This window comes from Mesorhizobium tamadayense, from assembly GCF_003863365.1.
Taxonomy (GTDB): domain Bacteria; phylum Pseudomonadota; class Alphaproteobacteria; order Rhizobiales; family Rhizobiaceae; genus Mesorhizobium; species Mesorhizobium tamadayense.
This window is the reverse complement of record NZ_RQXT01000006.1, coordinates 1-56,213: the sequence shown is the minus strand read 5'-3', so window position 1 is coordinate 56,213 and position 56,213 is coordinate 1. Positions and strand designations below refer to the sequence as shown.

Annotated in this window: 54 protein-coding genes and 2 riboswitches (1 of these 56 running past the window's edge); of the genes, 24 read left to right on the top strand and 30 right to left on the bottom strand. The window is 64.6% G+C overall.

Annotated features, from left to right (window positions below; all coding sequences use genetic code 11):
- Positions 1–364, bottom strand: partial view of a hydroxyacylglutathione hydrolase gene (gene gloB / locus EH240_RS07020; RefSeq protein WP_124996694.1) — the start only. The gene continues 404 nt to the left of window position 1, outside the view; 364 of the gene's 768 nt are visible here — the first part of the coding sequence; it begins with the start codon at positions 362–364; its stop codon lies off the left edge, out of view.
- A gap of 98 nt (positions 365–462) precedes the next feature.
- On the opposite strand from gloB, the gene EH240_RS07015 reads away from it, so the two are divergent.
- The 3 genes from EH240_RS07015 to EH240_RS07005 all read left to right on the top strand — a co-directional run bounded on the left by EH240_RS07015 (position 463) and on the right by EH240_RS07005 (position 4,016).
- Positions 463–1,233, top strand: coding sequence for a class I SAM-dependent methyltransferase (locus tag EH240_RS07015; RefSeq protein WP_124996693.1), 771 nt, complete (start codon positions 463–465; stop codon positions 1,231–1,233).
- Between the two features lie 118 nt (positions 1,234–1,351).
- Positions 1,352–3,163, top strand: coding sequence for an ABC transporter ATP-binding protein/permease (locus EH240_RS07010; RefSeq protein ID WP_124996692.1), 1,812 nt, complete (start codon positions 1,352–1,354; stop codon positions 3,161–3,163).
- A gap of 52 nt (positions 3,164–3,215) precedes the next feature.
- Positions 3,216–4,016 carry a DUF1194 domain-containing protein gene (locus EH240_RS07005; RefSeq protein ID WP_124996691.1) on the top strand — a complete coding sequence of 267 codons (801 nt, stop codon included), beginning with the start codon at positions 3,216–3,218 and terminating at the stop codon, positions 4,014–4,016.
- Between the two features lie 193 nt (positions 4,017–4,209).
- Here the strand turns inward: EH240_RS07005 and EH240_RS07000 are convergent, their stop codons facing one another.
- From EH240_RS07000 to metX, 4 genes are all read right to left on the bottom strand, one after another.
- Positions 4,210–5,145, bottom strand: a complete 936-nt coding sequence (locus EH240_RS07000) for a glycosyltransferase family 2 protein (protein WP_124996690.1) — start codon at positions 5,143–5,145, stop codon at positions 4,210–4,212.
- Between the two features lie 198 nt (positions 5,146–5,343).
- Positions 5,344–6,483 (bottom strand): glycosyltransferase family 2 protein, encoded by a 1,140-nt coding sequence (locus tag EH240_RS06995; RefSeq protein WP_245435853.1) that lies wholly within the window; start codon positions 6,481–6,483, stop codon positions 5,344–5,346.
- Complete coding sequence (metW, locus tag EH240_RS06990; protein WP_124996689.1) at positions 6,483–7,097, bottom strand: methionine biosynthesis protein MetW; 615 nt, start codon at positions 7,095–7,097, stop codon at positions 6,483–6,485. Before metW ends, EH240_RS06995 begins: the two co-directional genes overlap by 1 nt.
- Positions 7,098–7,188: 91 nt before the next feature.
- Complete coding sequence (gene metX, locus EH240_RS06985) at positions 7,189–8,355, bottom strand: homoserine O-acetyltransferase MetX (protein ID WP_124996688.1); 1,167 nt, start codon at positions 8,353–8,355, stop codon at positions 7,189–7,191.
- Positions 8,356–8,451: 96 nt separating this feature from the next.
- Positions 8,452–8,529, bottom strand: a riboswitch (SAM riboswitch).
- A 186-nt stretch (positions 8,530–8,715) separates the two neighbouring features.
- Between metX and hisC the strand changes: the two genes are divergently transcribed.
- Positions 8,716–9,819, top strand: a complete 1,104-nt coding sequence (gene hisC / locus EH240_RS06980) for a histidinol-phosphate transaminase (RefSeq protein WP_124996687.1) — start codon at positions 8,716–8,718, stop codon at positions 9,817–9,819.
- Positions 9,820–9,825: 6 nt separating this feature from the next.
- A complete protein-coding gene (locus EH240_RS06975; RefSeq protein ID WP_206075231.1) occupies positions 9,826–10,764 on the top strand; it encodes a prephenate/arogenate dehydrogenase family protein in 939 nt (312 codons plus the stop codon).
- 13 nt (positions 10,765–10,777) lie between these two features.
- Here EH240_RS06975 and EH240_RS06970 read toward each other — a convergent pair whose 3' ends face one another.
- Positions 10,778–11,707, bottom strand: a complete 930-nt coding sequence (locus EH240_RS06970) for a sugar kinase (RefSeq protein ID WP_124996685.1) — start codon at positions 11,705–11,707, stop codon at positions 10,778–10,780.
- A gap of 8 nt (positions 11,708–11,715) precedes the next feature.
- Complete coding sequence (locus EH240_RS06965; protein WP_124996684.1) at positions 11,716–12,714, bottom strand: DUF2125 domain-containing protein; 999 nt, start codon at positions 12,712–12,714, stop codon at positions 11,716–11,718.
- Between the two features lie 124 nt (positions 12,715–12,838).
- Between EH240_RS06965 and EH240_RS06960 the strand changes: the two genes are divergently transcribed.
- The 3 genes from EH240_RS06960 to EH240_RS06950 all read left to right on the top strand — a co-directional run bounded on the left by EH240_RS06960 (position 12,839) and on the right by EH240_RS06950 (position 15,451).
- On the top strand, positions 12,839–13,369 hold the full coding sequence (locus tag EH240_RS06960) for a gamma-glutamylcyclotransferase (RefSeq protein ID WP_124996683.1): 531 nt from the start codon (positions 12,839–12,841) through the stop codon (positions 13,367–13,369).
- Between the two features lie 219 nt (positions 13,370–13,588).
- A complete protein-coding gene (locus EH240_RS06955; protein WP_124996682.1) occupies positions 13,589–14,536 on the top strand; it encodes an aldo/keto reductase in 948 nt (315 codons plus the stop codon).
- Between the two features lie 294 nt (positions 14,537–14,830).
- A complete protein-coding gene (locus EH240_RS06950; RefSeq protein ID WP_124996681.1) occupies positions 14,831–15,451 on the top strand; it encodes a LysE family translocator in 621 nt (206 codons plus the stop codon).
- A 6-nt stretch (positions 15,452–15,457) separates the two neighbouring features.
- Here the strand turns inward: EH240_RS06950 and EH240_RS06945 are convergent, their stop codons facing one another.
- Entirely contained in the window at positions 15,458–16,252 is a 795-nt protein-coding gene (locus tag EH240_RS06945) for a lysophospholipid acyltransferase family protein (RefSeq protein ID WP_124996680.1), read from the bottom strand.
- A gap of 83 nt (positions 16,253–16,335) precedes the next feature.
- On the bottom strand, positions 16,336–17,238 hold the full coding sequence (locus EH240_RS06940; RefSeq protein ID WP_124996679.1) for a LysR family transcriptional regulator: 903 nt from the start codon (positions 17,236–17,238) through the stop codon (positions 16,336–16,338).
- A gap of 101 nt (positions 17,239–17,339) precedes the next feature.
- Between EH240_RS06940 and EH240_RS06935 the strand changes: the two genes are divergently transcribed.
- Complete coding sequence (locus EH240_RS06935; protein ID WP_124996678.1) at positions 17,340–17,960, top strand: pyridoxamine 5'-phosphate oxidase family protein; 621 nt, start codon at positions 17,340–17,342, stop codon at positions 17,958–17,960.
- A 109-nt stretch (positions 17,961–18,069) separates the two neighbouring features.
- Here the strand turns inward: EH240_RS06935 and EH240_RS06930 are convergent, their stop codons facing one another.
- The 3 genes from EH240_RS06930 to ftsE form a co-directional block, all read right to left on the bottom strand.
- Positions 18,070–18,804 (bottom strand): YdcF family protein, encoded by a 735-nt coding sequence (locus EH240_RS06930; RefSeq protein WP_245435852.1) that lies wholly within the window; start codon positions 18,802–18,804, stop codon positions 18,070–18,072.
- A 210-nt stretch (positions 18,805–19,014) separates the two neighbouring features.
- Positions 19,015–20,004, bottom strand: a complete 990-nt coding sequence (locus tag EH240_RS06925; protein WP_124996676.1) for a cell division protein FtsX — start codon at positions 20,002–20,004, stop codon at positions 19,015–19,017.
- Positions 19,997–20,656 carry a cell division ATP-binding protein FtsE gene (ftsE, locus tag EH240_RS06920; protein ID WP_124996675.1) on the bottom strand — a complete coding sequence of 220 codons (660 nt, stop codon included), beginning with the start codon at positions 20,654–20,656 and terminating at the stop codon, positions 19,997–19,999. The genes EH240_RS06925 and ftsE overlap by 8 nt, the downstream gene beginning before the upstream one ends.
- 181 nt (positions 20,657–20,837) lie before the next feature.
- Here ftsE and EH240_RS06915 point away from each other — a divergent pair, with 181 nt between their 5' ends.
- The 3 genes from EH240_RS06915 to EH240_RS06905 all read left to right on the top strand — a co-directional run bounded on the left by EH240_RS06915 (position 20,838) and on the right by EH240_RS06905 (position 22,683).
- On the top strand, positions 20,838–21,485 hold the full coding sequence (locus EH240_RS06915; RefSeq protein WP_124996674.1) for a hypothetical protein: 648 nt from the start codon (positions 20,838–20,840) through the stop codon (positions 21,483–21,485).
- Between the two features lie 211 nt (positions 21,486–21,696).
- Entirely contained in the window at positions 21,697–22,239 is a 543-nt protein-coding gene (hpt, locus tag EH240_RS06910) for a hypoxanthine phosphoribosyltransferase (protein WP_124996673.1), read from the top strand.
- Positions 22,240–22,311: 72 nt separating this feature from the next.
- Positions 22,312–22,683 carry a response regulator gene (locus tag EH240_RS06905; RefSeq protein WP_124996672.1) on the top strand — a complete coding sequence of 124 codons (372 nt, stop codon included), beginning with the start codon at positions 22,312–22,314 and terminating at the stop codon, positions 22,681–22,683.
- Positions 22,684–22,791: 108 nt separating this feature from the next.
- Here the strand turns inward: EH240_RS06905 and EH240_RS06900 are convergent, their stop codons facing one another.
- Positions 22,792–23,742 carry a DMT family transporter gene (locus EH240_RS06900; protein ID WP_124996671.1) on the bottom strand — a complete coding sequence of 317 codons (951 nt, stop codon included), beginning with the start codon at positions 23,740–23,742 and terminating at the stop codon, positions 22,792–22,794.
- A gap of 189 nt (positions 23,743–23,931) precedes the next feature.
- Between EH240_RS06900 and EH240_RS06895 the strand changes: the two genes are divergently transcribed.
- Complete coding sequence (locus EH240_RS06895; RefSeq protein WP_124996670.1) at positions 23,932–24,810, top strand: LysR family transcriptional regulator; 879 nt, start codon at positions 23,932–23,934, stop codon at positions 24,808–24,810.
- 101 nt (positions 24,811–24,911) lie between these two features.
- Here EH240_RS06895 and EH240_RS06890 read toward each other — a convergent pair whose 3' ends face one another.
- Together EH240_RS06890 and EH240_RS06885 are read right to left on the bottom strand one after the other, a co-directional pair.
- Positions 24,912–27,524 (bottom strand): TIGR02302 family protein, encoded by a 2,613-nt coding sequence (locus EH240_RS06890; protein ID WP_124996669.1) that lies wholly within the window; start codon positions 27,522–27,524, stop codon positions 24,912–24,914.
- Positions 27,525–27,634: 110 nt separating this feature from the next.
- Positions 27,635–28,591 carry a threonine/serine dehydratase gene (locus EH240_RS06885; RefSeq protein ID WP_124996668.1) on the bottom strand — a complete coding sequence of 319 codons (957 nt, stop codon included), beginning with the start codon at positions 28,589–28,591 and terminating at the stop codon, positions 27,635–27,637.
- Positions 28,592–28,641: 50 nt separating this feature from the next.
- Here EH240_RS06885 and EH240_RS06880 point away from each other — a divergent pair, with 50 nt between their 5' ends.
- Positions 28,642–28,944 carry an ArsR/SmtB family transcription factor gene (locus EH240_RS06880; RefSeq protein WP_124996667.1) on the top strand — a complete coding sequence of 101 codons (303 nt, stop codon included), beginning with the start codon at positions 28,642–28,644 and terminating at the stop codon, positions 28,942–28,944.
- 7 nt (positions 28,945–28,951) lie between these two features.
- Here EH240_RS06880 and lysA read toward each other — a convergent pair whose 3' ends face one another.
- The 3 genes from lysA to argH form a co-directional block, all read right to left on the bottom strand.
- Positions 28,952–30,220 carry a diaminopimelate decarboxylase gene (gene lysA / locus EH240_RS06875; RefSeq protein ID WP_124996666.1) on the bottom strand — a complete coding sequence of 423 codons (1,269 nt, stop codon included), beginning with the start codon at positions 30,218–30,220 and terminating at the stop codon, positions 28,952–28,954.
- 51 nt (positions 30,221–30,271) lie between these two features.
- Complete coding sequence (locus tag EH240_RS06870) at positions 30,272–30,478, bottom strand: lipoprotein (RefSeq protein WP_124996665.1); 207 nt, start codon at positions 30,476–30,478, stop codon at positions 30,272–30,274.
- Between the two features lie 73 nt (positions 30,479–30,551).
- Entirely contained in the window at positions 30,552–31,952 is a 1,401-nt protein-coding gene (gene argH / locus EH240_RS06865) for an argininosuccinate lyase (RefSeq protein WP_124996664.1), read from the bottom strand.
- Between the two features lie 36 nt (positions 31,953–31,988).
- On the opposite strand from argH, the gene tlpA reads away from it, so the two are divergent.
- Positions 31,989–32,669 (top strand): thiol:disulfide interchange protein TlpA, encoded by a 681-nt coding sequence (gene tlpA, locus EH240_RS06860; RefSeq protein ID WP_124996663.1) that lies wholly within the window; start codon positions 31,989–31,991, stop codon positions 32,667–32,669.
- Between the two features lie 54 nt (positions 32,670–32,723).
- Here tlpA and EH240_RS06855 read toward each other — a convergent pair whose 3' ends face one another.
- Positions 32,724–35,165: a sensor domain-containing diguanylate cyclase gene (locus EH240_RS06855; protein ID WP_124996662.1), complete on the bottom strand. Its 2,442-nt coding sequence runs from the start codon at positions 35,163–35,165 to the stop codon at positions 32,724–32,726.
- Between the two features lie 130 nt (positions 35,166–35,295).
- Positions 35,296–36,336, bottom strand: a complete 1,041-nt coding sequence (locus tag EH240_RS06850) for an endonuclease/exonuclease/phosphatase family protein (RefSeq protein WP_124996661.1) — start codon at positions 36,334–36,336, stop codon at positions 35,296–35,298.
- Between the two features lie 247 nt (positions 36,337–36,583).
- Here EH240_RS06850 and EH240_RS06845 point away from each other — a divergent pair, with 247 nt between their 5' ends.
- The 6 genes from EH240_RS06845 (at position 36,584) to EH240_RS06825 (ending at position 41,793) form a co-directional block, all read left to right on the top strand.
- Complete coding sequence (locus tag EH240_RS06845; RefSeq protein ID WP_124996660.1) at positions 36,584–37,936, top strand: extracellular solute-binding protein; 1,353 nt, start codon at positions 36,584–36,586, stop codon at positions 37,934–37,936.
- 88 nt (positions 37,937–38,024) lie between these two features.
- Positions 38,025–38,909 (top strand): carbohydrate ABC transporter permease, encoded by an 885-nt coding sequence (locus EH240_RS06840; RefSeq protein ID WP_124996659.1) that lies wholly within the window; start codon positions 38,025–38,027, stop codon positions 38,907–38,909.
- A gap of 7 nt (positions 38,910–38,916) precedes the next feature.
- Positions 38,917–39,831 carry an ABC transporter permease subunit gene (locus EH240_RS06835; RefSeq protein WP_124996658.1) on the top strand — a complete coding sequence of 305 codons (915 nt, stop codon included), beginning with the start codon at positions 38,917–38,919 and terminating at the stop codon, positions 39,829–39,831.
- A gap of 12 nt (positions 39,832–39,843) precedes the next feature.
- Entirely contained in the window at positions 39,844–40,944 is a 1,101-nt protein-coding gene (ugpC, locus tag EH240_RS06830) for a sn-glycerol-3-phosphate ABC transporter ATP-binding protein UgpC (RefSeq protein WP_124996657.1), read from the top strand.
- 52 nt (positions 40,945–40,996) lie between these two features.
- Complete coding sequence (locus EH240_RS38775; protein ID WP_245435851.1) at positions 40,997–41,182, top strand: metallophosphoesterase family protein; 186 nt, start codon at positions 40,997–40,999, stop codon at positions 41,180–41,182.
- Positions 41,183–41,205: 23 nt separating this feature from the next.
- Positions 41,206–41,793, top strand: a complete 588-nt coding sequence (locus tag EH240_RS06825) for a metallophosphoesterase (RefSeq protein ID WP_245435850.1) — start codon at positions 41,206–41,208, stop codon at positions 41,791–41,793.
- Between the two features lie 24 nt (positions 41,794–41,817).
- Here the strand turns inward: EH240_RS06825 and EH240_RS06820 are convergent, their stop codons facing one another.
- From EH240_RS06820 to EH240_RS06780, 9 genes are all read right to left on the bottom strand, one after another.
- A complete protein-coding gene (locus EH240_RS06820) occupies positions 41,818–42,900 on the bottom strand; it encodes an ABC transporter ATP-binding protein (protein ID WP_124996656.1) in 1,083 nt (360 codons plus the stop codon).
- Entirely contained in the window at positions 42,897–44,471 is a 1,575-nt protein-coding gene (locus EH240_RS06815) for an ABC transporter permease (protein ID WP_124996655.1), read from the bottom strand. The genes EH240_RS06820 and EH240_RS06815 overlap by 4 nt, the downstream gene beginning before the upstream one ends.
- Before the next feature lie 173 nt (positions 44,472–44,644).
- Positions 44,645–45,649 (bottom strand): iron ABC transporter substrate-binding protein, encoded by a 1,005-nt coding sequence (locus EH240_RS06810; RefSeq protein ID WP_124996654.1) that lies wholly within the window; start codon positions 45,647–45,649, stop codon positions 44,645–44,647.
- 395 nt (positions 45,650–46,044) lie between these two features.
- Positions 46,045–46,638 (bottom strand): HupE/UreJ family protein, encoded by a 594-nt coding sequence (locus EH240_RS06805; RefSeq protein WP_124996653.1) that lies wholly within the window; start codon positions 46,636–46,638, stop codon positions 46,045–46,047.
- A gap of 48 nt (positions 46,639–46,686) precedes the next feature.
- Entirely contained in the window at positions 46,687–47,220 is a 534-nt protein-coding gene (locus tag EH240_RS06800) for a hypothetical protein (protein ID WP_124996652.1), read from the bottom strand.
- 2 nt (positions 47,221–47,222) lie between these two features.
- Positions 47,223–48,431 (bottom strand): agmatinase family protein, encoded by a 1,209-nt coding sequence (locus EH240_RS06795; protein ID WP_124996651.1) that lies wholly within the window; start codon positions 48,429–48,431, stop codon positions 47,223–47,225.
- 12 nt (positions 48,432–48,443) lie between these two features.
- Entirely contained in the window at positions 48,444–49,253 is an 810-nt protein-coding gene (locus tag EH240_RS06790) for an ATP-binding cassette domain-containing protein (RefSeq protein ID WP_124996650.1), read from the bottom strand.
- The gene (locus EH240_RS06785; RefSeq protein WP_124996834.1) at positions 49,250–50,128 is read right to left on the bottom strand and encodes an ABC transporter permease; all 879 of its coding nucleotides are present in this window, start codon (positions 50,126–50,128) and stop codon (positions 49,250–49,252) included. Before EH240_RS06785 ends, EH240_RS06790 begins: the two co-directional genes overlap by 4 nt.
- A 38-nt stretch (positions 50,129–50,166) precedes the next feature.
- Positions 50,167–51,231 (bottom strand): putative urea ABC transporter substrate-binding protein, encoded by a 1,065-nt coding sequence (locus EH240_RS06780; RefSeq protein ID WP_124996649.1) that lies wholly within the window; start codon positions 51,229–51,231, stop codon positions 50,167–50,169.
- Between the two features lie 99 nt (positions 51,232–51,330).
- A riboswitch (guanidine-I (ykkC/yxkD leader) is annotated at positions 51,331–51,446 on the bottom strand.
- A gap of 304 nt (positions 51,447–51,750) precedes the next feature.
- Here EH240_RS06780 and EH240_RS06775 point away from each other — a divergent pair.
- The 3 genes from EH240_RS06775 to EH240_RS06765 all read left to right on the top strand — a co-directional run bounded on the left by EH240_RS06775 (position 51,751) and on the right by EH240_RS06765 (position 55,013).
- Positions 51,751–52,287, top strand: coding sequence for a sigma-70 family RNA polymerase sigma factor (locus tag EH240_RS06775; protein WP_124996648.1), 537 nt, complete (start codon positions 51,751–51,753; stop codon positions 52,285–52,287).
- Between the two features lies 1 nt (position 52,288).
- Entirely contained in the window at positions 52,289–52,927 is a 639-nt protein-coding gene (locus tag EH240_RS06770; RefSeq protein WP_124996647.1) for an NrsF family protein, read from the top strand.
- 139 nt (positions 52,928–53,066) lie between these two features.
- On the top strand, positions 53,067–55,013 hold the full coding sequence (locus EH240_RS06765; protein WP_245435849.1) for a PAS domain S-box protein: 1,947 nt from the start codon (positions 53,067–53,069) through the stop codon (positions 55,011–55,013).
- Positions 55,014–55,040: 27 nt separating this feature from the next.
- On the opposite strand, the gene EH240_RS06760 is transcribed toward EH240_RS06765, so the two are convergent.
- Positions 55,041–55,919 carry a 3-hydroxybutyryl-CoA dehydrogenase gene (locus EH240_RS06760; RefSeq protein WP_124996646.1) on the bottom strand — a complete coding sequence of 293 codons (879 nt, stop codon included), beginning with the start codon at positions 55,917–55,919 and terminating at the stop codon, positions 55,041–55,043.
- Positions 55,920–56,213 lie beyond the last annotated feature (294 nt).

Genomic DNA, 56,213 nt, shown 5'->3' with positions numbered 1-56,213 from the left:
GGTAGGAGACATGGCCGGCGGTGTGGCCCGGCGTTTCGATGACCTCGATCCTTTCATCGCCAAGGCGGATGACGGAGCCTTGCCTGACGGTCTCGTCGATGCCGGGGATCTTCGCCCTCTCGGCTTCCGGTCCGATGATGCGCAATTTGAAGCGCTCCTTCAGGGCCAGATTGGCCTCGACATGGTCGCCATGATGGTGCGTGGTCAGGATCATCGTCGGCGTCCAGCCGGTGCGCTTGATCGCGGCCAGGATCGGGGCTTCCTCCGGAGCGTCGATGATTGCCGTCTGCCCGCTTTTGGGGTCATGCACCAGCACGCCGAAATTGTCGGTGCGGCACATGAACTGTTCGATTTCGACCGGCATCTCGTCACTCTCCTTATCGCCGCAGACATAGGGCGGCCGGCCATCGATGTCATCCGCCTTTGTTGAACTCGCCTGATATCGCGGCTACCGTCCCGGCCATGCATTCCGATATCGTCGATCTTCGCTCCTTCTATTCGACCACGCTCGGGCGCCTCGCCGAGCGCGCGATCACCATGGCGTTGTCGTCGATATGGGCAACCGTTCCGAACGAACGTCTGGTCGGCCTCGGCTACACGCTGCCGTGGCTGGAGCGGTTCGGCACCGATGCCGAGCGCGTCTTTGCCTTCATGCCGGCGACACAGGGAGCGGTGGTCTGGCCGGCGACCGGACCGACGGCGACGGCGCTGGTCTTCGACGAGGAGCTGCCGCTGGTCGATTCCTGCATCGACCGCATGCTGCTCGTCCACTCGCTCGAGCATGTCGAGAATCCGCGCGAGACGCTGAACGAGATCTGGCGCGTGCTGTCGCCGGCCGGCAGAGTCGTCATCGTCGTGCCCAACCGGCGCGGCGTCTGGGCGCGCTTCGAGCATACGCCCTTCGGCAATGGCCGGCCGTTCTCGCGCGGCCAGCTCACCGAATTGCTGCGCGAGGCGAATTTCACGCCGGCCGCGTGGTCCGACGCGCTGTTCTTCCCGCCATCGCCGCGGCGCTTCATGATGCGGTTCCACAATGTGCTGGAGCGCGCCGGCCGGCGATTGTGGCCGATTTTTTCCGGCGTCATCGTCGTCGAGGCGCAGAAGCGGCTCTACCAGGGCGTGCCCGTCGCGCAACGCGCCTCGCGCCGCGTCTTCGTGCCAGTATTCTCGCCGCAGGGCGCAACACGGCTTGGCCGGCAAGCCGCCGATACGGTGCGAAGGACAAGGCGATGACGCGTTCGTGATCGGGGCGGAGCCTTGCGTCGCACGGCAATCATCACCCTATCTCAGGGGCGGGTTCGGGGCGCGGCACCGTCGCCGTTCACCATTCCCGAAAGCAGGGATCTCGCATATGGATGATACGCCCGGTATCGAACAGCCTGCGTTCTCGGTCGAGTCGAGCAGCCTCTCAGACCAGCTGGCGACGATCAGGCTGGCGCTAAAGACGTCACCGGTACGCAGGCAGCTCTTGTGGGCCTCGATCGGCATTATCGGCGTCATCGTCGCAACCTCGATCGGGCAGGTCCTGCTCAACCGCTGGAACCAGCCTTTCTACGATGCCCTGGCGCGGCGCGACTTGCCGGCTTTCCTCCACCAGCTAATGGTATTTGCCGCAATCGCAGGCAGCCTCCTGGTGCTCAATGTCGGCCAGACCTGGCTCAACCAGACGATCCGGCTGAGGCTGCGCGAAGCGCTGACGCTCGACCTGATCGATGAATGGATGCGGCCGGCGCGCGCCTTCCGACTCACCCATGCCGGAGCCATCGGCGTCAATCCCGACCAGCGCATGCAGCAGGATGCCGGGCATTTCTCGGATCTGTCGACCGACCTCGGCGTCGGCCTGCTGCAATCTTTCATCCTGCTTGTGTCCTTCATCGGCGTGCTGTGGCAGCTCTCTTCGGGCTTCGTCTTCGATGTCGGCGGCTATTCGCTGGCAATACCCGGCTACATGGTCTGGGCGGCGCTCCTCTACGCCGGCATCGCCTCCTGGCTGAGCTGGCTGGTGGGCCGGCCGCTAATCCGCTTCAACAGCGATCGCTACACGCGCGAGGCGGTGCTGCGCTCCTCCATGGTCCGCGTCAACGAGAATGTCGACGCCATCGCGCTCGCCCATGGCGAGGCGGACGCCAGGCGGCAGCTCGAGCTCGACCTCGGTAGCGTGCTCGGCGCCATGCGGCGCATCTACGCCGCTCAGATCAACCTGTCCTGGGTCACCGATGCCTATGGCTGGATCACCGTGGTGGCGCCGATCCTTGTCGCGTCACCAGTCTATTTCGCGGGCGATATCAGCTTCGGCGGATTGATGATGGCGGTCGGCGCCTTCAACCAGGTGAATTCCTCGCTGCGCTGGTTCATCAACAACATCGGCGCCATCGCCGACTGGCGGGCGACACTGATGCGCGTCGCCGACTTCCGCATCGCGCTTGGCGAAACGGATATCCTGCATGCCCAGGAAAAGCGCATCGCGTTCGGCGAAAACGAGAATGGCAAGCTGACGTTCGACAAGCTCGAGGTCGCCTCGCCCGACGGCTGCACCAGGCTTGCCGAGACGGACGTCGAGATAAAGGCGGGCGAGCGCGTCATGATCACCGGCGATCCGCGCGCCGGCAAGACGCTGTTCTTCCGCGCCATCGCCGGTCTCTGGCCATGGGGACGCGGCCGTATCGGCATGCCGGCCGGGGAGAGGCCGTTCTTCGTGCCGCGCACGCCTTATTTCCCGCTCGGCACGCTGCGCGACGTGCTCAACCATGCCGAAGGCGCCAAGATCGACGACGCCGAGATTTCCGCGGTGCTCGGCGAAGTCGGCCTTGAGCGCCTGTCGTCCCAGCTCGACCGTTCGGCGCGCTGGGAGCATGAGCTGGCCGACGACGAGCAGCGGCTGCTCGCCTTCGCGCGGCTGGCGCTGAGGAAGCCGAAATGGGTGATCATCGACGAGGCGCTGGACACATTCGACGGCGCCACGTTGCAGCGCGTGCTGGCGATGCTGCAGGCCAGGCTGCCGGATGCCGCAATCCTCAATATCGGGCGCGGGCTGCACAACAACCAGTTCTTCCCGCGCGCGCTCACCATCGTCAAGGATAGCGGCGGATCGGCGCTCAAGCCGGCTCGCCTCCGCGCCGGAGCGATCGAACCGCCGCCAACAGCCGTGCGCGCCAACAAATAGCTTTATTTCGCCGCGATCGCCGGGAAGAATCCCGGCGTGGTGGGAGCCTGCCATGCTCAAGCTGCTCAGCCTGCTTGCATGCCTTGCCTGCGCCGAGGCAGCGCCAATGCCTGCGACCGGCGGCGGCACTGCCGTCGACGTCGAGCTCGTGCTGGCCGTCGACATTTCGCAGTCGATGGACGAGGAGGAGTTCGCCTTGCAGCGCGCCGGCTATGTCGGGGCGCTGCGCCATCCCGACTTCATCAGCGCGGTGCGCTCGGGCCCGAGAGGCCGCATCGCGCTCGCCTATTTCGAATGGGCGGGCGTCGTGCGCGACGATGGCGTGATCGCCTGGCAGGTCATCGACGGCGCGGACAGCGCCAACGCCTTCGCCGACAAGATCGCGGGCCGTCCGTTCCGGAGCTTTCGCGGCACCTCGATTTCCGGCGCTCTCGGCTTCGGCGCCGGGCTTTTGGAGAAAAACGGCTTTTCGGCGTCGCGCCGGGTCATCGACATATCGGGGGACGGGCCCAACAATGCCGGACTGCCCGTCGTCATGACCCGCGATGCGGCTTTAGCCGAGGGCATAATCATCAACGGCCTGCCGATCCTGATCAGTCCGTCGCCGAGCGTCAGCCGGCTTGATCGCTACTACGCTGATTGCGTCACCGGCGGCCCCGGCTCGTTCGTGCTGCCGATCTACGCGGCGTTCGAATTCTCGACCGCGATCCGCCGCAAGCTGATCCAGGAGGTGAGCGGCGTCGGTGGCGTCAGAATGGTCCGAGTCGACGCGCAGGCACCGACGGACTGCATGCTTGGCGAGCGGCTGCGGCAGCGGTTTTCCGACCCGTATTTTCCGGAACTGGATCGGTGAACCTGGAGCTGTCGGACGCTCCATTCTTTGTTTTTCGCAATTCGACGGAAAACCGCTACGCACTTTTCCTGGAATTGCTCTAAAGCGTGTCGCGCTGAAACGGATTCAGGCGACACGCTATAAGTCTTTGTTTTGATGCATGTCGTTCTCCCAAAACCGCTGCGCACTTTGGGCGACATGCATTTAGGTGCCCTCACACCGCCCGGGCGCCGTATTTGGCGCGGAATTCGTCATAGCAGTCGCGGCGCCAGCGCCGGCCGACGACATAGCCGCGCACCAGTTCGGTCGGCGAGTAGCCGAGCGCCTTGGACGACCGGTTGGCGAGATAACCGGAAAAAGCCTGCGGCAGCCTGCCCTTCAGGATGTCGGCGATGATCTGCCGCGCGATCATATAGGGCGGCACGTCGGGATAGCGGTCGGCGATGTAAGGGTGCTTGTCGATCAGGTTGGCATAGGCCTCGACATAGCCGTCGCGCCGGCCGGAAATCGAATTTTCCGAATTATACTTCTTCCAGTCGATATCCTCCGACAGCAAGCCGCCGCTGCGGTTGGCAAAACGCAGCAGCAGCTCGCGGTCCTGCATGCGCGTGATGTCGCTGTCAAAGCCGCCGATCGCAAGCAGCGATTCGTGCCGGGCGGTGATCGCCGAGCCGGCGATGAAGATCGTCTGCGAGACCAGGGCGCGCTGCAGCGTGCTTTTGTCGAGCAAGGCCTGACGATTGATGCATTTGGTGCTGCGGTTGCCCTTCACCGAGATGAAGGAGCTGATCAGCACCTCGAGCGAAGGGTTCTTGTCGAAATGCGACAGCGTCCGGTCCAGGCGGTCCGGCAGATAGACATCGTCCGAATCAAGGAAGGTCACGATCGGCGCCCGCGCGCGCTCGATGCCCGCGTTGCGCGCGGCATTTGCGCCTCGCCATTTCGCGCCGACATAGATCAGTCTGGGATCGCGAATTTCGGCCAGCGCCAGGGCCGTTCCGTCGGTCGAACCGTCGTCGACGACGATGTGCTCGAAGCGGGTAAGTGTCTGGGCAAGAACGCTTTCCACCGCGCGCACGACCTGGCTGCGCCGGTTGTGCGTCGGCGTGATCACGGTGATCAGCGGAGCTGTGTCGGAAGCGGTCGGCATCTAACTTTCGTTATGAGGCAGATAAGCGATAACCGGATGGATCTCGCATCTGCCCTCCATGTCCGCCCCCGGATGGATTCGACGAAACGCTACAGAAAAGAGTGGTCTATGTCACCTGAAGCGTCGCGTCGGAACCAAGTTCACACCGTATTCCTCAAAATCATGCGGTTTGAAAGCAACACTTTGCGGGCACTACCCTCAACTATGCCCAACATAGTCCGGCATGGTTTCAATCTCGTCGCTTACGAGACCTGCAGCGAGGCTGAAATGACCAAGAAAGGCCAGGGTATAAAAGGCCAGGCCCACCGCCAGCGAAAACGGGATCTGCCAAAGAGGCATACCCGTTTGCGGCGCGTGACTGAGTACGCGTCGTGTTGTGCGCCACGACATGGTTCCCCAGCGGCTTAACGACTTGACGATTCGCTGACTGCGACTGGGGGCATGAAGCGCGACGAATTTTCTGTCGGCGTCCCTGCCGGTCACCAGCGCGCGCCAACAGAAGAATCGCCAGCCGCGGGGGGGATAGTGATAGACGCGCGCGCCGGCATGGACGATTTCGTGGCCCTCGCGCCGGAGCTGATGCATCAGCAGCGTGCAAGAAACCTTGAAACCGTTGTTTTGCGGGAAGGGATGACCGGCAATCCAGTCGCGCCGGAAGGCGACGTTATTGGCGTTGATCGCCCGTTTCGCGGCAAATTTCTTGTCTCCCTGAGCCATAGGGAAGAACCAGATCAAAGCAAAGGTTCGCGAGGAGAAATCATCATAGAAAAGATAGGTATAGCCATTGACGCAAACGGTTCCGGGATTCCGAAATGGGCCGAGCAGGATCGAGAGCCAGTCCGATTCCGGAACCGTGTCGGAGTCCATGAAGACCACCACATCTGTCTCGGCGGCAAGGATGCCGTTGTTCTTGAGCTCGTAGTAGCGGCCACCGGGACAGGCGGCGAAGCGAAGCTCAGACACCTCTTTCAGCTGAGGTGCTTCCCTATTGATGTGGTCTCGCAGCGACTGGGCGTCCGCGTCGTGCCCGGCGTGCGAGATGATGACTTTCGGGCTTGCGAAACCGGCCGCCGAAACCGAGGCGATTTCATCCGCCAGGACGGTCAGTCCAACGCCGATCTCGTCCCAGTCGATCGACTTGGCGTTTTCCATTTCCACGACGACTGAGTAAGTCGGGAGATCGCCGACCATCGCTGCTTCACCAGGTTGCCTAAATTCAGGTCGGTATAGCCGCAACCGATCGTTGTCAAATGACACAAACAACAATGCAAAATATTTTGGCGCTTCACCGACATCCGCGTCTGTGCTGCCAGCCAAGAGAGCCGTTTCGGGCGCCACTATCGTCTCAGCAAAAACACCGCCTGCTGGCCGAAGAAGTTCCAGAACCACCAGGGCATCGACAGGCCGATCTTCTGGCCGTTGGCGTCGAGCGCGGTGGCCTTCTCGACGGTTGCGCCGAGCTCCTCGCACAGGTTGACGAAGTCGCGGATGGTGCAGAAGTGGATGTTCGGCGTGTCGTACCAGGAATAGGGCAGGTCCTTGGTGACCGGCATCCTGCCCTTGACCAGCAGCGAAAAGCGCACGCGCCAATGGCCGAAATTGGGGAAAGAGACGATGGCGCGGTTGCCGATCCGAAGCAACTCGTCGAGCACCAGCTTGGGATTGCGGGTCGCCTGCAGGGTTTGTGACAGCACGACGAAGTCGAAGCCCTTGTCGGGATAGAATTCCAGATCCTTGTCGGCATCGCCCTGGACGACGGAAAGGCCGCGCGCCACGCATTCGTTGACGCCGCGTTGCGACAGCTCCAGCCCGCGGCCGTCGACCTGCTTGGTTTCCTGCAGGAGTTCCAGAAGCACGCCGTCGCCCGAGCCGACATCGAGGACGCGCGAACGCGACGGGATGAGATCGGTGACGACCTCGAGGTCGACACGCTGGGCGCGATTGACGCTCATGGGCACACCTTCGGCCTCGGAGCATTTGCAGCCAAGCGGAATCGCTTGGGCGTCGCAAAAATGCGGCTAAAACAAAGAGATCGCGCGCCGCTCATAGGCTGAGCCCCCTGGCGCGGGCGGCCGAGGCGATGAAGCCATTGATGGCCGCGAACAACTCGGGCTCGTCGAGCAGGAACGCGTCGTGGCCGCGATCGGTCTCGATCTCGACGAAGGAGACGGAGGCGCCGGCGGCGTTTAGCGCATGCACGATCGAGCGGCTCTCCTCGGTCGGAAACAGCCAGTCGGATGTGAAGGACACGAGGCAGAAGCGCGTCTTGGTGCCGGCGAAGGCATCGGCCAGCCGTCCGCCGTGGTCGGCGGCGAGGTCGAAATAGTCCATCGCGCGTGTCAGATAGAGGTAGGAGTTGGCGTCGAAGCGGTCGACGAACGTCATGCCCTGATGGCGCAAATAGCTTTCGATCTGGAAATCGGCGTCGAAACCGAAGGTGAGCGCCTCGCGGTCCTGCAGGTTGCGACCGAACTTGCGGTGAAGCGCGGCCTCCGAGAGGTAAGTGATATGCGCCGCCATGCGCGCGACGGCGAGCCCCTTTTCCGGGCGCCTGCCGAAATCGAGATATTTGCCGCCGTGCCATTCCGGATCGGCCATGACGGCCTGCCGCCCGACTTCGTGGAAGGCGATGTTCTGCGAGGAATGGCGCGCGCCTGTGGCGATCGGCAGCGCGGAGAAGACGCGCTCCGGGTAGCTGGCGGCCCATTGCAGCACCTGCATGCCGCCCATCGAGCCGCCGAGCACGCAAAACAGCTTCTCGATGCCGAAATGGTCGACCAGCATCAGCTGCGCGCGCGCCATGTCGCGGATGGTGATGATCGGCAGGTCGAGGCCGTAGGGCCTGCCTGTCGCCGGATTGGTCGAGGCCGGGCCGGTGGAGCCGAGGCAGCCGCCGACGACGTTCGCGCAAATAACGAAGAAGCGACTGGTGTCGATGATCTTGCCGGGGCCGATCAGTACCTCCCACCAGCCTGGCTTGCCGGTCACCGGATTGGTGCTGGCGACATGCTGGTCGCCGGTCAGCGCGTGGCAGACGAGGATGGCGTTGGAGCGGGCGTCGTTGAGGGTGCCGTAGGTCTGGTAAGCGATCTGGAATGGCGACAGCACCGTGCCCGCATCGAGCTTCAGCGGTTTGTCGGGGCCGAACTGCAGCATCGGGCTCGACGGGTTGTCGGCCTCGTTGTTGGTTCTCACGCGCTCGGCGGCCATTGCATCCCTCATTCGGTCCGCATCGAACTTTCGCCCGACGCGTTATCCGGCCGGCGGCGGACAACAAAAAAACCGGCATGCCTTCGCAAAGCCGGTTACAGGATGCAAACGGCCCTTTAGCGAATTGTTTAACGTGGCTGCAAGCCGACCGGCCAAATCACCACGGGAAGTCCGGCTGCTCTTCTAGGGCCGGCGAGACGCTTCGTCAACGGCCCGCTGCTTGGTCAACATCTGGGGACAGCATCTCGAAGCCAGCAGCTTGGGGCCAGCATCTTGGCGCGAGCGCCGGTACTCGACATTCAGGGCCGCGGACTGTATTTCCGCTGCGGCCTCGAATGGCCTCTCGACGGATTTTTTAACATGAAGCAGGATCAGCCACGTCCAACGCCCCGCGCGGGCATCATGGACATCGAGGCCTATGTGCCGGGAAAAAGCACCGCGCCCGCCGGCGTGACGAAGGTCCATAAGCTGTCAGCCAACGAGAATCCGCTCGGGCCTTCGCCGAAGGCGATCGAGGCCGCGAGGAAGGTGGCTGCAAAACTGGAAGTCTATCCCGACGGCTCCGCCCGCCGGCTGCGCGAGGCGATCGCCGATGTGCATGGCCTCAACCCGGCAAACATCGTCTGCTCCAACGGCTCCGACGAGATCCTGGGGCTGCTCGCGCAGACCTATCTTGCGCCCGGCGACGAGGCCGTGTTCACCGAGCACGCCTTCATGGTCTACAAGATCTATATCCAGGCCGCCGGCGCCAAGCCTATAGCGGTCAAGGAAACCGAGGAGCGCGCCGACATCGACGCGATCCTCGCCGCGGTGACGCCGGCGACCCGGATCGTGTTCCTTGCCAATCCCAACAATCCGACCGGCACCTACGTGCCCTTCCAGGAGGTGCGCCGGCTGCATGCCGGCCTGCCGAAGAACGTGCTCCTGGTGCTCGACGCGGCCTATGCCGAATATGTGCGGCGCAACGACTATGAGGCCGGCATCGAGCTGGCGGGCAGCTCCGAGAATGTCGTCATGACCCGCACCTTCTCCAAGCTCGGCCTCGGCGGCGCGCGTATCGGCTGGATGTACGGGCCGGCGCATATCGTCGATGCGATCAACCGGGTGCGCGGCCCTTTCAACGTCAATGCCACCGCGATCGAGGCCGGTATCGCGGCCATCCGCGACCGCGCCCATATCGAGCGCAGCGTGGCGCATAACGAGAAATGGCTGGCCTGGGTCAGCGAGCAGCTGACGCTGCTCGGGCTGCGCGTGACGCCCAGCGTCGGCAATTTCGTGCTGATTCATTTTCCCGACGACAAGAGGCATTCGGCGGCCGCCGCGGACGACTATCTGAGCGCGCGCGGCTACATCCTGCGCCGCGTCACAGCCTACGGCTTCCCCAACGCGCTGCGCATGAGCATCGGCACCGAAGAGGCCATTCGCGGCGTTGTCGATGCGCTCAAGACCTTCCTGAAAAGCTGAAGCACCATGGCATCACCGATGTTCGAAAGAGTAGCGCTGGTCGGCATCGGCCTGATCGGCTCGTCGCTCGCCCGCGTCATCCGCCGCGAAGGCCTTGCCAGGCATATCGCCATCGCGACGCGCAGCAAATCGACGCTCAAGCGGGCCGAGGAACTCAATCTCGGCGATTCCTACATGACCGATGCAAGCGAAGCGGTGCGCGACGCGGACCTCGTCATTGTCTCGGTTCCGGTCGGCGCATCGGGCGCTATCGCGGAAGAAATCGCGCCCACGCTGAAGAAAGGCGCCATCCTCACCGATGTCGGTTCGACCAAGGCCTCCGTCATCGCGCAGATTGGGCCGCATGTGCCTGAGGGCGTGCACTTCATCCCCGGCCACCCGCTCGCCGGCACGGAAAAATCGGGCCCGGATGCCGGCTTCGCCGATCTGTTCGACAACCGCTGGTGCATCTTCACGCCGCTGCCGGGCACCGACCCGGAAGCGCTGGAGAGGCTCTCGGAGTTCTGGCGGCGTTGCGGCTCCAACATCGACACGATGGACCCGCAGCATCACGACATGACGCTGGCCATCGTCTCGCATCTGCCGCACATCATCGCCTATAACATCGTCGGCACCGCCGACGACCTGGAATCCGTGACCAAGACGGAAGTCATCAAATATTCCGCCTCCGGCTTTCGCGATTTCACCCGTCTTGCCGCCTCCGACCCGACCATGTGGCGGGATGTGTGCCTGCACAACAAGGATGCGATCCTGGAAATGCTGGCGCGTTTCTCGGAGGATCTGGCCTCGCTGCAGCGGGCGATCCGCTGGGGTGACGGTGAAAAACTGTTCGACCTCTTCACCCGCACACGCGCCATCCGCCGCTCGATCATCGAGGCCGGCCAGGATATCGACGTGCCGGATTTCGGCCGGCAGGCGGTCGAGCATCCGGGAGCCAAACCCTAAGATATTCGCGCGGCTATTCTGATGGCGGCCAGTGGGCCGCCATCATGGCCAATGTCTCGGCCCGGTCCGGAGCGCCGAGGCGGCCGCCGAAGCGCAGGCATTTGAGCGCCGCGGCGGCGCTGGCAAAGCGCAGCGCCTGCTCGGGCGGCATGGCTTCGGCAAGGCCGACGGCAAAGGCGCCGTGGAAGACGTCGCCGGCAGCGAGCGTGTCCACCGCCTTGACCTTCGGCGCCTCGACATGGCGGACGCGATCGCTTTCCCGGTCATGCCACCAGGTTCCGGCAGCGCCGCCCGTCACCGCGACGAAGGCGTCGGTGCGCGAGGCGAGGTCGGTGCAAGCGCTTTCCGGATCGAGCGCGTGGCCGCAGACGATACGCGCCGCCGGCTCCGAGGCCACGATGTGCGTGGCTGAAGGCAAGAGCCGCTCCAGCACCTCGACCGGCGCGGTGTCGGCGTCCAGGATCGCCGGACGGCCGGCGTCCCGCGCGGCCGTCAAGGCGAGCGCTGCCGCGCCCGGCCAGCGCACGTCCACCAGCACGGCGTCGAAAGAGGAAAGATCGGCAAGCGGCAGCCTATCGGGATCGGCCTGTGCTTGTCTGTCATAGAACGGCACGATGACGCGCTCGCCATGCGCATCCACCAGGATCGCGGCCAGCGCCGAGCGCGCGCCGGCGACGCGGCGGACCAGTCTGCAGTCGACGCCTTCCGCCTCGATCTCGGCGATAAGCTGGTCGCCGACCGCATCGTCTCCCGCGCTCGCCCACAGCGAAACGTTGGCGCCGAGGCGATGCGCGGCGCAGGCGGCGCTCGTCGCCATGCCGGAGGCGATCTGGACGCCGTCGCTGGCGATGAATTTGCCTTGATGCGCGGGCAGCGTCTCGACACGCAGGATCGTGTCGAGGGTGAACGCGCCGACGCTGAGCAGTCTGACTGGTCCCGCCATAGCAGCCCTCAATCGACCGGCTTGATCTTGCCGAGCGGGATGAAGCCAAGCGAAGCCTTGCCCTTGACGACCTTGAGCGGCATGGAGGGCTCGCTGCCGAGCATGGCAATGCCGGCAAAGCCTTGCTCGATCTCGCTTTTGTGCTCGGGGATGGCGCCGGCTAGGATGGCCGCCACGGCCTTCGGATCCTTGAGCTTGATCTTCAGGTTGGCATCTACCAGGCCGTCCGCGTCGACCGAGATGGGCCCGGATACGGTCACGCGCGCGGTTCCCGACGACAGATCGAGCTTGGCGATGTCGACCGCCTGGCCGCGCAGGCTTTTCGGCGGCGCGGAGAGCAGGGCGACGCCGTTCTTCAGCGTCGCTTCGCCGGCGCCGCCGAGTTCCGGCAGCACGCGCCCGCCGATCGCGTCGGCGTCGATCTTCAGATCGACAAAGCTGCCGGTATAGACGATGTCCTGGCCGTTCGGCTGCAACTGGCCAGCCGCCGTGCCGGCGCTGAACAGCTGCACGGGATCGGTGTCGTCGGCCGGATCGGTCTGTCCGGACAGACCCTCTGCCTGCAGCGAAATGCGCCGCGGACGCGGCCATGACAGCTTGACCGTGGCGTGCAGCTTGTCCCAGTCGAGCCACAGCGGCGGCATGCCTGGCGCGACGGTCCGCAACGGCCCGCGCAGGTCCGCCACGGGCGACAAGGGCTGGGTGATCTGAGCGACGGCGCTAAAATCGCCGGCCGATGCCGCGACATTCTTGGCATCGTCCTGATAGGCCAGGCTGTCGCAGGAGACAGCGAAGCTCAGCGGATAACCGCTGACCGCGAGATTGACGCAGTCGGCCTTGATGCCTTTGCCTGCAAGCTCGGTCACGGCCCGCTCCGCCTCCGTCTTGACCCGGCCGGCGAGATAGAACCATCCGCCGCTGTAGAGCGCGAACAGCACCAGGATGAACGCGGCAAGCCAGAACAGCCGGCGGCGAGGTTTGCGCGATCGCTCGTCACTTGACGTCATGCTGCGGCTCTCGTTAACCCCTCGTGCGGCGAGCGGGCAGTTGTTCTCACGCACAACAAGCGGGGACAGAAGAATCACCGTACCGGTGCGATGTCGTCACTCGAATGCGATCAGGCTTGGCGATATGGGCGATTTTTGGGTTTTTGGCTATGGGTCGCTGATCTGGCGGCCGGGATTCGCGCATGTCGAGACGCGGCGGGCCCGTCTTTATGGCTATCGCCGGTCGCTCTGCGTCTATTCCTTCGTGCATCGCGGCACACGTGAGAGGCCGGGCCTGGTGCTCGGCCTCGACCGCGGCGGCTCCTGCATTGGGCTGGCCTTTCGCGTGCCCGGCGATTTGCGCGACGAGGTGCTTTCCTATCTGCGCGAGCGCGAGCTTGTGACTGGCGTCTATCTCGAGCGCATCCTCGATGTCCGGCTGGATGCGGCAGGAGGCGGCGAAACGGCCGAGGCGGTCGCCTACATCGTCGACCGCGCGCATGAGCAGTATGCCGGCGGGCTCGACGCCAACCATGCGGCAAAGGTCGTGCGCGGCGCGGTGGGGCAGTCGGGCAGGAACGAGGATTATGTCCTGAGCACGGTGGAACACCTGAAAGCGCTCGGCATCCGCGACCACTGGCTGGAGGAGGTGGGGCGTCAGGTCGCGCGTTCGTGAAGGGCATTTCCGGCGAAAATGAGATCGCCTCCAATGCTCTATCTCTTTGTTTTTACGCAATCCCGGACGCAAAACCGCTGCGCACTTTTGCTGGAATTGCTCTGGCCCGATCAAAAAGCAAAACCATGCCTTTGACCTCGGCAAGGCGCGACCTAGCTTAACCGCAACCCGACGCCTCGGGACCTCCCCGTATCCATCCCAGCATCACGGAGATCAATCTTGCAGAAACGCCGTCTCGGTCGCACCGACCTTTCCATCGCGCCGCTGGTCCTGGGAGGCAACGTCTTCGGCTGGACAGCCGACGAGAAGACCTCGTTCGACCTGCTCGACCGGTTTGCCGATGCCGGCTTCAATGCCGTCGACACCGCCGACGCCTATTCGCGCTGGGCTCCGGACAACAGAGGCGGCGAATCCGAGACCATCATCGGCAACTGGATGAAAAGCCGCGGCAACCGCGACAAGGTCGTCGTCATCACCAAGGTCGGCTCCGACATGGGCCAGGGAAAAAAAGACCTCTCCGCGGCCTATATCGAAAAGGCGGTCGATCATTCGTTGAAGCGGCTGCAGACCGACGTCATCGACCTCTATCTGTCGCATTGGCCGGACCCGGCCACGCCTTACGAGGAAACGCTCGGCGCCTATCAGCGCCTGCTCGAGAAGGGCAAGATCCGCTATCCGGGCTGCTCCAATCTCGATGCCGGACAATTGCGCGCGGCCCTCAATGTCGCCAGCCTGCGGAGCCTGCCGCGTTATGAGGTTCTGCAGCCCGAATATAATTTGTACGACCGCTCCTCGCTGGACGGCCCGCTGCTAGATCTCTGCAAGGCGGAGGGCCTCGGCGTCATCACCTATTTCAGCCTGGCCAAGGGTTTCCTGAGCGGCAAATACCGCGGCAAGGCCGACCTCGGCCAGAGCGAGCGCGGCGAAGACGTGGCCGAGTATCTCAACGAGCGCGGCATGCGCATCCTCTCTGCCCTCGATGCCGCAGCCGGGCGCCATTCGGCCAAGCAGGCGGAAGTGGCGCTTGCCTGGATCATGGCGCGGCCTGGCGTCACCGCGCCGATCGTCAGCGCCACGACGCCGGCCCAGATGGACAGCCTGATCCGCGCCGCATCGCTCAAGCTTTCCGCCGACGATATCGCAGCACTTGACCGCGCCAGCGCCTAAGGCGTGTTGATATTCAGGTGAGGCCGGCCTGCGAACGGTGACTTCCTGCGCTTCCGGCCTTCGCCGGCCGAAGCACTCATGAATGGCGTCGCAGTTAAGGCTACGGCTGGCGTAGGCCGGTGCTCACGTACCTCAAGTACGCTCCGCTCCGGTTCTCGGAAGCCATCATTCTCGGCTCGGCCTGGCCTGAATCTCAATACGCCTTAGTGCAGTAAGTCCGCGCACGATCGTCCAAGACCTTGCCGGAGTCCCGCGATAATCCTTGCCGCATCGCGGCGGGAATTGGGGTTCACCATGGCCGGAGAGGTTCTGTCCGGAGCGCTGCCCTGGCAGCAATTGCTGGCGCTGGTGTTGGCGGCGACCGTCGTCATGGGCAGCCCCGGTCCGGCGACGATCAGCGTCACGGCTAAAGGGGCCGCCTTCGGGCTGCGGCCCTCGCTGCGCTACACGTCAGGTGTCGTGATTGGAACGACGGCCGTGCTCCTGGTTGTGGCTGCCGGCATTGACGGCTTGCTTTCCTCGATACCGGGATTGACGCCGGTGCTGGCGGTAGCCTCGGCCGCCTACATCCTCTGTCTCGCCTTCAGGATAGCAACGGCGCCGCCGCTCGCCGAAGGCGGAAACGAGGCGGCGCGTCCCACCTTCGGCGGCGGCTTCATGCTCGCCGTCGCCAACCCGAAGGCCTATGTGGCGATCGGCGCCGTGATCGCCGGCGCTTCGGCGCAGGGCGACGGGCTCGGCCTACCTGCCAGGCTACTGGTGCTTGCCGCGATGATCGTCGCCATCCACGTGCTCTGGCTTCTCGCCGGAACGGTTTTCGCGCGCTCACTGCGCAATCCGCTGGCGTCGCGGGTTATCAATCTCGTTTTCGCGGCGACGCTGGTGCTGACGACTGCGCTCGCGGCACTGCCGTGAACGGGGTCAGGCCTTTGCCGCAGCGCCAAGCTCCGCCAGCCGTTTCACCGCCGTTGGCGGCATGGGCGGCGGGTTCGGCGCGCGCGAGGCCTCGACCAGCAGCTCGTCGCAGGCCGTTTCCGTCTCGCCGATCAGCCGTCGCATGAATTCCTCCTTGTCGAGGCCGGGCGGGATCGGCGGCAGGAAGCGGGCCTTGATGGTGCCGGGATAGCGCATGAACTTGCGGCGCGGCCAGTAGAGGCCGGCGACATGGGCGACCGGCACCACGGGGACGCCGAGTTGGGTATAGAGCTCGACGATGCCGTATTTGTAGGACGGCTCTGCGCCTGGCGGGCGGCGGGTGCCTTCGGGATAGATGATGAGCTGACGGGGATTGCGCGCCATCTCCGCCTTCGTGGCGGCAACGACCGCCTTCAACGCCTTCGAGCGGTTGCCGCGGTCGACGGGGATCATGCGCATCTTCATGATGTACCAGCCGAAGAAGGGGATCCAGGTCAGTTCCCGCTTCAGGATATACAACGCGTCGTCGAGATAAGGAAAAAAGGCGATCGCGTCCCAAAAGGACTGATGCTTCGGCGCCAGGATGAAGGATCCTTCAGGCAGGTTCTCGACGCCCGTGATTTCGCTCTTGGTGCCGGCGATCCTGTCATAGAGCCACATCGAGGTGCGCGACCAGAATTTCGGCACGAACCAGGCGCGGTGGCGCGGCGACATGAAATAGAAGGGCGTCCAGAAGATCATCTGGACGACCAGGCTGAGATAGAAGGCAAGATTGAACGCCAGTGAGCGGACATAGAGCATGCGGGAAAGCGCCCGGTGTGGAAGTGTGCGTTTGGTTACACCAAGCGCGGGCAAAAAGGAAACGGCGCGGCGGCCGAACCCGGTCATAACGACCGCGCCAACCGCTCCTTGAGGCGCGGCGCCGCGAAATCGAGGAAGGCGCGCAGCTTCACCGGCAACAGGCCCTGCCCGGCATGCACGAGATTGACGGGCCAGGGCGGCGGCTCGAACGGCTCGAGCACCACGCGAAGCGTGCCCGCGCGCACCGCGGCGTCGGCCTGGTAGGAGAGCACCTTGGTCAGGCCGAGACCGGCGATCGCCGCATCGATTGCCGCCTCGGCGGTGTTGACCTGCAGCCGCGAACGGACCGGAACCGCAGCCTCGTTCCTGCCGCTGACGAAACTCCACGTCGCGGGTGAGGCAAGTCCTTCGAAGGTAATGCAGTTGTGGCCGGCGAGGTCGCGCGGTTCAAGCGGCATGCCGTGCTCGGCGAGATAGGCCGGGCTTGCGCAGACGATGCGGCGGATCGAGCCGATGCGCGTGGCGACCATGGCTGAATCCGGCAGCTCGCCGATGCGGACGGCGAGGTCGATATGCTCCTCGACCAATTGGGTGATCCGGTCGGACAGTGTCAAGCGGATGTCGACTTCGGGATAGGCGGCGAGGAAGGCAGTGACCACCGGGAGCACATGCAGCCGGCCGAAGACGACCGGCGCGGTGATGACCAGCTCGCCGGTCGGGCTCATATATTCGCCGGCCGCAGCGCGCTCGGCCTCGCTCACGTCGTCGAGGATGCGGCGGCAGGCGGCCAGATAGGATTGCCCGGCGTCAGTCAGGGTGAGGCGCCGCGTCGAGCGGTTGAGCAGACGCGTCTTGAGGTGCCTTTCCAATTCGGAGAGCTTGCGGCTGACGGTCGCGAGCGGCATGCCTGCGCGCCGCGCGGCGGCGGAAAGGCTGCCGGCCTCCACGGTGGCGACGAACAGGGACATGGCGTCGAGGCGGTCCATTCATACTTCCAGGAAATGGAAGGATAGATTGCAAATATGCCTTCTACCTCCGGATTCCGGAAGGGGCTAATTTCGGGCTAATTCGTCCGAGGAGCGCCGCCATGAACGCCTTCACCAGCGATGTCGCCTTCACGTCCACCGTCAAGGCCATCCAGTCCCGCAAGGGCTCGCGGGAGTCCTATGCCCGCGTCGAGGAGCGCGGCGGCTGGCGCGCGACGATCACGCCCGATCTCGCCGCCTTCATCGAGGCGCAGACCAGCGTGTTCCTGGCGACCGCCAATGTTCAGGGCCAGCCCTACATCCAGCATCGCGGCGGGCCGGCCGGCTTTCTGAAGGTGCTGGACGAGCACACGATCGGCTTTGCCGATTTCGCAGGAAACCGGCAGTTCATCACCCAGGGCAATCTTGCGGACAACGCCCAAGCCTTCCTGTTCCTGATCGACTACATGCTTCGGCAGCGCATCAAGATCTGGGGCAAGGCGCGGGTCGTCGAAGACGATGCGGAACTGACGGCGAGGCTGATGCCGGCAAACTACAAGGCGCGGCCGGAGCAGGCGATCCTGTTCAGCGTCACGGCCTGGGATGCCAATTGCGCGCAGCACATTCCGCAGCGCTTCGAGGCGGCGGATGTGGCGGCGGCGCTTGCCGAGCGGGATAGGCGCATTGCTGGTCTGGAGCAGGAGATCGCGCGGTTGCGCGACAATGCGCGAAGTGAGACTTAGTTCTTCGGCACAGGGATTTTGAAAGGTTGCAGGCTTCTCGGAGACGTTCGTTTCGGTGAACCATCGCAAACGCTGGGAATTGGTCGAGCCTCCCCAACCTCAAACAATCCTATGGTCTGCGCCGCGTCGCTTCGCTCCTTGCTCCGCCATAGGATGACGAAGGGAGGGCTGCCGAGGCTTCGGCCAGCGCGACGCCTTCGGCTGTTGGGCGAAGCGGAACGACGCCGCGAGCCAGTGCCAGCACATATTTGCTGTATTCGGTGAGCAGCACGCGGAGCGCTTCCGGCTTGGTCAGCCAGTTGCCATTGCCGAGATTGGTGTTGACCACCGGATAGGGCTCGAGCCGCGCGCCATGCAGCAGCCGGCTCATCTCGAGCAGGCTGCGCGGCATATGGTAGTTGTTGGTGACGAGGATGATGCTGCCATAGGCGTGGCTTTCCACCCATTTGGCGCTCTCCTCGGCATTGCCGATCGTGTCGAGCGCGGCGCGGTCGATGTCGACGCAGCAGGAGAACAACTGCTTGTCGCCGCCCAACGCCACTTGCAGCTGGCGGCGGCTGGCCGAGGGATGAACGCCGCTGATTAAGAGCCGCTCGCCCTTGCCCGACGCGAGCAGATCCATGGCGGCGTCGAGCCGCGACTGACCACCGGTGAGCACGATGATAGCATCGGCCTTGGCCGGATTGGCCGGCGTCGTCATGTTGCTGACCTTGTCGGCAAACCACCCGAAGCCGCCGGCAAAAAGCGCCAGCAGGGCAAGCACAAAGAAGCCGCAGATGCGAAGCGCGAACCTGAGACGACCAGACCTTGCCGGCGCAGCGCCCCGCGTAAGCGCCGCTGGCATCCGCCCAGCCGTTCCGGTCGAGTCCCGCGCGTCCATCATCCCCAGGTTAATCCTGACAACACCTATGGTTAACTCTGAAACGCCGCCTTTGATAGATAAGACGGCGCACATTGCGTTACGGCAGTTTCCCTTGCGTGATCATGCACTTGTTGGATCATGACGGCACAGTGGCCAGCTTTTGCATTCGCTCGCCTGCGCTTCCCGGTCATGTCATCCCGCGTCCGGCTGGCGGACATCGATATCGCTGAGATAGGCGACGACCGTGGCATGCGAGGTGGCCGCCGTCAGCGCGCCGATCACCAGCACCATCAGGCCGACGCCGAGATAGCCGGTGGAGCCGATGGCGAAATTGCCGAAGAGCGCGGTCGCCTGGTCCGCCTGCGGCGTCGCCATGTTGCGCGACGACCACCAGGAAAAGACGATGAAGACGAGAATGGCGGCGGCGCCGCCGGCGGCGGCACCCTTCATGCCGGTGACCAGGAAATGCCAGCGGAATTCGCTCGCGATGAAGCGGGCCTCGGCGCCGACGAAATGCAGCACTTCGATGATGTGGCCGTTGCCGGCCATGGCGCCGCGCGTGGCGAATACCACCGTCAGCACCGTCGCCGACAATATCAGCGCCAGAACGGCAAAGCCGATCGTCACCGTCGTGTGCGCCATGACTACCAGCCGGTCGACCCAGGTGCGATGGTCGTCGAGCGCGGCGCTCGGCAGCTTGGGCGTGATCGCTGCGCGCATGGCGGCAAAGTCGGGCGGACTGGCCTCGTCAATGGTGACGACGATGAGGCGCGGCACCGGCAACTCGTCGATGTTGAGGCCGGTGCCAAGCCACGGCTCCAAAAGGCGCGCCGTCGCATCGCGGTCGACGATCTTCGTCCCTGTCACGCCCGGGAACTCGCTGGCGATCTGCGAGGCCTGCGCAAGGGCCGCTTCCATGTCGAGGCCATCTGCCGGCTTGATCTGGATCGTCGCCTCGCGCGAGATCTGGTTCTCCCAGACCGAGGCGGTGTCACGCACCAGCGTCACGGCGCCGAAGGTCAGGCATGACAGGAAGGTCATGATGGCGATGACCAGCACCAGCGCCCGGCCGGCGATGTTCTGCGCCGGCACGATCGGCGCCATCTTGCGCTGGACACGCCGAACGGTTGCCGTCGTCTCGGCGGCTTCGTCATGCAGGTGATCGGCTGGAAGGTCAGTCATAGATGTCCAGCCTTCCGCCGGCGAGAATCATGCGCCGCGCATCGACCTGCTCCATCAGGCCGAGATCGTGGGTGGCGATCACCACGGCGGTGCCTAGCCGGTTGAGCTCGATGAACAGCCGCAGCAGCCGGCGCGCCAGGGGCGGATCGACATTGCCGGTCGGCTCATCGGCAAGCAGGATCTCCGGTTGCTCGATCAGGGCGCGGGCGATCGCGGCGCGCTGCTTCTCGCCGCCGGACAGCACAGGGGGCAGCACGTGCATGCGGTCGCCGAGGCCGACCCATTTCAGAAGCTCGGTGACGTCGGTGCGGTAGCCCGCCTCCTCACGCCCGCGCACGCGCAAGGGCAGCGCGACGTTCTCGTAGGTGGTCATATGATCGAGCAGGCGGAAATCCTGGAACACCACGCCGATGCGGCGGCGCAGCAGCGGCAGCTCGCCGCGCGATATGCGCGATCGGTCCTTGCCGAAAATGGTGATCAGGCCACGCGTCGGCTTCAGCGACATGAACAACAGGCGCAGCAAGGTCGTCTTGCCGGCGCCGGAGGGTCCGCTCAGGAACTGAAAGGAGCGCTCCGGAATGTGCAGGGAAATGTCACGGAGGATCTCCGGACCCATGCCATAGCGGAGGCCGACATTTTCGAAGCGGATCACGTTTGGCGACCTGAAACCTTGGGCGGCGTCCTGCCAGCCTGTTCTCTGCCAAGACCATCGGCCGGCATGGTTAATCGTTGGTTAATTTCGGCTCGTTTTCGACGTTTCACAGCGATTCCGGTGGGGAAGCGTTAACCATTTGTGTTTACCCAAAAGCAACGAAGATTGCACTGGGGCCGTAATGGCTGAGGATAGAACCGCGCGCCCTGTTTCCGGCGAAATCATGACCGGCACGCCGGCAAACGCCGCGCCGGAGCGCGTCATGTTCGACGCACCGGCCGACATCGTCGATGCCGACTATGTGGTGCTGCCGCAATTCGCTGCCCGTTCGGAGCCGACCGCGGCGCCGCTGCCGCCGCAAACGCCCTCGACGCCATCCATCGAAGGCATGGGCATGCTGCGCAAACCAGAGGCCGCGCCCGCGCGGCCGGCCTCGCGTGGCGGTCCGGTCTTCTGGGCCGCCGGAGTGGGCGCGGCACTCGTCGCGTTCTGGGTCTCGGGCGGACATGCACTGGTGCGTCAGAGCCCCTTCTGGGCAGCCTCGCAGCCGGCGAGCGCGCTCAGCATCTCCGGCGTGACGTCGCGAATCGATGCCTCGGGAGTTAAGCCCGTCCTGTTCGTCGACGGCGAGGCTGCCAATGACGGCGCAAGGCCGGAGTCGCTGCCGCCGCTCGAGATACGCGTAACCGACGATGCCAGCAACGTCATTCGCTACAGGCTGGGGACATCCAACCGCTCGCTGGCACCCGGCGAAAGATTTGGCTTTTCCAGCCGGCTCGATGTGCCTAGAAACGGCGTGAGGGCCGTGTCGGTGACCTTCGCCGGCTAGGTGTGTTGGTATTCAGGTGAGGCCGGCCTGCAAATAGTGGCTTCCTGCGCTTCCGGTGCTCACGTACTCAAAAGTACGCTCCGCTCCGGTTTTCGGAACCCACCCAGTTTGGTCGCTCCGCGCCCGTCTTCGACTCCGGCTCGGCCTGACCTGAATCTCAACACACCGGTATGTTCGGTGTTGTGGCGAATATTTTTGAGGAAGCAGACGTATGCCAGTCGTGCGCGGCAAGGATATCGAGGTCCTGTTTTCGGCGTCGGCGATCGCCCGCCGCAATCTCGAGCTCGCCAAGGAGATCGCCGGGCGCGACTACCACGACCTGCTTGTGATCTCGATCCTGAAAGGCTCGTTCGTTTTTGCAGCCGATCTCATCCGCGCCATGCATGATGTCGGCCTGTCGCCCGAGGTCGAGTTCATCTTCATCTCCAGCTACGGCGCCGGCACCACCAGCGGCGAGGTCAAGGTGCTGCGCGACATCGACAACGAGGTCGCCGGCCGCGACGTTCTGCTGATCGACGACATCCTCGAATCCGGCAAGACGCTTTCCTTCACCCGCGATCTGATGCTTTCGCGCGGCGCCAAGAGCTGCGCCATCGCCGTGCTGCTCGACAAACGCATGCGGCGCCAGACCACGCTCAACGCCGACTATGTCGGCTTCGACTGCCCCGATTATTTCGTCGTCGGCTATGGCATGGATGTCGCGCATGCATTCCGGGAATTGCCGTTTGTCGGTGTGGTCAAGGGCGACGCTTGACCGTCGAAGGGAACCTGCAGGATCCTTCGAATTTTCAGAAAAAGTCAACGTTTCCGCGCCATGTATGTCGGCATGGCAAAGCTTCTGATCGTCGAGGACGATGAGTCCGTCCGCACCCTCGCCGCCCGCGCGCTGGAGCGCGACGGGCACAGTGTCACCATCGCCGCCGACGGCGCGCAGGGGCTCGCCCTGATCCGCCAGGAGCGCGGCGGCTACGATCTCGTAGTGTCCGACATCCGCATGCCGGAGATGGACGGCATCGAGATGGCTACGGCGGCAGCAAAACAGTTCCCGGCGATGAAGATCATGCTGATGACCGGCTATGCCGATCAGCGCGAGCGCGCCGAGGACCTGAACGGCATCATCCTCGACGTGGTGCAGAAGCCGTTCACGCTTGCCGAGATACGCGCCCGTGTCGGTCGGGCGTTAAGCTGCTTCGCTTGACTGTTTAAAGCATGTCGCGTGAACAAGGATTTGCGCGACCTGCTTTAGGTCTCTGATTTTAAGCATGTCTTTGTCCCGAAACCGCTGCACACTTTCGGGGGACATGCTTTAGACAGCATCGCCCGTCGCTGCAATTGCCGGCGCCGCGCTGCGCCGGCGCTCGCCGTTGAGCGCGACCAGGCCGGCGCCGATGATGAGCGCCGCGCCCAGAACGGTCGTTTCGCGCGGCACCTCGGCGAAGAACAGGAAGCCCCAGAACGGCGACCACAGGATGCCGGTATATTCGAAGGTGGCGACACGGTTGGCGGGTGCCATCCGGTAGGCTTGCGACAATAAGATCATGCCGGCGGAGGCGACGAAGCCGCAGGCGGCCATCTTCAGGAAGTCCGGCATGGTCGGCCATGCCCATGGCCGCACCAGGAAGTCGAGGCTCGGATGGCCCGCGTGGGTGATGCCGGCAAGATGGAATATGGCGGCGACCGCCACGGCGCCGGTGAAGTAGGCACCGTTCTGGTAGAAGGCCATGACGGTGGAGGATTCGGTATCGCCGATCCGGCGCGCCATCAGCTGCGAAAAGCCGTAGAGGAATGCCGAGCCGAGCGACAGCAGCGCCGCCCAGTCGAACAAGCCGGCGCCCGGGCGCAGCATCACGATCACCCCGACCAGGCCGATCAGCACCGTCGTCAGTGTCCGCCAGGAGACGTGCTCACCGAGATAGGGCCCGGCAAGCGCCATGATGAATAGCGGCGCCATGAAATAAAGCGCTATCGCGTCGGCCAGCGACAGGGCGGCGATCGCCAGATAGTAGACGGTGTAGGAGCTGAATTGGATGAAGGCGCGCAGCGTCAGCATACCAAATCGCTTCGACAGCAAGGCCTTCAGGCCGACATCGGCCTGGACGATGACGATCAGGATCGGCAGCGCGACGATGGCGCGGATCGCGATCACTTCCGTCACCGGATAGCCGCCCGAAACCGCCTTCACCAGTGGGTCCTGCAGTGAAAACACGAGCACGCCCAGGCAGAGGCTCACAATGCCAAGCACCATCCGGTTCTGCATGTTCGTTCCGGCGAAAAAGAGCCCGCTACCGTTTCGGGCAGCGGGCACGAGTGAGGACTCTTCGAATTGGTCCGCGGCCGAATCTCGCAGCCGCATATCCAATGGGTGAGATGACTATCCTGCGGCGTTTGACATGTTGCAAACGAATTGGAATGATACCAGCAATCAAAATTTCTTATGGCGACGTCCATGAAGCCCACCCTCGACAGCGACCTCCTGCGCACCTTCGTGGCGGTGGCCGAGACGGGCAATTTCACCAAGGCCGCCGAAAAGGCCGGACGCACCCAGTCAGCCGTTTCCATGCAGATGAAGAAGCTGGAGGACATGGTCGGCGTCAGCCTGTTCGAGCGCGGCTCGCGCGGGGTGGCGCTGACGCGGCGCGGCGGCGAGCTCATCGCCAATGCCCGCCGCATCGTTTCGCTGCTCGACGAGACGGCGGCGTCGCTGGTGGCGCCGCCGCTCGGCGGGTTGGTGCGCATCGGGATACCTGCCGAATACGGCCGTTCGATCCTGTCGCGGGCGCTTGGCGAATTCGCCAAACGCCACCCGCGCGTGGAGGTCACGGTGCGCTACGCCCATTCGGCCTCGCAGGTGAAGGCGCTGACGGCGGGCGAGCTCGATCTGGCCGTCGTGTTCGAATGGGAAGGCTTTTCCGGCGGCGAGGTGCTGATGCACGATCCGACGGTGTGGGTGACGTCGAGGCTGCACCATATGCATGAGGAGCGGCCGGTGCCCATCGCGCTCTACAGCCGCGACGGCTGGTGCCGCGACTTCGCGATCAAGTCGTTGCAGCAGCGCGGCCTCGACTACCGTGTCGCCTACACCAGCGACACCAATGGCGGCCTGACACTGGCGGTCACCTCGGGCCTGGCGATCGCGCCGATCTCGCGCAGCAACATCCCGGCGGATTGCCGTGAGCTGATCGCCGCCGACGGCTTCGGCGACATCGATTCGTCGAACGTGGTGCTGCACCGCAATCCGCTGGCGGCCGGCGAAGCGATCGACGGCATGGAAAACGCGATCCGCGAGGCTTTCATGCTGACCAGGCAGGTCGCGCCCGCAGCATAATACCGGCGTACAGCGATCCTTCGCGCCCTTGTCTGTCCCGCCAGCATCACCAAGGCAGGGTAAGCGCCGTCATACCCGGTCTAAGAGCTCTGGGGGCTGAGCTATTTCAGCTCCAGCAGCCGTTCGAGGTAGCTGCGCTCTATGTCCGGGCTCAGCGCGTTGCCCAGGCGCTTGCGGATCGCTTCGAGGATCTGGCGGGCACGCTGCACATCGATCTCGTCCGGCACCTTGACCGAGTTGCCGTCGTCGGGACCCTTGGTGGCGCGCGGCCGGCCGAGCGGGTCGCGGTCGGCGTCCTGCTGACGCCCACCCTGCTCGCTGCCGCCCTGGTCGCCCTGCATGGCCTGCATCTGCTTCATCATGTCCTTGGCGCCGCGGCGCAGCGCCTCCAGGGCGCGGCCCTGATGGCCGACCGCCTGGTCGCCTTCGCCTTCGCCGAGCGAGTGCTCGGCATCGCCCATGGACTTGCCGGCCTCGCCGAAGCCCTCATTGGGCTGCATGCCCATGCCTTCGAGGCCCTTCCTCAGCTTGTCGAGGTCGCTCTGCAACTGGCCCTGGCCCTGCTGCAGCTGCTTCAAGGCGTCGGCGAATTCCTGCGGCGTCATCTGCGGCCGGGCAAGCGGATCGCGGTCGTCGCCGGGGCCGGGCTTCTGCCCGTCCTCCGACTGGCCCTGCTCGCCATCCTCGCCCAGCTGCTCATCGCGATTTGCACCGCGCTGCCGGTCGCCGCGCTGCATCTGGTCGAGACGGAAGGTGTCGTTCATCATCTCCTGCTGGCGCCGCATGATCTCGCCCAGCTTGTCCATCTGCTGGCGCATCTCGCTGTCCTGCTCGCCGCCCGGCCGCTGGCGGCCGGCCTGCAGGTTGTTCATCATGTCCTGCAGCTCGGACAGGAGCTGTTGCGCCCGGTCGCGGTCGCCTGATTTGGCGAGATTCTCGATCTCGTCCATCATCCGGTTGATGTCGCTCTGGCGCAGCTCCCGGCCGTTCTGCTGCATCTGCGGCGCGTTGGGGTTCTGCTGCGCGCGCTGGGCGAATTCCTGCAGGAACTGGTTCATCGCCTCGCGCAGTTCCTTCATCGCCTTCTCAAGCTCTTCGTCGCTGGCGCCGTTCTTGATGGCGTCCTGCAGCGCCTGCTGCGCCTGGCGCAACCGCCGCTCGGCGGCCGACAGATTGCCTTCCTCGATGCCGAGCGCGATCTCCCACAGATAACCCACCTCGTTGCGCAACTGGTCGTCGGTCTCGGAGAGCTTCAGCCGGCTCCTCGCGCTCATGATCGCGAGATAATGCGACATATTGTCGAAAGTGTCCTCGGGGCGCAGCGTGATCGCGTCCATCAGGTCGAGCACGCGCGGCTTGGCGTTGGTGTCGAGCGCCAACAGCCGGCGCTGCTCGATCACGGCGCGGGCCAGCGGATTGGAGAAGGGACGCTCCGGCATCGCGAGCGTCTTGGTTTCGCTGGTGGCGGTATGGCCGGCATCGTCGGTGGCGGCAAGCTTCAGCTTTATGCTGCTGCCGGCCCAGACATGCTCGGTCAGGTCCTTGGTCGTCTTGGCCGCGTTCGCCTTGCCGCCGCGGCGCGGCAGCGTCAGCGGCATGTCGGGCGGACCGTAGAGCGGGAGCGCATTGGCCGGCGGCGGATCCGACAGCTCGAAGACCGCCTTGGCGGAGGCCGCGCCATAGTCGTCGTCGATCTGGTAGTTGAGCTCGATGGCGCCGTTGACGGCGCGCTTCGGCTCGCCGACGAAACGGATCGCCGGCGGCTTGTCCGGGATGATGGCGAACGCCCAGCGGCCGAGATCGTCCTCACCGGACTTCAGCGTCAGCGTGCCATCGGCGTTCAGCTTGCCGGAGAACTGGCGCACTTTGAGCTGGGCGGCGGCTGGGGGCGCCGGTTGGCCCGCGGCGGGCGTTACGCCCTTCGGCGCGGCCGGCTCGATGGCGCGGTCATTGCCGCTCGTGTCGGCATAGTTCAACGTTTCCTCGCCGGTTCCGCCGGTGACGCGCAGCGAGACGTCGCTGCCCTGCGGGACGCTGAAGGTCTGCGCGGCATGATTGACGTCGGCGGTCAAGAACAGCGGCGGCTTGCCAGTATAGGCGGGTGGCGTCACCCAGGCATCGATGCGTGGCGGCACGGTATCGCGCGCGGCGCTGGCGACGAAGCCGTCGCTGATCCTGCCGCCGAAAGGTCCGAACGAGAAGGCAAAGGCGGTGACGAACAGCAGCCCCACCACGGCCCGCAGGCCCCAGCGGTCGTGATCCGGCACGCGTGTTCGCGGCCTGTCGGCGCCGAGGCTGGAGAGCCGCTCGGCCATGCGCTTCTGGTGCTCGCGCCACAGCGCCTGCGAGAAAAGGCTCTCGGCGCCGCTTGGCCGGTCGGTCTGCACCTGCACCGGGCTGTGCTGCAACTCGTTCGCCGCCTCGATGCGCCGGTCGACCTCGGCGGCGGCGGGAATACGGAAGAAGCGCAGCGGATAGAGCGCCGCCAGCGCCGAGATGGCGAACAGGATCAGGAGACCGATACGCGCCGAATCCGGCAGGCGCTGGAACAGGCCCAGCCACGAGACGCTGAGGAACAGGCCGGCGACGATCGCCAGCGGCAAGAGCAGCGGCCAGCCGCGCTCGAAGTTCATCGAGGCTCGCGTCGCCAGCCGGCTCAAGGCAAGACGCCCGGCCAGACCGCGTTCGCCGCTGGAAATGGGTCGTTCCGTCATCGGCCCTTCCTGCCCGGGCAGGATAGCCCGAGCCTCATGAGCAGAATACCAGCAAACACGGCAAAGGCTAGGCGGTTCCAAAATCGTGAAGAGGTTCGCCCCGATTATGGTCAGAAATTCGCGGGATTTGTGTTGGAACCGCAGACCAGGACGGCTACGCGCTCGCCAGTTGCCGGTGCATAGCGGCCGGAAAGCATCGCGGCAAAGGCAGCGGCCCCGCCGGGCTCGGCGATGATTCGCGTGCGATCCCAGAGCGCCTTCTGCGCCGCCACGATGTCGTCGTCGGCGACCAGGATCGAGCGCTCGACGAAGGCTTCCGCGATCGGGAACATCATTTCGCCGACACGCTTCGGCGCCAGCGAGTCGGCGGCGATGCCCTCGGCCGGCGCATCGACCGGCTTGCCGGCCTCGAAGGCGCGGTAAAGCGTCGGCGCCCCCTCGGGCTCGATGGCGACGATGCGGGTGCGGCCCGCGAACCAGGCTGCGATGCCGCCGATCAGGCCGCCGCCGCCGACGGCGACCAGAAGCGTGTCGAGCTCGGGAAGGTCCGCTTCGATCTCGAGGCCGAGCGTGCCCTGGCCGATGAGCGTCTCTTCCTGGTTGAAGGCATGGATCTGCAAGGCGCCGGTCTTTTCGGCAAAATCCTCGCTGGCGGCCAGCGCATCGGCGTAGCGCGCGCCCCCGACCACCAGCTCGGCGCCGTAGCCGCGGATGCGCTCGAGCTTCGCCGGCGGGCTGACCTTGGGCACGAAGATGGTCGCCTTGTGCCCGAGCTTCATGGCGGCATAGCCGACGGCGGCACCATGGTTGCCGCCGGAAGCGGCGACCACGCCGGCTTCCGGCACCTGCCGCCCGAGCAGGTTGGTGAAAGCGCCGCGCGCCTTGAACGAACCGGAATGCTGCAGGCATTCGAGCTTCAGGTCGACGGGGAAAGACGGCCGACCGAAATCCGCCATGTCGACACGCATCACCGGGGTGTGACGGACATATGGTCGGATGCGCGGTTCTACGGCGGCGATGCGTTCGCGCGTGATCGTCCCTTTGTCCGACGTGCTTGTGTTCAGCATCAATTGCTCCTCGGGATTGACTTCAATTAGTAACTTAGCAAAATGGCTAAATGCAAGAGGTCGACATCTTCAAGGCGATCGCCAACGAGCGCAGGCTGCAGATCCTCGACTGGCTGAAGGATCCGCGCGCGCATTTCCCGCGCCAGGCCGATGGCGATCTGGTCGAGGACGGCGTCTGCGCGCTGCTGATCGCCGAAAAGCTCGGCATCACCCAGGCGACGCTCAGCGAGCATATGCGCGTCTTGACCCAAGCCGGCCTGCTCAGCGCCAAGCGCACCAAGCAATGGATATTCTATCGCCGTGACGAAGACAGGATCGCCGAAGCGAAGACGCTGATCCAGCAGAGGATCTAGCGCTTCGCTACTTCAGCCAATCCGGGATCGAATCGAGCCCGATCAGTTCTTCATAGGTCTGGCGCGGCCGCACGACGTGAAAACGGTCGCCGTCTACCAGCACTTCCGGCACCAGAAGGCGTGTGTTGTAGGTGCCGGCCTGCACCGCGCCGTATGCGCCTGCGGTGGCGACGGCGACGAGCTCGCCGGCCTTCAGCCTGGGCAGATCGCGGTCGAGGCCAAGGAAATCGCCGGTCTCGCAGACAGGCCCGACAATATCGACCTTCATGCGTGGCGTGGCGGCCGGCGGCTGCACCACCGGCTTGATGTCGTGGAAGGCGTCGTAGAGCGTCGGCCGGATCAGGTCGTTCATGGCGGCGTCGACGACGAGGAAGTTCCTGGCGTCGCCTTCCTTCACATAGATCACTTCCGAGACGAGGATGCCGGCATTGCCGACGATCAGGCGGCCGGGCTCGAACATCACCTTCAGGCCGAGCCGGGTGACATGCTTGCGGACGATCTCGGCGTAAGCGTCGGGCAGCGGCGGCGGGCTGTTGTCGACACGGTATGGGATGCCGAGGCCGCCGCCAAGGTCGATATGCTCGATCGCATGGCCATCAGCGCGCAGCACGCCGACCAGTTCGACAAGCAGCGCGAAGGCGTCGTCGAAGGGCTGCAGCTCGGTGATCTGGCTGCCGATATGGGTGTCGATACCGGTCACCTTGATGCCGGGGAGCTTCGCCGCGCGGGCATAGACCTGGCGCGCCCGCTGCCACGGAATGCCGAACTTGTTCTCCGCCTTGCCGGTGGAGATCTTCTTGTGGGTCTTGGCATCGACATCCGGATTGATGCGCAGCGAGACGGGCGCCACCTTGCCGAGCGCGGTCGCGCGCGCCGACAGCAGGTCGAGTTCCGGCTCGGATTCGACGTTGAAGCAGAGGATGCCGGCAGCGAGGGCGAAGTCCATTTCCCGCGCGGTCTTGCCGACGCCCGAAAACAGGATCTTGCCGGCCGGAATGCCTGCAGCCAAGGCGCGGCGCAATTCACCTTCCGACACCACGTCGGCGCCGGCGCCTTGCATGGCAAGCGTCCTCAGCACGGCCTGGTTGGAATTAGCCTTCATGGCGTAGCAGACCAACGCGTCGAGGCCGGCGAAGGCTTGCCTGAAGACACGGAAATGTCTGGTCAGCGTCGCGGTCGAATAGCAATAAAAGGGCGTGCCGACGCTAGCGGCGATATCGGGGATTGCCACATCCTCGGCGTGGAGCACGCCGTCGCGGTAGTCGAAATGGTTCACTGGAAAGGTCCGAAAATTGGAGCACGATGAGATCGGATGATCTCGTCGGCTCTAGAGCAAGGGGTCGAGAATGAACTTCTTGTCCTTGACCGGTTTCTCCGGCTCGGGCGGCAGCGGCTGCTTCGCCTTTTCCGCGTCCTTGCGCGCCTGAACGGCCGCCTCATAGGGCGTATCGAGGCCGCCTCTCCTGCCGCAGGCCGTGACGGCAACCATCGCCGCGAGCAGCGCGAGCGTCACCAAAATCCTGCTTCCGGTCATCGATCCATCCGTCCGAAACTGTTTTTCTTGTGGTGCCGCTTTTAGCCGAGTTTTCGGCGTATTGCATCCGGCATCACGCCTTGGCCAGCCGCTTTTTCCAGTAACGGATCTGCTTCTTCACCTCCGACGGCGCGGTGCCGCCGAAACTCGTGCGGCTCCTCACCGAATTCTGCACGGCGAGCACCGAGAAGATGCCGTCGGTGATGCCCGGATGGATCGAGCGCAGGTCCTCCAGCGAAAGCTTTTCCAGGCCGACCTTCTTCTCCTCGGCAAGAGCCACTGCCCGGCCGGTGACGTGATGGGCCTCGCGGAAGGGGAGGCCGAGATTGCGCACCAGCCAGTCGGCGAGGTCGGTGGCGGTCGCGTGACCCGCGCCGGCGGCCTTCTTCATGGCGGTAGCGTTCACGGTCATGTCGCGCACCATGCCGGCGGTCGCCGCCAGCATCAGGTCGAGCGTCTCGGCGGCGTCGAAGACCGATTCCTTGTCCTCCTGCATGTCCTTGCCATAGGTCAGCGGCATGCCCTTCATCACCGTCAGCAGGCCGACCAGGTGGCCGTTGATGCGGCCGGTCTTGCCGCGCACCAGCTCGGCGGCGTCGGGATTTTTCTTCTGCGGCATGATCGAGGAGCCGGTGGAGAAGCTATCCGACAGGCGGACGAAGCCGAATTGCGGCGTCGACCAGATGATGATCTCCTCGGCCAGCCGCGACAGATGCGTGCCGCAAATCGCGGCGATCGCAAGGAACTCGAGCGCGAAGTCGCGATCGGAAACGCTGTCCAGGGAATTGCGCATCGGCTCGCGGAAGCCGAGCGCCTTCGCCGTCATGTGGCGGTCGATACCGAAGCTGGTGCCGGCGAGCGCCGCGGCGCCCAGCGGGCTTTCGTTCATCCGCTCGATGGCATCGCGAACGCGCGAGAGATCGCGGGAAAACATCTCGACATAGGCCATGCAGTGATGGCCGAAGGTCACCGGCTGCGCGGCCTGCATATGGGTAAAGCCGGGCATCACCGTCGCCGCGTGCTCCTCGGCGCGTTCGAGGAACGCGGCGATGAGGTCCTTCAGCGCCTGGGCGACGCGCTGGCATTCTTCCTTGACCCAGAGCCTCAGATCGACCGCCACCTGGTCGTTGCGCGAGCGGGCGGTGTGCAGGCGCCCCGCAGCCGGGCCGATCAAGTCGGCAAGGCGCGCCTCGACATTCATGTGGATGTCTTCGAGCTTGGTCGAGAATTCGAACCTGCCGGCTTCGATCTCTTTCAGGATCGTGTTTAGGCCGTGAGCGATCTTTTCTTGATCGGCGGCCGAAATAATGCCCGTTTGCGCCAGCATCTCGCTGTGGGCGATCGATCCGCGGATGTCCTGTGCGTAGAGTTTGCGGTCGAAGGAGATCGACGCGTTGATCGCTTCCATGATCGCGGCCGGACCCGAGGCAAAACGTCCGCCCCACATCTGGTTGCTGGCCTTCTTGTCGCTCATCGCTATAACCCGTGCTCCGGAGCAGTTTTTAAGAAAATGGCAGACGGCAATAAATTCTTCCCGGCCCCGCGCCTCATCCTCGCCGCCCTGGTGGCGGGCGTGCTGGCCGGCGCGGTCGCGGTATATGTCAGCGAGAGCGGTTCTGGCAACAACGCCCCGCCTCAGTCCGCGAGTGCCGACGGCAAGGACGAGGTTGCCTGCAAGGTCAAGGCCGAGCGGGCCAAGCAGGTTGCGGCCAAGGCCGTCGGCCAGGTCGCGGCGTTGCAGCCGGCCGATCCGCCGCAGTCTCTGAAGAGCCTCGCCTTCAACGGGCCCGACGGCAAGCCGATGACCATCGCTGATCATGCCGGCAAGACGGTGCTGCTCAATCTATGGGCGACATGGTGCGCGCCCTGCCGCGCCGAGATGCCGGCGCTCGACGCGCTGCAGAAGGAAAAGGGCAGCAACGCCTTCGAGGTGGTCGCGGTCAATGTCGACACCGGCGACGACGCCAAGCCGAGGAAATTCCTCAAGGAGATCGGCGTCGAGACGCTCGGTTACTACCGCGACCCGACGATTGCCCTGTTCAACGAGGTCAAGACGCGCGGCCTGGCGCTGGGCCTGCCGGTGACGATGCTGATCGACGGCGAAGGCTGCTTGATCGCGCATATGAACGGCCCGGCGGAATGGTCGAGCCCTGATGCCAAGCGGCTGGTGGAAGCCGCGCTTGCACCGTGATCCCGAAAGAGGAAAGCCGGGTTTTACGTCGCTGACCTTCGGATCGAGCAACGATCAGATCGAGCGGGATGCGGCGGCCGGCTCCAGAATCAGAATGCTGCCGCCGCGCGATCCAACGCGATCGTTGGCTGCCAGCGCCAGCACGCCGGTCAGCTCGCTGAAGGTTTCGATCGGGCCTGGCCTGCCGAGATAGTATCCCTGGCCGATCTCGCAGTCCTCGGCATCGAGGAAGCGCAATTCGTCCAGCGTCTCGACGCCTTCGGCCAGAACCGGCAGGCCGAGGCCTCGCCCCAGCCCCAGCACGGCGCGCACGATGGCCGCGACCTGGCCGTTCGTGTCGACCGACTTTATGAATGAGCCGTCGATCTTGATCTTGTCGAAGGGGAAGGCGCGCAGATTGGAAAGGGACGAATAGCCGGTTCCAAAGTCGTCCATCGCGACGCGGACACCAAGCGCCTTGACCTGCCGCAGGGTCGCCAGCGCCCGCGGCATATCCTTGATAAGCGCCGTCTCGGTCACTTCAAGCTCCAACCGGCCGGGCGCAAGGCCGGTGCGGAGAAGGATCTCGTGCACCTTGCAGCTGAAATTCGGGTTGTGAAGCTGCACCGCCGAGACGTTGACGGCGATCGTCAGCGGATTCTTCCAGCGCGCGGCTTCCTCGCAAGCCGTCGCCAGCACCCATTCGCCGATCTGGGCGATGGCGCCGCTGTCCTCGGCCACGGGGATGAAAACGGACGGCGGGATATTGCCGCGCTCCGGATGATGCCAGCGGATCAAGGCTTCGAAGCCGATCATCTTGCCGCTGCTGATTTCCTTCTGCGGCTGGTAGACCAGCCGGAACTCGCCGCGCGCCACCGCCTGACGCAAATCATGCTCCATGGCGCGCCGGTCGCGCGTCTCGGCACCCATCGAGGCCTCGAAATAGCGGAAAGTGTCTTTGCCCTCGGCCTTGGCGCGATAGAGCGCGGTGTCGGCGTGGCTGACCAGCGCCGCCTGCTCGTCGGCGTCCAGCGGGTAGAGGGCGATGCCGACGCTGGCCGACACCAGCTCACCGCCGGGCGACAGCTGGCTCTCCTGGCGCAGCGCGGAAAGTACCGCCTCGGCGATGCGGCCGGCAGCCTGCGGTCCGGGAAGGTTAGGGGCGATGATGGCGAACTCGTCGCCGCCGAGGCGGGCGAGCATCTGCCCATGGCGCAGCACGCTCGAAGCGCATTGCGCCACTCTTTGCAGCACGGCGTCGCCCGCGGCATGACCGAAGAGGTCGTTCACTTCCTTGAAACGGTCGAGATCGAGAAGCATCAGCGCAAGCTGCCCGCCCTTGCCGCTGCCGTCCGCCGCGGCGATCTCGGCTTCGAGCCGGCCGGTGAAGCTGCGGCGATTGGCAAGCCCGGTCAGCGGGTCGAAATGCGCGAGGCGAACGATCTCCTGCTCGGCCTTCTTGCGCTCGCGTGTGTCGCGGACGGCGACGACATCGTGAGGCTTGCCGCAATAGTCGATGCTGCGGGCGATCAGCTCGACGGGAATCCGGGTGCCGTCCTGGCTGCGCAGCTCGGTTTCCTGCGCTTGGCCGTTGCCGGCGGCAATGCTCGAGGCAATACGCTCGCCGAAAAGGTCGCCAAGCGTCATCGTGTTCAGCGTGCCGGGCGCGATGCCGCTCAGCGCCGCGATGCTGTCGTTGGCGCTGACGATGCGGCTGCCGTCGCAGACGATGAGCCCTTCCACGGCGGCATTCGCCAGGCCATGCATGCGCTCGGCCTCGACCCGGTGCCGGCGGAAGCGCAGATCGATGCGCAGCGCGGCGGCCGAGAGCACCAGGATGACCAAGCTCCCCGCCGCTGCGGCGAAGGCCTGCGACATCGGCGCTATGGTGAACTGAGAGATTTCTATCGAGGAATCCGGGTAGATCGACACGGCGGCCATGGCGATGAAATGCAAGGTGCAGATCGCCAGCGTCAGCATGACGGCGGCGGCGATCGTCGCCAGGGTCGATGGGCGGCGCAACGCGACGAGCAGCGAAAGCGCGGCAAGCGTGACGCCCGCCACCAGCGAAAGCGCGACGAGCAACTCATTCCAGACGATCCTGCCCTGGACCTCGAACGCCGCCATGCCGGTATAGTGCATCACGGCGATGCCGGCGCCGAGCACGGCGCCGCCGACAAGGTAGTGATCGATGCCGCCGCGCACCGTGGCGATCCACATTCCCGCCGCCGTCAGGATGACGGAAGCCGCCAGCGAAAGCGCCGAGAGCTCCGCGTTATAGGCATTGGGTATTCCCGGCGTGAAGGCGACCATGGCGATGAAATGCGTCGCCCAGATGCCGAATCCGGTGGCCGTGGCCGCAATCAACAGCCATGCATAGCGATACCGACTGGTCGATTGCTCGACATGGCGAAGAAGATTGACCGCCGAAAAAGACGAGATACCGCAAATGAGCGCGGCAAGCGCGACCAGTCTCAGATCATGCTCGTGCACGATGCAATTATAGACGGTCAACATCTTGCTTCACCTGATCTTCCCGCATCAATCAAGTTGAGATTGATTAGGGCTCGACGGCTGAAGAATCGATTAGCGCGCCTGCAACCAAGGCGTGCCTCTCAGTTTGTATTGTCCGGCGGCCGAACCGCCGTCATTCAACGCGAACCGTGACGACGAGCGCGTCGTGATCGGCGCTCGGGCTGCCATCCGGCAACAGCGCCGGCAGGGTGGCCGGCGCTGTTGCCGCAAGGCCGCGGGTGAAGAACCAGTCGATGCGGCCGGTCGGCGTCGGATCGCCGGAGGCGCGCCGCTGGGTCGGCCGGTCGAGCGTGTTGGCATCGCGCCAGCCGTAGCCGCGTTCGGCAAGCAACTGGAACAATGGTTCGTGGCGCTCGACGTTGATCAGCCGGCCCGGTTCGGCGGCGACGCGCGCCAGCCATGCCGCCCGGTCGTCGTGACGTTCTTCGTGGCTGGCGGTCAGCGTGTTGAAGTCGCCGCCAATCAGCACGGGCGCGTCCGCATCGTATTTGTCGATGGCATCGAGGAGATGGCGTGTCTGGTCCGCCCGACCGGCGGGACCAGTGCGGTTTTCGAGATGCACCGAAACGACAGTCACCCGGCGCTCGCCGAGCAGCACCTGGCCGCCGATCGCCATGCGACCGCCGATGCGCGGCTGGCCGCGCTCGGGCCGAAACCAACCGCCGGCGGCATCCAGGCGAATGAGGAATGGACGGTTCAGCGGCACGGCGCTCGTCACGGCATTGCCGTGAAAGCCTTCCTCATTCTCGGCCTCGCCGGTCGCCGTCTGTTCCGTCTCGTTGCCGGTGCCGAGTTCGACGAACTCGACGCCATAGGCAAAGGCATGGCCGAGCCGATCGGTAAGCCGGCTCAACGGATGACCGTTGCCGGAGCGGGCCATGCCTTTGTCCAACTCGGTCAGCAGCACCACGTCCGGCGCCTGGCCGGCGATCGTCGCGGCAATCGCTTCGACATGGCGAAGCCGCTCGACGTTCCAGGCCATCACCGTCAGGCTGTCGCCGGCGCCGTCCCGGGATGCCTTGCCGCCGATCTCGATCTCGCCCAGCGCCGGAATGGCGGCGGCGTGGCGCATATGGGTGGCGCTGTCGCGCGGGCCTTCCCGCATCGCATGGCGTTCGGTAATCGCCACATGGGTCAATTGCGGGACCAGCATGTCACTTGTCCAATTTAGCCGGTTAATCATAGGCTGTCTTTACGCCGCTTTTTAGTGCCCTAGCTTCCTAGGCCGCCGATATGACGTTTTCATGCCGGTGCGACCGCCGAGGGGAGGAGAGAGCGGCCGCCTACAGGACCCACCTACTGAGTTTGGGGCCACAACAGAACTGTCACATACCTTCTCTAAGAGAGCGGGCAAGGACTTGCGCAAAACCTTGTCAACTGCCACTCAAGAGGGAAAAACCATGACGATCATCAAGCGGGGCCTCACTGCCCTTGCCGCCGGCGCGCTCGGCACCGCGCTCGCGGTTCCCGCCTTTGCAGAGCCGGTCAAATTCGATTTCTGGTTCGGCCTGTCGGGCGATCTCGCACGCGTCGTCGACACGCTGTGCAAGAACTTCAACGCCTCGCAGTCCGACTACCAGGTCGTGTGCACCAGCCAGGGCAATTACGACGCCACGCTGCAGAACACGATTGCCGCCTTCCGCGCCGGCAAGCAGCCCACCGTCGTCCAGGTCTATGACGTCGGCACCGCCACCATGATGCTGTCGGGCGCCTACAAGCCTGCCGACAAGCTGATGGAGGAAAATGGCTACAAGATCGACTACAGCGACTATTTCCCCGGCATCGCCCGCTATTACGCGACCTCGAAGGGCGAGATGCTGTCTTTCCCGTTCAACTCGTCGACGGCGCTGATGTACTGGAACAAGGACGCCTTCGCCAAGATCGGCAAGACCGAGGCGCCGAAGACCTGGGAAGACGTCGGCGCCGACCTCAAGGCGCTGAAGGACGCCGGCTATGATTGCCCGATGGCGATCAACATCTCGGCCAATGAAAGCTGGCAGCTGATGGAGCAGTTCTCGGCCATCCACAACCAGCCGATCGCCACCAAGAACAACGGCTATGACGGCCTCGACGCTCGCCTGGAAATGAACAAGACCAAGTTCGTCCAGTACGTCACCGATCTCAAGAAGTGGTATGATGACGGCCTGATCAAGATCAAGTCGAAGGACCTCGGCCAGGACATGGTGCAGGCCTTCGCGACCGGCACCTGCCAGGTCATCATGACCTCGGTCGGCGACCACGGCACGGTCGGCAAGACCAAGAAGGAAGGCATGAGCTGGGATGTCGCCGAGCTGCCGGTCTATGCCGGCACCGAGCGCAAGAACTCGCTGGTCGGCGGCGCTTCGCTGTGGGTGCTCTCCGGCAAGTCGGACGCAGAATACAAGGGCGCGGCCGCTTTCCTCAACTTCATCCACGACCCCAAGACCGCTTTGTTCTGGTCGACCAACACCGGCTACATCCCGGTGACGAAGTCGGGCTTCGAATACATGAAGGCAAACGGCTTCTACGACAAGGCGCCCTACAAGGGCCGTGAAGTGGCGATCGAAAGCCTGACCGCCTCGGAGCCGACCGAGATCACCCGCGGCATCCGCCTCGGCAACTTCACCCAAATCCGCGCCGAGTTCGGCACGCAGATGCAGGCGATCTTCGCCAACAAGGAAAGCGTGCAGGACGGCGTGGACGCGCTGGTCAAGAACGGTGACGCGATCCTCGATCGCTTCCAGCAGACCTACCCGAACAAGACGCTGCCCTGAGCGGTAGACATTTCAAGGCCGTCCGCCGATAAACTGGCGGGCGGCCGCTTCTTATCAGGGCTAGCCGTTCGGCGGCTTCGGCGGATCGATGGAAAAACGCGTCACTTTCGGCAGATGGACGATCGGCATCCTGTTCGCGGTGCCGCAGCTGATCCTGATCTTCACCTTCTTCTACTGGCCGGCCGGACAGGCCGTCTACTGGTCGCTGACGCTGCAGCAGCCTTGGGGCGGCGGCAATATCTGGGTCGGCCTCGAGAATTTCCGGTCGATCCTCGCCAATGCCGACTATTGGAACTCGATCACCACCAGCCTTGTCTTTGCCGGGATCAGCACCGGTCTTGCCATGACCATCGCGCTGGTGCTCGCCACGCTGACAGACCGCCAGCTTGCCGGCTCGCGGCTCTACCGCGTCGTGCTGATCTGGCCCTACGGCATCGCGGCACCTGCGCTGGCGCTGGCGTTCCGTTTCATCCTGGCGCCTGAAGCCGGCTTCATGGCTTTCGCCAATCAGTTCTGGCCGGGCTTCTGGGACCCCGGCCTCGACGGCGCCGATGCGATGGCCTCCATCATCCTCGCTTTCTCCTGGAAATATGTCGGCTATAATTTCATCTTCTTCCTCGCTGCCCTGCAGGCGATCCCGCGCTCGCTGATTGAGGCGGCGGCGATGGACGGGTCCGGCGTCGTCCGCCGCTTCCGGGACATCCAGTTTCCGCTGATCACGCCGACGATCTTCTTCCTCTTGGTCATCAACATAACCGAGAGCTTCCAGGACTCTTTTGGCATCGTCGACATCATGACCGCCGGCGGCCCGGCCAACGCCACCAATCTGATGGTCTACAAGATCTATTCCGACGGGTTCAGAGGCCTCGACTATTCGGGCGCGGCCGCGCAGAGCATCATCCTGATGCTGCTCATCGTCGCCCTCACCATCGTCCAGTTCCGCTTCATCGAGCGGCGCGTGCATTACCGGTGAGGCCGCCATGGTCGAGCGCACCCCGATCCTCAACTTCTTCACGCATCTCATACTGTTCGCCGGCTTCGTTTTCTGCATTGCGCCGTTCGTGATCGTGGCGATCGCCGCCTCGCACAATCTGAAGGACGTCAACGACGTGCCGATGTCGCTGCTGCCGGGCAGCGACTTCTTCGTCAACATCAAGACGGCCTGGACGACGGCCGACCTCGGCCCTAAGCTCTTCAACAGCTTCGTCATGGCGGCTGGCGTCGCCGCCGGCAAAGTCATCATCTCGGCGCTCACAGCCTTTTCGATCGTCTATTTCCGCTATCCCGGGCGGATGCTGATCTTCTGGCTGATCTTCGTCACGCTGATGCTGCCGCTCGAAGTGCGCATCGTGCCGACCTATGCGGTGGTCGCCAATGTCCTGTCGCCTTATCAGGCAATCATGGACGTGACCGGGATCAGCTGGCTGATCGAGAAGATCTTCGGCGTTCAGGTCCAACTCAGCCTGGGGCTGCTCAACTCCTATACCGGCCTGATCATGCCGCTGATCGCCACCGCCACCGGCACCTTCCTCTACCGCCAGTTCTTCCTGACGGTGCCGGATGAACTGACGGAAGCCGCGCGCATGGACGGCGCCGGTGCGCTGCGCTTCTTCATCGACATCCTCTTGCCGCTGTCGCGCAACAACATGGCGGCGCTCGGCACCATCATGTTCCTGTGGGCCTGGAACCAGTATCTGTGGCCGCTGCTCATCACCACCGATCAGTCTCATGCGACGGCGGTGACCGAGCTGAAGCAGCTCATTCCCAATGTCGGCGGCGCGCCGGAATGGCATATCGCCATGGCAGGCACGCTGATCGTCATGCTGCCGCCGCTGATCGTCGTGGTGCTGATGCAGCGCTGGTTCGTGCGCGGCCTGATCGCCACCGAAAAATAGGGAGACGATAAAATGGCCTCCATCGCCATCCGGGACGTCCGGAAGAGCTACGCCAAGATGCAGGTCGTGCACGGCGTCGATCTCGACATCGCATCCGGCGAGTTCGTCGTCATCCTAGGGCCGTCCGGCTGCGGCAAGTCCACGCTGCTTCGCATGATCGCGGGGCTGGAAGAAATCTCCGACGGTACGATCGCCATCGACGGCGCGGTGGTCAACAAGCTCGAGCCGCGCAAGCGCGGCTGCGCCATGGTGTTCCAGAACTACGCGCTCTATCCGCATATGAGCGTGGCCCAGAACATCGGCTATTCGCTGAAGGTGGCCGGCGTTCCCGCCGCCGAACGCACCCAGCGCATCCAGGCGGTCGCCCGCATCCTGGAACTCGAGCATCTGCTCGACCGCAAGCCGATGGCGCTTTCCGGCGGCCAGCGCCAGCGCGTCGCAATGGGCCGCGCCATGATCCGCGAGCCCAAGGTCTTCCTCTTCGACGAGCCGCTCTCCAACCTCGACGCCAAGCTGCGCGTGCAGATGCGCTCCGAAATCCGCAAGCTGCACAGGCGGCTCAACGCCACCTCCGTCTTCGTCACCCATGACCAGGTCGAGGCGATGACGCTGGCCGATCGGCTGGTGGTGATGAATGGCGGACGCGTCGAGCAGGTCGGCACGCCGGCGCAGGTCTACAGCCGGCCGGCGAGCCGCTTCGTGGCGACCTTCGTCGGCGCCCCGGCCATGAACGTGCTCGAAGGCGAAGTCACGCTTGAAGGGCTGTCGCTGCTCGGTGGCGGCCGCAAGCTCAATGTCTCACGCGCGGGCCTCTCCGTGGGCTCGAAGGTCGCGGTGGGTATCCGGCCTGAGGCCGTGGGCATGGTGGCGCCGGGAACGCCCGGCGCGCTCGCAGCGACGGTGGATCTGGTGGAAGAGCTTGGCGCCGGCCGGGTTGTCTATGTCGATCTCGACGGCGCGCCGTTCTCGGTGGTGACCTCCGAGACCGTCCATCCCGAGCCCGGCAGCGCGATAGGCCTGCAATTCTCCGAGACAGACCTGCATTTCTTCTCGTCGGAGACGGGAAGCCGGCTCGACGTGTTCAAGGCTTCGGTGCCGGAGCCCGCGCTATAGTCGCCTTCGGTTGGCTAGGGCTGGCTTTGCAAGATCGATAGAGGTTCACGGAATGAAAGTCATCCAGGTTACCGACGTCCATCTCGGTCGTCGGGGCGAGGTCCGCTTTGGCGTGGACCTGCATGAGCGGCTCGACCGCTGTATCGACCATATCAACGCCCGCCATGGCGATGCCGCGCTTTGCATCTTCACCGGCGACCTGACCGAGTCCGGCGAACGCAAAGCTATGCCGATCTGAAAACGGCGCTCGGCCGGCTTTCCGTGCCTTGCCGGCTGCTGCCCGGAAACCACGACCGCCGCGCTAACCTCATCGCTGCCTTCCCGAAAAACGGAACCGACGGCAACGGCTTCGTGCAATCGGTCTTCGATACACCCGAGGGCCGGCTGGTCTTCCTCGACAGCTTGGCCGAAGGCCGCGTCACCGGAGAACTGTGCGACGACCGGCTTGCCTGGCTGGATGCCAGGCTCGCCGAGGTGGCGGGTAAGGCCGCCTATCTCTTCCTGCACCACCCGCCGGTCGAGCTCGGTCTCACCCTGCTCGACCCGCTCGGGCTCGAGGAGCCGCAACGGCTCGTCGACGTGCTGACGAGGCACGGCAATGTCCGTTACATCTTCTTCGGCCATGTCCATCGCGACATCGCCGGCACTGTCGCCGGCATCCCGTTCTCGGCGCAGCGCGGCCTGCACGCCCGTTTCATGCTCGACCTGGTCGGCGAAGAGGTGGTCGAGCAGGCGCCGCCGGCCTATTCGATCATCCTGATCGATGGGCAGCGCGTCGTCGTGCACAGCCACGATTTCCTGGAGAGTTGGCCGCTCTGGTCGCCGGAGACAGGCGAGCGGGTGCGATAGGAGGAAGCGCGCCGACCCGCCGTTTCAGACAAACACGTGCGCCTTGCCGGAGACGGTGAGGCGCACGATCTCGCCGACCGAGGGCGCGTCCATGCCGGTCCTGCGCAGGATGAGCGGTGTGTTGCCGATCGCGGCGGCATCCGGCGGGTCGGGGCTGTTGAGCAGCCGCACCGCGATGGTGCAGACCGAGCCGGCGAATTCGGAGTCCGTCACCTCGCCGAACAGCATGTCCGGCGTTCCCGACATGCCCTCGCGCGAGGTCCGCTTGAGCAGCACCTGCTCGGGCCTGAGCATGATGCGGGCGACGTCGCGCCGCTCGGCGGTGTCGACGGCGATGCGGCCGAGCGGCGATATGGCAAAGCCGTCGGCGATCTTGGCCGGCACAATGATGGCGTCGCCGAGGAACTCGGCAACCATCCTGTCCTTGGGCTGGAAATAGAGCTCGCGCGGTGTGCCGACCTGCGAGAACAGGCCGTCGCGCATGACGGCCACCTGGCTGGCGAAGGACAGCGCCTCGGCCTGGTCGTGGGTGACCAGGATGGTGGTGATCCCGGCGTCCTCCAGAAGCTCGGCCACCGCCTTGCGCATCGAGGCACGAAGTCCGGTGTCCAGCGCAGAGAACGGCTCGTCGAGCAGCATCAGCCGGGGTTTCATCGCCATGGCGCGGGCAAGCGCCACGCGCTGCTGCTGGCCGCCGGAAAGCTCGTGCGGACGGCGCTTCAGGATCGCCTTGTCCAGCCCGACGATATAGGCGAGCTCGACAATGTGCTCGGCGCGCTTCTCGGCGTTTCGGGGCATGCCGAAACCGATATTGTCGGCGATGGTGAGATGGGGGAACAGGGCGCCGTCCTGCGCCACCAAGCCGATGCCGCGGCGATGCGCCGGCACGGCCGCGCCGCCATTGGCGAGCACCTTGCCGTCGAGCGCGATGCGGCCACGGTCAGGCGCCTCGAAGCCGGCGATCAGCCGGAGCAGGGTTGTCTTGCCGCAGCCGGAGGGCCCGACGATCGCGGTGCGGCTGCCGCTTTCGACGGTGAGGTCGACGCCGGCGAGTGCTGCCACCGGGCCATAATATTTCGCCACGCCGCTGAGTTCGAGGAAGCTCATCGGCCGGCCATCCGCTTCGACTGGACGTAGAGCACCCAGGTCATCGGCAGCGACATCGCAACCATGATCAAGGCGTAAGGGGCGGCCGAGGCATAGTCGATCTCGCCGCTGTAGGACCAGAAAGCCATCGCCAGCGTCCGGGTGCCGTTCGGCGCCAGCATCTGCGTGGCGGTCAGTTCATTGGTGATGCCGAGCGCCACCATCGCCATGCCGGCCGCCGCACCCGGCGCCGACAACCGGATCGTCGTCGACCATAGCGCCCTGAGCGGCGGGCGGCCGAGGCTCGAGGCGGCGCGCTCGAGCTCCACCGGCGCCTGCGCGATCGAGGCGCGCAGGCTGACCAGCGCGCGCGGCAGGAACATCAGCGAATAGCCGAAGAGGATGGTGAAGAGCGTCTGATAGAGCGGCAAGGCGACGCGCACGGTGATGGTGACCAGCGCCAGCGCGACGACGACACCAGGCAACGAGCCGACGATGTAGTTGCAGCTCTCCAGCAGGCGCTGCAAGGGGCTCGGCGCGCGGATCGAGATCCAGGCCATCGGCATCGCGGCGATCGTGGCAAGCAGCGCGCCGGCGATGGCAAGCAACAGCGTCTGGCCGAGCGCCAGGCCGATCTCGTCCCAACGCCAGACGTCCGCGCCGCCGGCGAGCAGCCAGCGGCCGACGGTGACGAAGGGCACGCCGAGCGCAAGCAGCGCGGTGCCGGCAGGCAGCAGCAGGCAAGGCAACGTGGCGCGACCCAGCCCGGCGCGCTGCTGCTGGCGCGCGGCGCCGGAGCCGACGCGCGCATAACGCTCCTCGCCGCGCACGATCACCTCCACGGCAAGCAGCACGAAGCAGCAGGAGACCAGCACGGCGGCAAGCATGTTGGCCGCCGGGCCGTTGAAGGTCGACTGGAACTGGTCGACGATCGCCGTGGTGAAGGTGTCGAAGCGGATGAAGACATAAAGCCCATATTCGGCAAGCAGGTGCAGGCCGATCAGCAGCGAGCCGCCGCAGATGGCCAGCCTCAACTGCGGCAGCACGACACGCGCGAAGACGCGCCATGGGCCGAGGCCAAGGGCGGCCGCGGCATCCTCAAGCGCCGGATCGAGCCGGCGCAGCGCCGCCGCGATCGGCAGATAGAGGAACGGAAAATAGGCAATGACGGAGACCAGCACCCCCGCCCACAGCCCGTGCAGACCCGGCACCAGGCTGATCCAGGCGTAGCTGTGGACGAAGGCCGGGATGGCGAGCGGCGCGACCGACAGCCACGACCACCAGCGATTGCCCGGCAAGTCGCTGCGCTCGGTCAGCCAGGCGAGCGCCACCGACAGCACGATGGCGATCGGCACAGTCACGACGACGAGCAGGATGGTGTTGGCCAGAAGCTCGCCGACGCGAGCGCGAAAGATCAGCGCCAGCACGGTCTCCCAGCCGGACTGGATCGCGGTCCAGACGATGAAGGCGAGCGGCAGCAGCGCGATCAGCGAGACGAGGACGGCGGCAAGCGTGATCCACGACGTGGACCGACGGCTCTGCCCTGCGGCACCCGGCAAGCCTGAAGGCGTGAGGTCGATCGCGGATGCCATCAGAAGGAATGCATCGCCAGGCTCGAAGGACGAAGGCGATCCGATGCACCGCGAACGCGGCCGGAAAGGCAGCTGATCGTCATCGACGAGGCCATCTCCAAAACAAAAACGCTCCCGCGGAAAGCGAATTCCCGCAGGAGCACGGTCGGTTGTCCTTTTAGGACGAACGCGAACTAAAGCAAGCCGGCTTGCGTCATCAGGTCGATGACCTTCTTGGAGTTCAGCGTCGCCGGATCGACTTTCGGCGCCTGCAGGTCGGCCAGCGGCACCAGCTTCGGGTTGGACTCCGCACCCTTGCCGACCGCGTATTCAAACGACGTGCCGGTCTTCAAAACCTCCTGGCCGCCCTTGCCGGTCACCCACTTCAGGAAGGCCTGGGCTTCCTTTGGATGCTTGCTCGAGGCCAGCACGCCGCCGCCGGAGATTGACACGAACGCCCCCGGGTCCTGGTTCTTGAAATAGTGCTGCCCGATATGCTTGCTGTTCTCGCCGGTCTTGGCCTGATCGCCGAAATAGTAATAGTGATAGATCACGCCGCCATCGATCTCGCCGGCATTGACCGCCTTCATCACCGTGCTGTTGCCCTTGTAGGCTGTGAAGTTGTCCTTCATCGCCTTCAGCCAGTCGGTGGTCGCGGCCTCGCCCTTGAGCTGGAGCAGGGCGCTGACGATGGCCTGGAAATCGGCTCCGGACGGCGAGGCGGCCCAGCGGCCCTTCCAGCTCGGATCGGCGAGGTCGAGCAGCGATTTCGGCAGCTGGTCTTCCTTGAGCTTGTCCTTGTTGTAGACAAAGACGGTGCTGCGTGCCGCGACACCCACCCACTTGCCGGTCGAGGGCTGGTATTCCTGCGGCACCTGGGCGCGGGTGTCGGCGTCGACCGGCGCGAACAGGCCGGCCGCCTCGACGAGCGCCATGGCCGGCGAATTCTCGGTCAGGAACACATCGGCCGGCGACGCGGCGCCTTCAGCGACGATCTGGTTGGAGAAGTCGCTATCGCCGCCATTGCGCAACGTCACCTTGATGCCGGTTTCCTTGGTGAAGCCCGCCGCCCATTCCTTGGCAAGGCTCTCGTGCTGGGCATTGTAGACGATGATGCCGGCATCCTCGGCCAGGGCCGGGCCGGCGATCAGGCCGAGCGCCAGCGCGGCGCCGGCGAGGGTGGAAAGAGCATATTTCATGGCATGGTCCTTGATCTTGGTGGTCCGCCTCGGGCGACGGCTGCACCTATCAATACCTGATAGCGATAGTCAACATTGTTAAGATGGCTCATTCCGTCGCGGAGGCGTGAAAGCCGGTGCCGCGCGGACAAATCCATGTGATTGGGGTCACGGGATCCTGCGGAGCCGCCTGGCGGTACCCGATGGCCATTCGTTGTTTTCAAGCCGAACAATCTCCGGTCGCACAGGCCCGTAACACCGGGTCCCGTACGGTGGGGGTTGCCGGGCAAATGCGGTCAGAGCCGTTCGGCTCGTACCTTCAAGATCTGGTACAGCAGCTCTCGAATGCGCCGCCAGATCGTCAATGGCCTGGGCATGGCTCCGCCTCCTGTTCGTGCGATCCCTGAGCCGCCGGTTCAAAAGAGCTGCGCGGCCAGCGCTACTCCGACCAGCGAGGTGCCGATCCCTGCCGCGCGGATGGCTGCCGGCCTGCTCCGCAACGTCAGGGCGGCCAGTACTCCGGTCGCGTGCAAAGCCGAGGTGCTGGCCAGGAAGCCCATCGCATAGGCCATGCCACCGGCCGTCTGCGGAATCTCAAGACCATGGGCGTTGCCGTGGAAGAGGCCGAAGAGCGCCGTCAGCGTTGCGGCGAAGACAAGCGGAAACGGCCTGGCGAGCGCAACCATGGCGCCGAAAATCACCAGCGACAGCGCGATCCCGGACTCCAGCGATGGCAAGCCGATACCAGCGATCCCAAGCATGGCCCCCGTGACCATCGCCGCGACGAAACACGCCGGCACGAGGATGGCGGCCCTGCCGCCGGTTCGCGCTGCAATGATGCCGACCGACAGCATCGCAAGCAGATGGTCGATGCCGGCCAGCGGGTGTTGAAGGCCGCTCAGAAGGCCGTGGACATGAAAGCCGCCGCTATGAGCGAAGGCCAGTGACGGTATGAGAGTCGCCGTGGCCGCCGGAGCAAGCCTGGTGAGAATCGAAAGCATTCTGTTCATGGTCTGAACCTATGTGAAAAGGGGGAGGATCCGAGTCAAAGCCGGCATTCACTGTCCGCGCATAGCGATTTCGGCCGCTGCGGACCTGTCGATCAGAAGCCGTGCCTCGCTGAAATCGAGGGGCCGCTGGCCATTGCCGTCATGGTAGACGAATGCCAGTCGGCGCCGGTGTGACGTCAGCTTCGCGGGCAGCGGATTGTAGGTCACGCCGGCGCCACCGATCAGCGGCATGACGGCGCCGACATCGACCATGTCCTGCGTCTCGACGCGCAGAAGATGCAGCCGCATGCCGTCGGCGGTTTCGCCGAGGAACGGAATGCCGGCGAGGCGCAGGAAACTGGAGGGGTCAGGCGCCCGTGAAAATCCGTCGAGAAAGGCGACTTCGACAAGATCGAGATCCGTCGTCCGCGGGTCGGCGGGCTCGGGCGCATGTTCGCGCGGCAGATGCGGGGTCTGCCACTGCAATGGCTTGCCGACCGGCCCGTTGTGGCCGACTGGGTGCGGATGGTGGTGATGGCCGTTCGGCCCGTGATGGTGGCCGTCGGCATGGTCATGGCTGTGGTGATGATGATCATCGTGCATGGTCAAAAGCTCGTCGGCTTGTCGATGATGGATTTGTGTTTACCGAGATTGCCGTGCGCGACCATCGAGCCGAGCGCCTCGACGACGACCCGCACACCGAACAGCGCGGTGATGTCCGAGGTGTCGTAGGGCGGCGAAACCTCGACCACTTCCAGCCCGCAGATGCCGGGCGCCGAGACCAGCCCGAGCAGCTTCAGCGCCTCGCGCGGCAGGAAGCCGCCAGGCTCCGGCCAGCCCGTGCCCGGCACGAAACCGCAATCGATGCTGTCGACATCGAAGGAGATGTATACGGCGTCGGTGTCCTTCCATGCGAGCTCGAGCGCGATCTCCGCCGCCTTCTCCAGCCCCATCTGTTCGATGTCGGAAATCGTCAGCACGTTGGTGCCGCGCTTCCTGGCCTCGGCCACGCCATAGCGGGGCACCTGCCAGCCGCCGATGCCAAGCTGCACCAGATTGGTGGCCGAGACATTCGGCAGGTTGGTCGCCCAATACCAGGGCGTCGTGTGCATGCGCTCGTCGAGATCCTTTTCCTGGATATCGATGTGGCGGTCGAAATGGATGATGCCGATGCGCTTGGAGGTCACGTCGGCGATGCCGCGCACGCAAGGAAAGCCGATTGAATGGTCGCCGCCCAGCATGATCGGCAGCGCGCCCGACGAGGCCACGTGGCTGACGCCCTTGGTGATCTGGTCGAAGCTCTTTTCGAGATTGGCTGGGATGGTGAAGACGTCACCGGCGTCGCACAGCGTCATCTGCTCGCGCAAATCGACACCCAGCTCGTAGTTGTAAGGCGTGTAGAGTGCCGAGATGCGACGGATCCCCTGCGGCCCGAAACGTGTTCCCGGGCGGTAGGTGGTGCCGCTGTCGAAGGGAATGCCCATGACGGCAGCGTCATACCTGCCGACATCGCGGACGTTCTCGACATAGGGCGCCTTGAGGAAGGTGTTGATGCCGGCGAAATGCGGCAACTCGCCTCGCGCGAATGTCGGGATCGACTTGTCGATGATCGAATCCGATCCCGGCAGACCCATGTCGAGCGCCCATTTCTGTTCCTTGCGCCAGCCGTCCTCGGGCAGCTTTCCTTCCGCCTCGATGGACTTCCAGCCCTGCATGTCGCGGATCTCGAAGTTGGGATGATGCAAACGCTGGCGCGGCTGGCGATCAAACAGCCCGGCCCGGCGGTGCCGGCGCGCTGGAATGTCTCTGTGCATGAAAAACCTCCGTTACGACGCCGTCGTCGCGATTGCGCTGTCCAGTCGGGTCGTCCCGACCATCGCGGCCACTTCGGCCACGTCTCGTGCGGAAGCCCGGCTCTTGCGGTCGAGCTTCAGATCGTAGGTGATCGTCGCGCCATAGGCGGACGGAAACTGGGGATCGTGGCGCACCTTGTCGAAGACAAGCACGCGGGTGCCGAGCTTGAACGCCTCGCCGATATCGTGGGTGACCATGACGACGGTCATGCCGTGTTCGGTCCAGAGCTCGGTGAGCAATTCGTGCATCTCGACGCGGATGCCCGGATCGAGCGCCCCGAACGGCTCATCGAGAAGCAGGATCTGCGGCCGGCCGAGCAAGGTCTGCGCGATCGCCAGCCGCTGCTGCATGCCACCGGAGAGCGAGGCCGGATAGAGGTGGCGCGCATGGGCAAGCCCGACCCGTTCCAGCATGGTTTCGGCCTCTTGCCTGGCGCTTCTGCGTCTGGCGCCAAAGACGCGGCCGAACGGTCCGCCGGAGCGGAAGTCCTCGACCAGCAGCAGGTTCTGCAGCGCGGTCAGATGCGGAAACACCGAGTAGCGCTGGAAGACGATGCCGCGCTGCGGCGTCGGCTCCGGCACGATCGGCTGGTCGCCGACGACGACCACGCCGCCGCTTTGCTGTTCCTGGCCAAGCAGGATGCGCAGGAAGGTCGATTTCCCGCAGCCGCTGGCGCCGACCAGCGACAGGAATTCGCCCGGCTCGGCGGTGATGTTGACCCGCTCCAGCACGCGGGCGTCGCCGTAGCTTTTCTCCAGTCCGTGGACGACGATGCGGCTCATCTGTTCTGCACCGGATGAGCCCAAGGGGAAATGATGTGCGAGAGCCGCACGAGCAGCCAGTCGGTGGTCACGGCGAGCAGTGTGATCCAGGCGACATAAGGCAGGATGACGTCCATCGACAGATAACGGCGGACGAGGAAGATGCGGTAGCCCAGCCCTTCGGTAGAGGCGATGGCCTCCGCCGCGATCAGAAACAGCCAGGCCGGTCCGAGCGCCAGCCGCACGCAAGTGATGAGGCGCGGCATGACCTGCGGCAGCACCAGCCTCAGAACCATGGTCCAGCTATTGCCGCCGAGCGTCTGTGCCTTGGCGATGAGCTCGGGCGGCAGTTCCATCACCCGGTTGGCGATGTCGCGCACCATGACCGGCGCCACGCCAATGGCGATCAAGGTGATCTTGGCCGTTTCGCCGAGGCCGAGCGCGATGAACAGGATCGGCAACAGTGCCAGTGGCGGGATGACGCAGACCACCGTAGCGAAGGGCAGGAGAAACGCCCTGACGCGCGGGATGAAGCCGATGGCGACGCCGAGGCAAAGCGCGCCGAGGGTGGCCATGCCGACGCCGGCGAACAGCCTGACCAGGCTGGCATAGGTGTCGGCCCACAGGATCAGGTCGCCGGAGCGCTTGTCCGGCACGGTCGCCAAATCGAAGAACGCCGACCACATCTGTGCCGGGGAGGGCAGCAGCTTGTCGCTGGGATTGACCGCCAGCCTTTGCGCCGAAGCGAAGAGATAGGCAATCGCCACGGCCGCAAACGGCAGCGTCCCAAGCAGCAACGCTCCGCCGCGCGAGACCGTCGCGTTGATGAGGCGAAGCCGCGCTTTCGGCCTGCTAAGTTGCAGGCGCGCGACTTCGGGGCCTACCCCGGCCTGCATGATGCCGGTTCCTCTGGCTAGCATGTCGCGCTCCCGCGTCAGAGCGTTCCGCCCGCCGCCTCCGCCATGAAGGCCGGGTCGAACCGCAGCTTGACGTTGTTGACGTCGCCCAGCGTCGAACCGTCGGGAAAGCTCATGCCGACCATGTCGACACTCGGCGCATTGGTGCCAAGGATGCCGTGGCTGAACAGGAAATTGCGGACCAAGTCCATGGTCTTCGGCAGTTCGGCGCCGTTGGCGAATGCGACTGCCTTGGCCGGCTCGAAGAACATCGCCGTTGATGCGAGCTGGGCATCGAAGCCGGCAAGATCCGTGCCGGACGCCTTGGCCATTTCTTCCTTGGCCGCCTTGCCTTCGGGCGTGCCCGAAATCATCAGCGTCATGGCTTCGTACCAGGCGCCGACAAGTGCCTTGCCCAGTGCCGGATTGTCTTTCAGCGTCTGGGTATTGACGACCATCATGTCGATGATCTCACCGGGAATCTTGGTCGAATCGAATACCTTGTGGGCACCCGGCATGGCGGCGATTTCCGAGACCAGCGGATTCCAGGTGACGACGGACGTGACGTCGCCGGTGCCATAGGCAGCGACCATGTCGGCATCGGAGGTGTTCACCACCGTAATGTCCTTTTCGGCCAACCCCACCGTCTCCAGCGCGCGCGCTAGCAAGTAGTGCGAGACCGAGAGCTCGACGAGATTGACCTTCTGGCCGGCAATGTCCTTGAGCGCGGTCTTGTCCTTGAGGATGACGGCATCGTTGCCGTTGGAGAAGTCGCCGATGATCAGCGCGGTGGTGTCGACGCCGCCTCCGGCGGGGATCGACAGCGCGTCCATATTGGTCATCGAGCAACCGTCGAAGCCGCCGGCAGTGTACTGGTTGATGCTCTCGACGTAATCGTTGATGCGGGTGATCTCGACATTGATGCCGTATTTGTCGGCCCATTTCTTCATGATGCCACTGTCGGCGAGATAGCCCCATGGCATCCAGCCGACATAGATCGACCAGCAGATCTTGAAGTCTTTCCTGGGCGCCGCTTGCGCGGCCGGGATCAAGGGAAAGCTGAGTGACGCGGCCAGGATGATTGCAGCCAGTTTGCGAAGCATTGCGTACCCCTGTTTGCGGTCCGGATTGCGTCCGGACTTTTGTTGGGGTTCACGGAGCGCGCATCCGGGAGAGGTTCGCGCCAGCAAACCCGTGCAGGGTTCTCCCGGGATTTTGGCCCGCCGTGTTCCGCCGGATGCCTCAATGCATCCCTGGCGGTTGCGTCTCTCGGACCAGCACCGTGACCGACACGGCCGGAACCCTAGACGCTCTGCACGCCAGCTACGACGCAAGGACCATGCCAATCTGAAAAGCGCCGGCCTGAGGCTGTTTTCCCGGGTTCTGAAGGCGACCGCGGCATGCCTATGGCGCAAAAATCATCGCAGCGCCTCCGAAATAAGCAGCATCGTGTCGTGCGACCGTCTCGGATGTTGCATGGGCCGCGCCTGTTCGCGAAATTCGAAAAGGCGCAGCGGTCGCCGCAAACTTTCGTGATTTTCCCGTACTTTGGCTTGGACATTATTTCGCCGGCCACGTAACAAACCAGGGCCGAGACGCGAACATCGGGGGGTAAACTTCTTGTGACCGGCAAGGACGAGGCCGAACTTTCCCGGCTGCTCAGGGCCGCGATCGCGGGAGACGAAAGGGCTTACGCCGACTTTCTGCACCGGATTGCCGCTCTCGTTCGCGGCTTCGTCCGGCGCAAGATCGTTCAGGGCGGTGTCGACCCCGAGGATGTCGTGCAGGAAACCTTGCTGGCCATTCACGTCAAACGGCACACCTGGCGCGAGGACGCGCCGGTGCTGCCATGGGTCTATGCGATTGCCCGCTTCAAGCTGATCGATGCGTTCCGCAGGCGCGGGCGTCGCATCGAGGTCGAGATCGACGAGATCGCCGAGACTTTCGCTGAGCCGGAAGCAGAGACGGTCAGCGAGCGCGACATAAACCGGGCTCTGGACGGCCTCCCGCCGGCGCAGCGCTCCGTGGTTGCGGCGATTTCCGTCGATGGCCGCTCGATCGGCGAGACGGCGGCGAGGCTCGGCGTCAGCGAGACCGCGGTCAGGGTGTCGCTGCATCGCGGCCTTGCGGCGATCGCCAAAAGATTTGGACGACAGTGACATGAGAACCGAGGATCTCATCAAGGCGCTCGACGCCGATGCCCGCAGCAAGGCGATGCCACTAGGGCCGGCCTGGTGGGCAGCCTTTGGCGTGGCGGCGGTGGTCGCGGCGATGGTCTTTTTCATGACCATCGGTCCGCGCCCCGACATCATGCCGGCCATGCACACGATGCGCTTCATGTCGAAATTCGTCTTCACTCTGGCGCTCACGACCAGCGCCTTCGCCCTGATCCGGGCGCTGTCGACGCCCGGTGCGGCGAGCAGGCGCGCTAAACTATGGATGCTCGTCGCGCCCGCACTCGTCGTGATCGCCGTGATCCTGGAGCTTTTCGCCGTGCCCGAGGCGGACTGGGGCAGGCGGCTCGTGGGTTCCAACATGATGATCTGCATGAGCTTCATCCCGCTGATCGGCATCGGCCCCCTGGCGATCTTCCTGGGCATGCTGCGCTATGGCGCGCCGACGCGGCCGGTGCTGGCCGGCGCGGCCGCAGGGCTTTTGGCCGGCGGGTTGGCGGCGACCTTCTATGCCGCGCACTGCTTCGACGATTCGCCGCTGTTCGTCGCCACCTGGTACACGATCGCGATCGCCATTCTCACCGCGCTCGGCGCGCTTGGCGGGCGGCTCTTCGTCCGCTGGTAGCATCGCACACCGATCTTTAATCATGCGGCAATTGTTTGCCGGTTAGCGGAACCGTCGCCGCCGCTTGCGCAACCATTCCTTAAAATCGATCCGTCAGGGTTGTGGCAACGTGCAGTTGCGCATTGGGTGGGATCGCTTTGTGACGTGGTTCAATTGGAAAGGCCCGCGGGCAGACAGGCGCGCCGTGCAGATGCTGATGGCGAGCGGGCTGATTGCCATGGTGGCATCGATCCTGTCGCCGGCACTGGATTTTGGCGCGGACGCGCTGAAGCTCTGCCTGCAGATATCGGTCGCAATCACGGCCGCCACACTGTTTCTTTCGGCGCTGTTCGTCCGCCGCATCATCGACGACCGCCGGCAGATTGCCGAAAGCGAGCAGCGCTTCCGCCGCGCCATGGAGGATTCGGCGATCGGCGTCGCCATCGTAGGTCTCGACGGCCGCATCCTTCAGACCAACCAAGCCTTCGCTGCCATGCTCGGCTACAGCCGCGAGGAGATCGAGGCGCTGACTTTCTTCCAGATCACGCATCCCGACGACCTGCAGATCGGCCGTGAGACGATGATCGCGCTGAAAGAGGGGAAGATCGATTCCTTCCATTTTGAGAAGCGTTACCTCCGCAAGGACGGCAGTCCTGTCTGGGCGCAGCTTGCCGGCTCGGTCATCCGCGAAGAGGAGACCGGTCGCCCACTTTATCTGGTGTCGCAGATCGAGGACATCGATGCGCGCAAGCAGGCCGAAGCGCGCATCGCCGAGGCGGAGACGCGCTGGAACTTCGCGCTGACCAGCGCCGGACAAGGCGTCTGGAGCCTCGACATGCGCAAGGGCGGCACGACCTACTCCGAAACCTGGGTGAGGATGCTGGGCTACGACGATGGCGAGCTGGACGGCGATCCCGACCGCTGGCTGGCGATGATCCACCCGGATGACCGCGAGCTTGTCGCAGAGGCTGACCGCGCGCACCTCGCCGGCGAGACGCCCTTCTTCGAGGCCGAGTTCCGGATGCGCCACAAGGACGGCCACTGGGTCTGGATCCTCGACCGCGGCAAGGCGATCGAGCGCGACGGCGAAGGCCGGCTGATCCGGGCCATCGGCAGCCTGACCGACATCACCCAACGCAAGGAAGCCGAAGAACGTCTCAAGGTCTCGGCGGCTATGCTGGCCGACGAGAAGGAGCGGCTCAGGGTGACGCTGCAGTCGATCGGCGACGCCGTGATCTGCACCGATGCCGCCAACCGCGTCACCTTCATGAACCCGGTCGCCGAAAAGCTGACCGGCGTTGGCGCCGGCGAGGCGCTAGGCAAGGAGCTCGGCCATGTCTATTGGGCGGTCGACGAGGAAACCGGGCAGAGGATCGGTCTGACGGGCGACCGCCACCACAGCGACCAGAACGCCCGCGCCGTGCTCATCCGGCGCGACGACACGCGCTGCAGCATCCGCCAAATGGTGTCGCCTATCATGAACGACCGCAACGAGTTCTGCGGACTGGTCATCGTCTTCCAGGATTTCACCGATGCGCGCGCCCTGCAGCGCCAGCTGGCCTATGCCGCGGCCCATGACGCGCTGACCGGGCTCGCCAACCGTTCGAGCTTCATCCGCACGATGGAGGAACTGGTCGATCAATGTCGGCTCAACGGCGGCGAGCACCAGTTCATGTTCGTCGACCTCGATCATTTCAAGGCGGTCAACGATACCGGCGGCCACGCCGCGGGCGATGCGCTGCTGAAGCGCGTCGCCGACGCCATCCGCATTGAGCTTGGGCCGGAGGACATCGTCGCCCGCCTCGGCGGCGACGAGTTCGCCGTCATCCTGAAGTCGGGCGCACCGACACGGGCTGCGATCGCGGCCAGTTCCATCATCGATGCCATCCGCAACCTGAACTTCAGCTGGGACGGTCGCCCGCATTCGATCGGCGCCAGCATAGGGCTGGCGCCGATCCGCGCCGGCTGCGGCGAGGTGGACGAGATCATCGCCCGCGCCGATGCCGCCTGCTACGCCGCCAAGGCAGCCGGACGCGGTTGCGTTTCGGCGGCACCCGACGAAGACATGAGAGACGAGACAGTGACGCCGCTTGCCGTTGCGTCCTGAGCGTCGGCAGCCGTCAGTCGGCGAAGATCAGCGCGTCGGCACCGGGTGGTCGCCGCGATAGTCGTAGAAGCCGCGGCCGGTCTTGCGGCCGAGCCAGCCGGCCTCGACATATTTCACCAGCAGCGGGCAGGGGCGGTACTTCGAGTCCGACAGCCCTTCATGCAGCACCTGCATGATCGACAGGCAGGTGTCGAGACCGATGAAATCGGCAAGCTGCAGCGGACCCATCGGGTGGTTGGCGCCGAGCCGCATGGCCGTGTCGATGGCGTCGACCGTGCCGACGCCCTCATAGAGCGTGTAGATCGCCTCGTTGATCATCGGCAGCAGGATGCGGTTGACGATGAAGGCCGGGAAATCTTCCGAGACGGTGATCGTCTTGTCGAGCCGGTTGACGAAGCCCTTGGCCGCCTCGAAGGTCTTGTCCTCGGTGGCGATGCCGCGCACCAGCTCGACCAGCTTCATCACCGGCACCGGGTTCATGAAATGTATGCCGATGAAGCGTTCCGGCCGGTCGGTCTGCGCAGCGAGCCGGGTGATCGAGATCGAGGAAGTGTTGGTCGCCAGGATCGCTTCCGGATTGAGTTGCGGACAGAGCTGCGCATAGATCTTGCGCTTGACCGTCTCATCCTCGGTCGCCGCCTCGATCACGAGGTCGGCAGCGGCAAGATCGGCCATCGACGAGGCCGCCGAGATGCGCGCCATCGCCTCATTGCGCGCCTTTTCCTCGAGCTTCCCGGAACCGACCTGGCGGGCCATGTTGCCGCTGACGGTGGCGATGCCCTTCTCGATCCGGTCGGACGAGAGATCGTGGATCAGAACTTTGTAGCCGGCCAGCGCCGCGACATGGGCGATACCACCGCCCATCTGACCCGCGCCGACAATGCCGATCGTCTCGATCTTGCTCATTACCCCAATCCCGTCTGGAGCATTTCCGCTTCTGCGAGGCACGGAAGCGCTCCCTTCTCTTTGTTTACCGCAATTCCGGACGGAAAACCGCTACGCATTTTTCCTGGAATTGCTTCAAGCCTTCGTGGCCTGCTTTTTGTGCAGCGCAAACTAAAAGGGCGGGGTGACTTCGTCTACCCCACCCTTCGGATTTTAATATGCCTGGACGGAAAGCGTCAAAGCGCCTTTTGCAGCTCGGGCAGGATGACGAAGAGATCGCCGACGAGACCGTAATCGGCAACCTGGAAGATCGGG

Bases quoted from the DNA above. Each gene is read 5' to 3' on its own strand.
- EH240_RS07015 (WP_124996693.1), top strand. From the start codon at position 463: ATGCATTCCGATATCGTCGATCTTCGCTCCTTCTATTCGACCACGCTC.
- EH240_RS07010 (WP_124996692.1), top strand. From the start codon at position 1,352: ATGGATGATACGCCCGGTATCGAACAGCCTGCGTTCTCGGTCGAGTCG.
- EH240_RS07005 (WP_124996691.1), top strand. From the start codon at position 3,216: ATGCTCAAGCTGCTCAGCCTGCTTGCATGCCTTGCCTGCGCCGAGGCA.
- EH240_RS07000 (WP_124996690.1), bottom strand. From the start codon at position 5,145: ATGCCGACCGCTTCCGACACAGCTCCGCTGATCACCGTGATCACGCCG.
- metW (WP_124996689.1), bottom strand. From the start codon at position 7,097: ATGAGCGTCAATCGCGCCCAGCGTGTCGACCTCGAGGTCGTCACCGAT.
- metX (WP_124996688.1), bottom strand. From the start codon at position 8,355: ATGGCCGCCGAGCGCGTGAGAACCAACAACGAGGCCGACAACCCGTCG.
- hisC (WP_124996687.1), top strand. From the start codon at position 8,716: ATGAAGCAGGATCAGCCACGTCCAACGCCCCGCGCGGGCATCATGGAC.
- EH240_RS06975 (WP_206075231.1), top strand. From the start codon at position 9,826: ATGGCATCACCGATGTTCGAAAGAGTAGCGCTGGTCGGCATCGGCCTG.
- EH240_RS06970 (WP_124996685.1), bottom strand. From the start codon at position 11,707: ATGGCGGGACCAGTCAGACTGCTCAGCGTCGGCGCGTTCACCCTCGAC.
- EH240_RS06965 (WP_124996684.1), bottom strand. From the start codon at position 12,714: ATGACGTCAAGTGACGAGCGATCGCGCAAACCTCGCCGCCGGCTGTTC.
- EH240_RS06960 (WP_124996683.1), top strand. From the start codon at position 12,839: ATGGGCGATTTTTGGGTTTTTGGCTATGGGTCGCTGATCTGGCGGCCG.
- EH240_RS06950 (WP_124996681.1), top strand. From the start codon at position 14,831: ATGGCCGGAGAGGTTCTGTCCGGAGCGCTGCCCTGGCAGCAATTGCTG.
- EH240_RS06945 (WP_124996680.1), bottom strand. From the start codon at position 16,252: ATGCTCTATGTCCGCTCACTGGCGTTCAATCTTGCCTTCTATCTCAGC.
- EH240_RS06940 (WP_124996679.1), bottom strand. From the start codon at position 17,238: ATGGACCGCCTCGACGCCATGTCCCTGTTCGTCGCCACCGTGGAGGCC.
- EH240_RS06935 (WP_124996678.1), top strand. From the start codon at position 17,340: ATGAACGCCTTCACCAGCGATGTCGCCTTCACGTCCACCGTCAAGGCC.
- EH240_RS06930 (WP_245435852.1), bottom strand. From the start codon at position 18,804: ATGCCAGCGGCGCTTACGCGGGGCGCTGCGCCGGCAAGGTCTGGTCGT.
- EH240_RS06925 (WP_124996676.1), bottom strand. From the start codon at position 20,004: ATGACTGACCTTCCAGCCGATCACCTGCATGACGAAGCCGCCGAGACG.
- EH240_RS06915 (WP_124996674.1), top strand. From the start codon at position 20,838: ATGGCTGAGGATAGAACCGCGCGCCCTGTTTCCGGCGAAATCATGACC.
- hpt (WP_124996673.1), top strand. From the start codon at position 21,697: ATGCCAGTCGTGCGCGGCAAGGATATCGAGGTCCTGTTTTCGGCGTCG.
- EH240_RS06905 (WP_124996672.1), top strand. From the start codon at position 22,312: ATGGCAAAGCTTCTGATCGTCGAGGACGATGAGTCCGTCCGCACCCTC.
- EH240_RS06900 (WP_124996671.1), bottom strand. From the start codon at position 23,742: ATGCAGAACCGGATGGTGCTTGGCATTGTGAGCCTCTGCCTGGGCGTG.
- EH240_RS06895 (WP_124996670.1), top strand. From the start codon at position 23,932: ATGAAGCCCACCCTCGACAGCGACCTCCTGCGCACCTTCGTGGCGGTG.
- EH240_RS06890 (WP_124996669.1), bottom strand. From the start codon at position 27,524: ATGACGGAACGACCCATTTCCAGCGGCGAACGCGGTCTGGCCGGGCGT.
- EH240_RS06885 (WP_124996668.1), bottom strand. From the start codon at position 28,591: ATGCTGAACACAAGCACGTCGGACAAAGGGACGATCACGCGCGAACGC.
- EH240_RS06880 (WP_124996667.1), top strand. From the start codon at position 28,642: ATGCAAGAGGTCGACATCTTCAAGGCGATCGCCAACGAGCGCAGGCTG.
- EH240_RS06870 (WP_124996665.1), bottom strand. From the start codon at position 30,478: ATGACCGGAAGCAGGATTTTGGTGACGCTCGCGCTGCTCGCGGCGATG.
- argH (WP_124996664.1), bottom strand. From the start codon at position 31,952: ATGAGCGACAAGAAGGCCAGCAACCAGATGTGGGGCGGACGTTTTGCC.
- tlpA (WP_124996663.1), top strand. From the start codon at position 31,989: ATGGCAGACGGCAATAAATTCTTCCCGGCCCCGCGCCTCATCCTCGCC.
- EH240_RS06855 (WP_124996662.1), bottom strand. From the start codon at position 35,165: ATGTTGACCGTCTATAATTGCATCGTGCACGAGCATGATCTGAGACTG.
- EH240_RS06850 (WP_124996661.1), bottom strand. From the start codon at position 36,336: ATGCTGGTCCCGCAATTGACCCATGTGGCGATTACCGAACGCCATGCG.
- EH240_RS06845 (WP_124996660.1), top strand. From the start codon at position 36,584: ATGACGATCATCAAGCGGGGCCTCACTGCCCTTGCCGCCGGCGCGCTC.
- EH240_RS06840 (WP_124996659.1), top strand. From the start codon at position 38,025: ATGGAAAAACGCGTCACTTTCGGCAGATGGACGATCGGCATCCTGTTC.
- EH240_RS06835 (WP_124996658.1), top strand. From the start codon at position 38,917: ATGGTCGAGCGCACCCCGATCCTCAACTTCTTCACGCATCTCATACTG.
- ugpC (WP_124996657.1), top strand. From the start codon at position 39,844: ATGGCCTCCATCGCCATCCGGGACGTCCGGAAGAGCTACGCCAAGATG.
- EH240_RS38775 (WP_245435851.1), top strand. From the start codon at position 40,997: ATGAAAGTCATCCAGGTTACCGACGTCCATCTCGGTCGTCGGGGCGAG.
- EH240_RS06820 (WP_124996656.1), bottom strand. From the start codon at position 42,900: ATGAGCTTCCTCGAACTCAGCGGCGTGGCGAAATATTATGGCCCGGTG.
- EH240_RS06815 (WP_124996655.1), bottom strand. From the start codon at position 44,471: ATGGCATCCGCGATCGACCTCACGCCTTCAGGCTTGCCGGGTGCCGCA.
- EH240_RS06810 (WP_124996654.1), bottom strand. From the start codon at position 45,649: ATGAAATATGCTCTTTCCACCCTCGCCGGCGCCGCGCTGGCGCTCGGC.
- EH240_RS06805 (WP_124996653.1), bottom strand. From the start codon at position 46,638: ATGAACAGAATGCTTTCGATTCTCACCAGGCTTGCTCCGGCGGCCACG.
- EH240_RS06800 (WP_124996652.1), bottom strand. From the start codon at position 47,220: ATGCACGATGATCATCATCACCACAGCCATGACCATGCCGACGGCCAC.
- EH240_RS06795 (WP_124996651.1), bottom strand. From the start codon at position 48,431: ATGCACAGAGACATTCCAGCGCGCCGGCACCGCCGGGCCGGGCTGTTT.
- EH240_RS06790 (WP_124996650.1), bottom strand. From the start codon at position 49,253: ATGAGCCGCATCGTCGTCCACGGACTGGAGAAAAGCTACGGCGACGCC.
- EH240_RS06785 (WP_124996834.1), bottom strand. From the start codon at position 50,128: ATGCAGGCCGGGGTAGGCCCCGAAGTCGCGCGCCTGCAACTTAGCAGG.
- EH240_RS06780 (WP_124996649.1), bottom strand. From the start codon at position 51,231: ATGCTTCGCAAACTGGCTGCAATCATCCTGGCCGCGTCACTCAGCTTT.
- EH240_RS06770 (WP_124996647.1), top strand. From the start codon at position 52,289: ATGAGAACCGAGGATCTCATCAAGGCGCTCGACGCCGATGCCCGCAGC.
- EH240_RS06760 (WP_124996646.1), bottom strand. From the start codon at position 55,919: ATGAGCAAGATCGAGACGATCGGCATTGTCGGCGCGGGTCAGATGGGC.